The sequence below is a fragment of the Streptomyces sp. NPDC057302 genome (genome assembly GCF_042667685.1).
In the GTDB taxonomy this organism is placed as follows: domain Bacteria; phylum Actinomycetota; class Actinomycetes; order Streptomycetales; family Streptomycetaceae; genus Streptomyces.
The window spans coordinates 1-57,671 of sequence record NZ_JBHUZJ010000050.1; the positions used below are offsets into that span (position 1 = coordinate 1).

Annotated in this window: 45 protein-coding genes (1 of these 45 running past the window's edge); 22 read left to right on the forward strand and 23 right to left on the reverse strand. The window is 70.7% G+C overall.

Translation table 11 applies throughout. The features are described 5' to 3' along the window. Positions 1-15: 15 nt before the first annotated feature. The 5 genes from mmsA to iolC are packed head-to-tail and all read right to left on the reverse strand — an operon-like array spanning position 16 to position 6,122. The gene (mmsA, locus tag ACFUPX_RS28910; RefSeq protein ID WP_383328895.1) at positions 16-1,527 is read right to left on the reverse strand and encodes a CoA-acylating methylmalonate-semialdehyde dehydrogenase; all 1,512 of its coding nucleotides are present in this window, start codon (positions 1,525-1,527) and stop codon (positions 16-18) included. A 17-nt stretch (positions 1,528-1,544) separates the two neighbouring features. Beyond that, positions 1,545-3,419 carry a 3D-(3,5/4)-trihydroxycyclohexane-1,2-dione acylhydrolase (decyclizing) gene (gene iolD, locus ACFUPX_RS28915; protein WP_383328897.1) on the reverse strand — a complete coding sequence of 625 codons (1,875 nt, stop codon included), beginning with the start codon at positions 3,417-3,419 and terminating at the stop codon, positions 1,545-1,547. Positions 3,420-3,455: 36 nt separating this feature from the next. Continuing rightward, the gene (gene iolB / locus ACFUPX_RS28920; protein WP_383328900.1) at positions 3,456-4,271 is read right to left on the reverse strand and encodes a 5-deoxy-glucuronate isomerase; all 816 of its coding nucleotides are present in this window, start codon (positions 4,269-4,271) and stop codon (positions 3,456-3,458) included. A 26-nt stretch (positions 4,272-4,297) separates the two neighbouring features. Beyond that, entirely contained in the window at positions 4,298-5,179 is an 882-nt protein-coding gene (locus ACFUPX_RS28925; RefSeq protein WP_383328903.1) for a deoxyribose-phosphate aldolase, read from the reverse strand. Continuing rightward, positions 5,172-6,122 carry a 5-dehydro-2-deoxygluconokinase gene (gene iolC / locus ACFUPX_RS28930; RefSeq protein ID WP_383329029.1) on the reverse strand — a complete coding sequence of 317 codons (951 nt, stop codon included), beginning with the start codon at positions 6,120-6,122 and terminating at the stop codon, positions 5,172-5,174. The genes ACFUPX_RS28925 and iolC overlap by 8 nt, the downstream gene beginning before the upstream one ends. Before the next feature lie 162 nt (positions 6,123-6,284). On the opposite strand from iolC, the gene ACFUPX_RS28935 reads away from it, so the two are divergent. The 4 genes from ACFUPX_RS28935 to ACFUPX_RS28950 all read left to right on the forward strand — a co-directional run bounded on the left by ACFUPX_RS28935 (position 6,285) and on the right by ACFUPX_RS28950 (position 10,381). Then, positions 6,285-7,184, forward strand: a complete 900-nt coding sequence (locus ACFUPX_RS28935) for a sugar phosphate isomerase/epimerase family protein (protein WP_383328906.1) — start codon at positions 6,285-6,287, stop codon at positions 7,182-7,184. A gap of 259 nt (positions 7,185-7,443) precedes the next feature. Further along, positions 7,444-7,635: a MarR family transcriptional regulator gene (locus ACFUPX_RS28940; protein WP_383328909.1), complete on the forward strand. Its 192-nt coding sequence runs from the start codon at positions 7,444-7,446 to the stop codon at positions 7,633-7,635. A 144-nt stretch (positions 7,636-7,779) separates the two neighbouring features. Next, the gene (locus ACFUPX_RS28945; protein WP_383328912.1) at positions 7,780-8,031 is read left to right on the forward strand and encodes a heavy-metal-associated domain-containing protein; all 252 of its coding nucleotides are present in this window, start codon (positions 7,780-7,782) and stop codon (positions 8,029-8,031) included. A gap of 82 nt (positions 8,032-8,113) precedes the next feature. Next, positions 8,114-10,381, forward strand: a complete 2,268-nt coding sequence (locus tag ACFUPX_RS28950; protein WP_383328915.1) for a heavy metal translocating P-type ATPase — start codon at positions 8,114-8,116, stop codon at positions 10,379-10,381. 425 nt (positions 10,382-10,806) lie between these two features. Here ACFUPX_RS28950 and ACFUPX_RS28955 read toward each other — a convergent pair whose 3' ends face one another. Next, on the reverse strand, positions 10,807-12,153 hold the full coding sequence (locus ACFUPX_RS28955) for a citrate synthase (RefSeq protein WP_249589823.1): 1,347 nt from the start codon (positions 12,151-12,153) through the stop codon (positions 10,807-10,809). A 124-nt stretch (positions 12,154-12,277) separates the two neighbouring features. Next, a complete protein-coding gene (locus tag ACFUPX_RS28960) occupies positions 12,278-14,575 on the reverse strand; it encodes an ATP-dependent RecD-like DNA helicase (RefSeq protein ID WP_383328918.1) in 2,298 nt (765 codons plus the stop codon). 311 nt (positions 14,576-14,886) lie between these two features. Here ACFUPX_RS28960 and ACFUPX_RS28965 point away from each other — a divergent pair, with 311 nt between their 5' ends. Next, entirely contained in the window at positions 14,887-15,405 is a 519-nt protein-coding gene (locus ACFUPX_RS28965) for a DUF937 domain-containing protein (RefSeq protein ID WP_383328921.1), read from the forward strand. Positions 15,406-15,772: 367 nt separating this feature from the next. Here the strand turns inward: ACFUPX_RS28965 and ACFUPX_RS28970 are convergent, their stop codons facing one another. The 3 genes from ACFUPX_RS28970 to ACFUPX_RS28980 are packed head-to-tail and all read right to left on the reverse strand — an operon-like array spanning position 15,773 to position 18,926. Continuing rightward, positions 15,773-16,606: a sugar phosphate isomerase/epimerase family protein gene (locus ACFUPX_RS28970; RefSeq protein WP_383328924.1), complete on the reverse strand. Its 834-nt coding sequence runs from the start codon at positions 16,604-16,606 to the stop codon at positions 15,773-15,775. Beyond that, positions 16,603-17,763, reverse strand: coding sequence for a dihydrodipicolinate synthase family protein (locus tag ACFUPX_RS28975; RefSeq protein ID WP_383328926.1), 1,161 nt, complete (start codon positions 17,761-17,763; stop codon positions 16,603-16,605). Before ACFUPX_RS28975 ends, ACFUPX_RS28970 begins: the two co-directional genes overlap by 4 nt. Beyond that, positions 17,760-18,926 (reverse strand): Gfo/Idh/MocA family protein, encoded by a 1,167-nt coding sequence (locus ACFUPX_RS28980; RefSeq protein WP_383328929.1) that lies wholly within the window; start codon positions 18,924-18,926, stop codon positions 17,760-17,762. Before ACFUPX_RS28980 ends, ACFUPX_RS28975 begins: the two co-directional genes overlap by 4 nt. Before the next feature lie 121 nt (positions 18,927-19,047). Between ACFUPX_RS28980 and ACFUPX_RS28985 the strand changes: the two genes are divergently transcribed. The 3 genes from ACFUPX_RS28985 (at position 19,048) to ACFUPX_RS28995 (ending at position 22,015) form a co-directional block, all read left to right on the forward strand. After that, a complete protein-coding gene (locus ACFUPX_RS28985; RefSeq protein ID WP_383328932.1) occupies positions 19,048-20,127 on the forward strand; it encodes a LacI family DNA-binding transcriptional regulator in 1,080 nt (359 codons plus the stop codon). A gap of 137 nt (positions 20,128-20,264) precedes the next feature. Further along, positions 20,265-21,215 (forward strand): GNAT family N-acetyltransferase, encoded by a 951-nt coding sequence (locus ACFUPX_RS28990; protein ID WP_383328935.1) that lies wholly within the window; start codon positions 20,265-20,267, stop codon positions 21,213-21,215. Then, positions 21,212-22,015, forward strand: a complete 804-nt coding sequence (locus ACFUPX_RS28995) for a sugar phosphate isomerase/epimerase family protein (RefSeq protein ID WP_383328937.1) — start codon at positions 21,212-21,214, stop codon at positions 22,013-22,015. The genes ACFUPX_RS28990 and ACFUPX_RS28995 overlap by 4 nt, the downstream gene beginning before the upstream one ends. On the opposite strand, the gene ACFUPX_RS29000 is transcribed toward ACFUPX_RS28995, so the two are convergent. Beyond that, positions 21,999-22,931 carry an EamA family transporter gene (locus ACFUPX_RS29000; protein WP_383328940.1) on the reverse strand — a complete coding sequence of 311 codons (933 nt, stop codon included), beginning with the start codon at positions 22,929-22,931 and terminating at the stop codon, positions 21,999-22,001. The two genes, ACFUPX_RS28995 and ACFUPX_RS29000, sit on opposite strands and share 17 nt — an antisense overlap. Before the next feature lie 123 nt (positions 22,932-23,054). Between ACFUPX_RS29000 and ACFUPX_RS29005 the strand changes: the two genes are divergently transcribed. The 3 genes from ACFUPX_RS29005 to ACFUPX_RS29015 all read left to right on the forward strand — a co-directional run bounded on the left by ACFUPX_RS29005 (position 23,055) and on the right by ACFUPX_RS29015 (position 27,017). Further along, positions 23,055-23,975 (forward strand): LysR family transcriptional regulator, encoded by a 921-nt coding sequence (locus ACFUPX_RS29005; RefSeq protein ID WP_383328942.1) that lies wholly within the window; start codon positions 23,055-23,057, stop codon positions 23,973-23,975. 421 nt (positions 23,976-24,396) lie between these two features. Then, positions 24,397-26,235: a glycoside hydrolase family 3 protein gene (locus tag ACFUPX_RS29010; protein ID WP_383328945.1), complete on the forward strand. Its 1,839-nt coding sequence runs from the start codon at positions 24,397-24,399 to the stop codon at positions 26,233-26,235. Between the two features lie 167 nt (positions 26,236-26,402). Next, positions 26,403-27,017, forward strand: coding sequence for a hypothetical protein (locus ACFUPX_RS29015; RefSeq protein ID WP_383328948.1), 615 nt, complete (start codon positions 26,403-26,405; stop codon positions 27,015-27,017). A 51-nt stretch (positions 27,018-27,068) separates the two neighbouring features. Here the strand turns inward: ACFUPX_RS29015 and ACFUPX_RS29020 are convergent, their stop codons facing one another. The 7 genes from ACFUPX_RS29020 to ACFUPX_RS29050 all read right to left on the reverse strand — a co-directional run bounded on the left by ACFUPX_RS29020 (position 27,069) and on the right by ACFUPX_RS29050 (position 38,312). Beyond that, positions 27,069-28,508: a S28 family serine protease gene (locus ACFUPX_RS29020; RefSeq protein ID WP_383328950.1), complete on the reverse strand. Its 1,440-nt coding sequence runs from the start codon at positions 28,506-28,508 to the stop codon at positions 27,069-27,071. Between the two features lie 117 nt (positions 28,509-28,625). Next, the gene (locus ACFUPX_RS29025) at positions 28,626-29,021 is read right to left on the reverse strand and encodes a hypothetical protein (RefSeq protein WP_383328952.1); all 396 of its coding nucleotides are present in this window, start codon (positions 29,019-29,021) and stop codon (positions 28,626-28,628) included. 108 nt (positions 29,022-29,129) lie between these two features. After that, entirely contained in the window at positions 29,130-32,879 is a 3,750-nt protein-coding gene (locus ACFUPX_RS29030) for an ABC transporter ATP-binding protein (protein WP_383328955.1), read from the reverse strand. A gap of 100 nt (positions 32,880-32,979) precedes the next feature. After that, positions 32,980-33,915, reverse strand: a complete 936-nt coding sequence (locus ACFUPX_RS29035) for a serine hydrolase (RefSeq protein ID WP_383328958.1) — start codon at positions 33,913-33,915, stop codon at positions 32,980-32,982. 169 nt (positions 33,916-34,084) lie between these two features. Then, positions 34,085-35,770 carry a thiamine pyrophosphate-binding protein gene (locus ACFUPX_RS29040; RefSeq protein ID WP_383328961.1) on the reverse strand — a complete coding sequence of 562 codons (1,686 nt, stop codon included), beginning with the start codon at positions 35,768-35,770 and terminating at the stop codon, positions 34,085-34,087. Continuing rightward, the gene (gene speB / locus ACFUPX_RS29045) at positions 35,767-36,747 is read right to left on the reverse strand and encodes an agmatinase (RefSeq protein WP_344528986.1); all 981 of its coding nucleotides are present in this window, start codon (positions 36,745-36,747) and stop codon (positions 35,767-35,769) included. The genes ACFUPX_RS29040 and speB overlap by 4 nt, the downstream gene beginning before the upstream one ends. Positions 36,748-36,845: 98 nt before the next feature. Continuing rightward, positions 36,846-38,312 carry a sodium:solute symporter gene (locus tag ACFUPX_RS29050; RefSeq protein WP_383328965.1) on the reverse strand — a complete coding sequence of 489 codons (1,467 nt, stop codon included), beginning with the start codon at positions 38,310-38,312 and terminating at the stop codon, positions 36,846-36,848. A gap of 173 nt (positions 38,313-38,485) precedes the next feature. Between ACFUPX_RS29050 and ACFUPX_RS29055 the strand changes: the two genes are divergently transcribed. Beyond that, positions 38,486-40,015 carry a PucR family transcriptional regulator gene (locus ACFUPX_RS29055; RefSeq protein WP_383328968.1) on the forward strand — a complete coding sequence of 510 codons (1,530 nt, stop codon included), beginning with the start codon at positions 38,486-38,488 and terminating at the stop codon, positions 40,013-40,015. Between the two features lie 178 nt (positions 40,016-40,193). Then, complete coding sequence (locus ACFUPX_RS29060) at positions 40,194-40,982, forward strand: phosphatase (RefSeq protein WP_383328971.1); 789 nt, start codon at positions 40,194-40,196, stop codon at positions 40,980-40,982. On the opposite strand, the gene ACFUPX_RS29065 is transcribed toward ACFUPX_RS29060, so the two are convergent. From ACFUPX_RS29065 to ACFUPX_RS29080, 4 genes are all read right to left on the reverse strand, one after another. Further along, positions 40,983-41,981: a cation diffusion facilitator family transporter gene (locus ACFUPX_RS29065; protein WP_383328974.1), complete on the reverse strand. Its 999-nt coding sequence runs from the start codon at positions 41,979-41,981 to the stop codon at positions 40,983-40,985. A 55-nt stretch (positions 41,982-42,036) separates the two neighbouring features. Continuing rightward, entirely contained in the window at positions 42,037-42,906 is an 870-nt protein-coding gene (locus ACFUPX_RS29070) for an acyl-CoA thioesterase (RefSeq protein ID WP_383328977.1), read from the reverse strand. Positions 42,907-42,961: 55 nt separating this feature from the next. Beyond that, positions 42,962-44,119, reverse strand: a complete 1,158-nt coding sequence (locus tag ACFUPX_RS29075; RefSeq protein ID WP_383328980.1) for an acyl-CoA dehydrogenase family protein — start codon at positions 44,117-44,119, stop codon at positions 42,962-42,964. Between the two features lie 117 nt (positions 44,120-44,236). Continuing rightward, positions 44,237-44,827, reverse strand: coding sequence for a TetR/AcrR family transcriptional regulator (locus ACFUPX_RS29080; RefSeq protein ID WP_383328983.1), 591 nt, complete (start codon positions 44,825-44,827; stop codon positions 44,237-44,239). Positions 44,828-44,914: 87 nt separating this feature from the next. Here ACFUPX_RS29080 and ACFUPX_RS29085 point away from each other — a divergent pair, with 87 nt between their 5' ends. From ACFUPX_RS29085 to ACFUPX_RS29125, 9 genes are all read left to right on the forward strand, one after another. After that, complete coding sequence (locus ACFUPX_RS29085) at positions 44,915-46,531, forward strand: carboxyl transferase domain-containing protein (RefSeq protein ID WP_383328986.1); 1,617 nt, start codon at positions 44,915-44,917, stop codon at positions 46,529-46,531. Between the two features lie 35 nt (positions 46,532-46,566). Then, complete coding sequence (locus ACFUPX_RS29090; RefSeq protein ID WP_383328989.1) at positions 46,567-48,549, forward strand: biotin carboxylase N-terminal domain-containing protein; 1,983 nt, start codon at positions 46,567-46,569, stop codon at positions 48,547-48,549. Next, on the forward strand, positions 48,546-49,520 hold the full coding sequence (locus ACFUPX_RS29095; RefSeq protein WP_383328992.1) for a hydroxymethylglutaryl-CoA lyase: 975 nt from the start codon (positions 48,546-48,548) through the stop codon (positions 49,518-49,520). The genes ACFUPX_RS29090 and ACFUPX_RS29095 overlap by 4 nt, the downstream gene beginning before the upstream one ends. Positions 49,521-49,526: 6 nt before the next feature. Beyond that, a complete protein-coding gene (locus ACFUPX_RS29100; protein ID WP_383328995.1) occupies positions 49,527-50,681 on the forward strand; it encodes an acyl-CoA dehydrogenase family protein in 1,155 nt (384 codons plus the stop codon). Positions 50,682-50,854: 173 nt separating this feature from the next. Then, positions 50,855-51,892, forward strand: a complete 1,038-nt coding sequence (locus ACFUPX_RS29105) for an ABC transporter substrate-binding protein (RefSeq protein WP_383328998.1) — start codon at positions 50,855-50,857, stop codon at positions 51,890-51,892. Between the two features lie 167 nt (positions 51,893-52,059). Then, a complete protein-coding gene (locus ACFUPX_RS29110; protein WP_383329001.1) occupies positions 52,060-53,508 on the forward strand; it encodes a pyridoxal phosphate-dependent decarboxylase family protein in 1,449 nt (482 codons plus the stop codon). After that, positions 53,492-54,766 (forward strand): lysine N(6)-hydroxylase/L-ornithine N(5)-oxygenase family protein, encoded by a 1,275-nt coding sequence (locus ACFUPX_RS29115; protein ID WP_383329004.1) that lies wholly within the window; start codon positions 53,492-53,494, stop codon positions 54,764-54,766. The genes ACFUPX_RS29110 and ACFUPX_RS29115 overlap by 17 nt, the downstream gene beginning before the upstream one ends. Beyond that, positions 54,763-55,329: a GNAT family N-acetyltransferase gene (locus tag ACFUPX_RS29120; RefSeq protein ID WP_383329007.1), complete on the forward strand. Its 567-nt coding sequence runs from the start codon at positions 54,763-54,765 to the stop codon at positions 55,327-55,329. The genes ACFUPX_RS29115 and ACFUPX_RS29120 overlap by 4 nt, the downstream gene beginning before the upstream one ends. Beyond that, the gene (locus ACFUPX_RS29125; protein ID WP_383329009.1) at positions 55,326-57,092 is read left to right on the forward strand and encodes an IucA/IucC family protein; all 1,767 of its coding nucleotides are present in this window, start codon (positions 55,326-55,328) and stop codon (positions 57,090-57,092) included. Before ACFUPX_RS29120 ends, ACFUPX_RS29125 begins: the two co-directional genes overlap by 4 nt. A 74-nt stretch (positions 57,093-57,166) precedes the next feature. On the opposite strand, the gene ACFUPX_RS29130 is transcribed toward ACFUPX_RS29125, so the two are convergent. Further along, positions 57,167-57,671 carry the 3' end of a beta-N-acetylhexosaminidase gene (locus tag ACFUPX_RS29130; RefSeq protein ID WP_383329012.1) on the reverse strand. Its footprint extends 1,112 nt past the window's final position, so 505 of the gene's 1,617 nt are visible here — the last part of the coding sequence; the start codon falls outside the window, past its right edge; its stop codon occupies positions 57,167-57,169.

The window sequence follows — 57,671 nt, forward strand, 5'->3', positions numbered from 1 at the left end:
GGCCCCCGGCTGCCCTCAGTGATTGCGCGGGAACCCCAGGTCCACGCCCTCCGGCGCGTCCGACGGGTCGGGCCAGCGGGTGGTGACCACCTTGCCGCGGGTGTAGAAGTGCGTCCCGTCATTTCCGTAGATGTGGTGATCCCCGAAGAGCGAATCCTTCCAGCCACCGAAGGAGTGGTAGCCGACCGGCACCGGGATCGGCACGTTCACGCCGACCATGCCCGCCTCGATCTCCAGCTGGAAGCGCCGCGCGGCGCCGCCGTCACGCGTGAAGATCGCGGTGCCGTTGCCGAAGGGCGACGCGTTCATCAGCGCCACGCCCTCCTCGTACGTGTCGACCCGCAGCACGCACAGCACGGGGCCGAAGATCTCGTCCTTGTACGCGTTCGCCGTCACCGGTACGCGGTCCAGGAGCGAGAGGCCGATCCAGTGGCCGTCCTCGAAGCCGTCGACCGTGTGGCCGGTGCCGTCCAGGACGACCTCGCAGCCCTCGGCGGCAGCGCCCGTCACGTACGAAGCGACCTTGTCGCGGTGGGCCGCCGTGATCAGCGGGCCCATCTCCGAGGTGGGGTCGTTGCCGGGGCCGATCTTGATCTTCTCGGCCCGCTCCTTGATCTTCGCGACGAGCTCGTCGCCGATCACACCGACCGCGACCACGGCCGAGATGGCCATGCAGCGCTCGCCCGCGGAGCCGTACGCCGCCGAGACGGCCGCGTCGGCCGCCGCGTCGAGGTCGGCGTCGGGCAGGACCAGCATGTGGTTCTTGGCGCCGCCGAGCGCCTGGACGCGCTTGCCGTTGGCGGTCGCGGTGGTGTGGATGTGGCGGGCGATCGGCGTGGAGCCGACGAAGGAGACGGCCGCCACGTCCGGGTGCGAGAGCAGCCGGTCGACGGCCACCTTGTCGCCGTGCAGGACGTTGAAGACGCCGTCGGGGAGCCCGGCCTCGGAGAGCAGCTCCGCGATCTTCATCGCGGCCGAGGGGTCCTTCTCCGAGGGCTTCAGCACGAAGGTGTTGCCGCACGCGATGGCCAGCGGGAACATCCACATCGGCACCATGGCCGGGAAGTTGAACGGCGTGATGCCCGCGACGACGCCGAGCGGCTGGCGGATGGACGCGACGTCCACGCGCGAGGCCACCTCCGTCGACAGCTCGCCCTTGAGCTGGACCGTGATCCCGCAGGCGAGGTCCACGATCTCCAGGCCGCGGGCGACCTCGCCGAGCGCGTCCGAGTGCACCTTGCCGTGCTCGGCGGTGATCAGCTCGGCGATCGCGTCACGGTTGGCGTCGAGCAGCGCGCGGAAGGCGAAGAGGATCGAGGTGCGCTTGGCCAGGGACGACTTGCCCCACGTGGCGTACGCCTCGCGCGCGGAGGCGACGGCGGCGTCGACCTCGTCCACCGAAGCGAAGGCGACCTGCGTGGTGACGGCGCCGGTCGCGGGGTCGGTGACCGGACCGTACGTACCCGACACACCCGCAGCACGCTCAACGGGCTTTCCACCAATCCAGTGATTGACGGTCTTCGTCATGACAAGCATCCCTACTCTCACAGGTGGCGGCGTCGGGCTGAGACGTGCCGGTCGTACTCTTTCCTGGCCTTGATCGCCGACGGTCGGTCCGCGGTCTCGGCCACGGGCACATCCCACCACGCCTGCGCCGGGGGCGGGGGCGACACTGTGTCTGCCGTTTCCGTCTCCACGTAGACACATGTGGGACCGTCCGCCGCTCGCGCCCCGGCAAGAGCATCGCGCAGGTCAGCCACTGTTTTGGCGCGCATCACACGCATCCCGAGCGAGGCCGCGTTGGCCGCGAGATCGACGGGCAGCGGGGCGCCCGTGTACGTCCCGTCCGCCGCCCGGAAGCGGTAGGCGGTGCCGAACCGCTCGGCGCCCACGGACTCGGAGAGCCCGCCGATGGACGCGTACCCGTGGTTCTGCAGGATCACGACCTTGATCGGGATGTTCTCCTGGACGGCGGTGACGATTTCGGTGGGCATCATCAGATACGTCCCGTCGCCGACCAGCGCCCAGACGGGACGCTCGGGCGCCGCCATCGCGACGCCGATCGAGGCGGGGATCTCGTATCCCATGCAGGAGTAGCCGTATTCGACGTGGTACTGCCGGGGCGAGCGCGCCCTCCACAGCTTGTGGAGATCTCCGGGGAGGGACCCGGCCGCGTTGATGACCACGTCCTCGTCCGTCACCAACTCATCCAGCAGGCCGAGGACTTGGAGCTGCGTGGGCCGTACGTCGGGTTCGTCGGCCGCGTATGCGGCGTCCACGCGCTGCTCCCAGCGCACCTTGTCCTCCGTGTACTCGGCGACGTACGCGGGCGGCACCCGCCACCCCTCCAGGGCTCCGGTCAGCGCCTCCAGGCCCGCGCGCGCGTCCGCGACCAGGGGCGCGCCCGCCATCTTGTGGCCGTCGAACGCGGTGATGTTCAGGTTCAGGAAGCGGACCTCCGGCTCGGCGAAGAGCGTGCCCGATGCCGTGGTGAAGTCGCTGTAGCGGGTGCCGACGCCGATCACCAGGTCGGCGGTGCGGGCGAGTTCGTCGGCGGTGGCCGTGCCCGTGTGCCCGATGCCGCCGACGTCCGCCGGGTGGTCGAACCGCAGGGACCCCTTGCCCGCCTGGGTGGAGGCGACGGGGATCCCGGTCGCGTCCGCGAGGTCCCGCAGCGCGTCCTCGGCGGCGCTGTGGTGGACTCCGCCGCCCGCGACGATCAGCGGACGCCGCGCCTCGCGCACGGCCCTCGCGGCGGCGGCCAGTTCCCGCGGATCGGGCGCCTGACGGCGTACGCCCCAGACCCTCTCCGCGAAGAACTCCTCCGGCCAGTCGAAGCCTTCCGCCTGCACGTCCTGCGGGAGCGCGAGCGTGACGGCGCCGGTGGCGGCCGGGTCGGTCAGCACGCGCATCGCGGCGAGCGCGGCCGGGATCAGGGCCTCGGGGCGGGTGACCCGGTCGAAGTACTTCGAGACCGGGCGCAGGCAGTCGTTGACCGACACATCGCCCGCGTACGGGACTTCGAGCTGCTGGAGCACCGGGTCGGCGGGGCGGGTCGCGAAGGTGTCGCCGGGCAGCAGGAGCACCGGGAGGTGGTTGACGGTCGCGAGCGCGGCTCCGGTGACGAGGTTGGTCGCCCCGGGGCCGATGGACGTGGTGACGGCGTGCGTGGACAGGCGGCCCGACTGGCGGGCGTACCCGACGGCCGCGTGCACCATGGCCTGTTCGTTGCGGCCCTGGTGGAAGGGCATGGCGTCGCCGTACTCCAGGAGTGCCTGGCCGATGCCCGCCACATTGCCGTGGCCGAAGATGCCCCAGGTGGCGCCGATGAGCCGCTGCCGCTCGCCGTCGCGTTCGGTGAACTGCCGGGACAGGAAGCGGACGAGGGCCTGCGCGGTGGTCAGCCTGATCGAGCTCATCGAATTGCCTCCGCCGTCATCGATTTCCCTTTGCCGTCATCGGTACCCTTCCGTGTGGTCGGGGTGGAAGCAGATCCGCCACTCCCGCTCGTCGCCGGGGCCTGCCATCACGTTCAGGTAGTACATGCTGTGCCCCGGCTGGGCGATCGACGGGCCGTGCCAGCCGTCGGGGACGAGCACGGCGTCGCCCGTCCTGACCTCCGCGAGCACGTCCGTGCCGCCGGGACGTGACGGGAAGACCCGCTGGTAGCCGAAGCCTTCCTGACCTCCCTCGCCGGCCTCGATCTCGAAGTAGTAGATCTCTTCGAGCTCGGCCTCGACTCCCGGGCGGTGCTCGTCGTGCTTGTGCGGCGGGTACGAGGACCAGTTGCCACCGGGTGTGATCACCTCGACGGCGATGAGGCGGTCGCAGTCGAAGGCGTCGGCGGAGGCGAAGTTGCGGACCTCGCGGGCGCAGGTGCCGCTGCCGCGGTGCTCGACGGATACCTCCGGCGCGGAGCCGTAGCGGGCGGGGAGTCGACGCTCGCACTTCGCTCCTGCCAGGGCGAAGCGGCCTCCCGCGCCGGAGGCGATCTGGATCTGGGCGTCACGGGGCACGTAGGCGAAGTCACTCACTCCGCTGAACACGCTCCCCCGGCCCAGCAGTTCGATGATCTCGTCTTCCGCGTGCACCGTACAGCCGCCGGTCAGCGGGAGCACGATCCATTCACTCTCTCCGGTGGCGAAGGAGTGCGTGGCGCCGGGTTCGATGTCGACCACGCGCAGTGCGGAATAGACCAGACCGGACCGCTTTGGATCGAGTTCAAGGGCGTACGGCCCCTCGGCCGCGCCGCCCTTCGGTACGTACGTCATGTGGCCCTCCAGCTCATATGGCCCTCCTACAGCAGTCCGACGGCGGTGTCGACGGCGCCCGCCACGTCGCCGTCCGCCGGGTACAGCAGCGTGCGCCCGGCCACGAGCCCGTGCACGGTGGGCAGTTGCAGTGCGCCCCGCCACTTCTCGTACGCGGCGTCGCTGTCGTCGCCGAGGTCGCCCCCGAGAAGGACGGCGGGCAGCGTCGAAGCCTCCATGACGCGCGCCATGTCGTCCGGATTCTCGGTCACCGGGACCTTCAGCCAGGTGTACGCCGATGTCCCGGCGAGCCCCGAGGCGATGGCGATGGACATCGTGACGGCCTCGGCGCTCAGGTCGTTGCGCGGCGGCCCGCCCTCGGGGGCCCGGCGGCAGAGGAACGGCTCGACGAAGACGGGCAGCTTCCTCGCCGCCATGGCGTCGATCGCGCGGGCACTGGAGTGCAGGGTGGTGAGGGAGCCGGGGTCTTCGTGGTCGACGCGCAGCAGGAGCTTCCCCGCGTCGAAGCCGAGCCGGTCGATGTCCTCGGCCCGGTAGCCCGTGAACCGGTCGTCCAGCTCGAACGAGGCGCCCGCGAGCCCGCCCCTGTTCATCGACCCCATGACGACCTTGCCGTCCAGGGCGCCGAGCAGGAGGAGGTCTTCGATGATGTCGGCGGTGGCCAGCACGCCGTCCACGCGGGGGCGCGAGAGCGCGAGGCAGAGCCGCTCCAGGAGGTCCCCGCGGTTGGCCATGGCCAGCTTGTCCCCGCCGACGCCGAGTGCGCCCCGGGCGGGGTGGTCGGCGGCGATGATCATCAGCCGCCCGCTGTCGCCGAGGAGCGAGCGCCGGGGGCGCCGGGCCGCGGCTTCGGCGATGGCTTCGGGGTGCTGGGCCCGGATCCGGACGAGATCCGCGAGGTCAACCATGGGTCACGGCTCCCGGGGTCACGGCTCCCGCGGCGAGCGCCGCCTCGACCTCGTGGGGGAACGGCATCGCGGACGAGCACTCAAGGCGCGAGGCGACGATCGCCCCCGCCGCGTTCGCGTACCGCATGGTCCGCTCCAGCTCCCAGCCCGCGAGCATCCCGTGGCACAGCGCCCCGCCGAAGGCGTCCCCGGCCCCGAGGCCGTTGAGCACCGTCACGGGCAGCGGCGGCAGCTCGACCGCCTCGCCCGCGCCGTTCATCGCGAGCACCCCCTTGGGGCCCTGCTTGACCACGGCGAGTTCGACACCGGCCGCCAGCAACGCGCGGGCGGCGGCGAGGGGTTCACGCTCACCGGTGGCGATCTCGACCTCGTCCACGTTGCCCACCGCGACGGTGGCCTGTGCGAGCGCCTGGGCGTAGAACTCCCTGGCCTGCTCGGCCCGCTCCCAGAACATCGGCCGCCAGTCGAGGTCGAAGACGGTGAGCCCGGCCTTCGCCCGCCGCCGCAGCGCGGCAAGCGTCGCCGACCTGCTGGGCTCCGCGCAGAGCCCCGTACCCGTCATCCAGAAGACCCGCGCGGAGGCGATCGCGCCGAGGTCGAGCTCCGCCTCGTACATCTCCAGGTCGGGCGCCTTCGGCCGGCGGTAGAAGTAGAGCGGGAAGTCGTCCGGCGGGAAGATCTCGCAGAAGGTCACCGGGGTCGGGAGGCCCGCGACGCCGCTCACCCACCGGTCGTCGACCCCGAACTGCCGCAGCTCCCGGTGCAGATAGTCGCCGAAGGGGTCCTCGCCGGTGCGGGTGACGACCGCGACCCGGCGGCCGAGCCGCGCGGCGGCGACGGCGACGTTCGACGCCGAGCCGCCCAGGAACTTGCCGAACGTGCTGACATCGGCGAGCGGCACCCCGGCCTGCAGGGGGTAGAGATCCACCCCGATCCGGCCCATCGTGATCACGTCGTACGGATCGGTCACCCTGCACTCCTCCTCGGCATCGCCCCCTCGGACCACCCCTAGGTCTATTCCGCCCGACGAACCCTGTCAACACATTGTCCTTACATTCGGACTAATCCTTGACACCGCTCCGCGGCACCCTGAAAGCTGGCGGGCATGACGACGCTGTCACGCATCCGCATCGGCTCCGCACCCGACTCGTGGGGCGTGTGGTTCCCCGAGGATCCGGGCCAGGTCCCCTGGAGCCGCTTCCTCGACGAGGTCGCCGACTCCGGCTACGAGTGGATCGAGCTCGGTCCGTACGGCTACCTGCCCAGCGACCCGGCCGTACTCACCGCCGAGACGCAGAGGCGCGGCCTGAAGGTGTCGGCGGGAACGGTCTTCACGGGCCTGCACCACGGACCCTCCGTCTGGGACAAGACGTGGGCCCATGTGGCCGACAACGCCGCGCTCGCGCAGGCGATGGGCGCCGAGCACCTCGTCGTGATCCCGTCCTTCTGGCGCGACGACAAGACCGGCCAGGTCCTGGAGGACCGCACGCTCACCCCGGAGCAGTGGCGCCAGCTCACGCTCCAGACCGAGCGGCTGGCGTACGAGGTGCGCGAGCGCTACGGCCTGCGCGTGGTCGTCCATCCGCACGCCGACACGCACATCGACGACGAGCGGAACGTCACCCGCTTCCTGGACGCGACCGACTCCGGCCTCGTCTCGCTCTGCCTGGACACGGGCCACTACGCCTACTGCGGCGGCGACAACGTCAAGCTGATCGAGACGTACGGCGAGCGCATCGGCTATCTGCACCTCAAGCAGGTCGACCCGGCCGTCCTGGCCGAAGTGCGCGCCCAGGAGATGCCGTTCGGGCCCGCCGTGGCCCGTGGCGTGATGTGCGAGCCGCCGACCGGGGTGCCCGCGATCGAGCCGGTCCTCGCGGCGGCCCAGAAGCTGGGCGTCGACCTGTTCGCCATCGTCGAGCAGGACATGTACCCGTGCCCCCCGGACAAGCCCCTGCCCATCGCCCGCCGCACCCGCTCGTTCCTGCGCTCCTGCGGGGCCTGAGCTCCCCGCCACGGACGCGGTGGTGACGCGGTGGCGATGCCTGCGGCCCCATGCATCACAACCGTCACAAACAACCTCCTTCTGTCACACATGTCCCGCCTACGCGGGTCTTCCGTCACAGCCAGTCGACAACAGCCTCCGTGCGCTCACTCCCTGTCGTTCAGCGGGCACAGGCTGAGTGATCGCCAGCGTCGCGCCGCAGCTCCCCCGACGGCTCTCCCCGAGCCGCCCCTGCGGCGCCCGCAGGGAGGTGCCACTGATGACCGACCGAAGGCTCTGGTCGTACAAGGACATCGCCGCACACATCCGGGTGCAGCCCGACACCGTGCGCTCCTACCGGAAGCACGGGCTGCTTCCCGACCCCGACCACGTGGAGGCCGGGAAGCCCTACTGGTACGCGGACACGATCCGCGCCTGGGTCGCCGCCAGACCCCGCAACCGGGGGCGGTGAGAGTGGACACCCCTTTGAGGCGTACCCCCTAGGGGTATAGTGTGGTGAGTGTCAGGGGGTCTGCCGGGAACACCGGGACCACTCCTGCACATTACGACGCACGTACAGGCACGCACACCCGCCGCACCCTTCCGAGGAGAAGACATGAGCGCCCACACCGAGCTCCCGCAGGCCGAGGCCGTGACGACCGTGTACGAGGTGACCGGCATGACCTGTGGCCACTGCGAGGGTGCCGTCTCCGGTGAGCTCTCCGAGATCGCCGGCGTCAGCTCCGTGAAGGCGGTGGCCGCCACCGGCCAGGTGACCGTAGTCTCCGACGCCCCGCTCGACGAGGCCGCGGTCCGCGCCGCGGTCGACGAGGCGGGCTACGAACTCGTCGGCGTCAGCAAGGCCTGACTCTCCCCCTGCCGGGTACCCCGGGCCCTGTGACGCCGTCACAGGGCCCACGGCCGCTTCACCCCAGACGTACGAAAGAGCCATGAACGAAGTCGAACTCGCCGTCGGCGGGATGACCTGCGCCTCCTGCTCCGCCCGCATCGAGAAGAAACTGAACCGCGTGGAGGGCGTGAGCGCGTCGGTCAACCTCGCCACGGAGAAGGCGAAGGTCTCGTACGCGGACGGGGTCGAGGTCGCGCAGTTGATCGCGACGGTCGAGAAGCTGGGCTACAGCGCGCACGAGATCGTCCCCGCTCCCCCGGAGCCGGCCGCGACGGATCCGGCCACGACCGAGCCGGGCACGCCGGTCACCACCGCCGACATCACCGAGCCCGACACACTCCGTCAGCGCCTCGTCGTCTCGGCGGTGCTCTCGCTGCCCGTCGTCCTGCTCGCGATGATCCCTCCGCTCCAGTTCGACAACTGGCAGTGGCTCTCGCTGACCCTGGCCGCGCCCGTCGTCGTCTGGGGCGGCCTCCCCTTCCACAAGGCCGCGGCCACGAACCTGCGGCACGGCGCCGCGACCATGGACACCCTGGTGTCGGTGGGCACGCTCGCCGCGTTCGGCTGGTCGCTGTGGGCGCTCTTCCTCGGGGACGCGGGGATGCCGGGGATGCGGCACGGCTTCACGTTCACCGTCTCGCGCGCCGACGCCGCCTCGACGCTCTATCTCGAAGTCGCCGCGGGCGTCGTCACGTTCATCCTGCTCGGGCGCTGGCTGGAGGCCCGCTCGAAGCGGAAGGCGGGCGCGGCCCTGCGCGCCCTGCTCGAACTGGGCGCCAGGGACGCGGCCGTGCTGCGGGGCGGCGCGGAGGTCCGCGTCCCGGTCGCGCGTCTCGTGGTCGGCGACCGTTTCGTCGTACGTCCCGGGGAGACCGTCGCGACCGACGGCACCGTCACCGAAGGCGCGTCCGCGGTCGACGTCTCGATGCTGACCGGTGAGTCCGTCCCGGTGGACGTGACCGAGGGCGACACGGTGACCGGGGCGACCACGAACGTCTCGGGGCGGCTCGTCGTCGAGGCCACGCGCGTGGGCGCCGACACCCAACTGGCCAGGATGGCAAGGCTCGTCGAGGACGCCCAGACCGGCAAGGCCCAGGTGCAGCGCCTCGCCGACCGGATCGCCGGGATCTTCGTGCCGGTCGTCCTGATGATCGCGACCGCCACGCTCGGCGGCTGGCTCGGCGCCACGGGCGACGCGACCGCCGCCTTCACCGCGGCCGTCGCCGTCCTGATCATCGCCTGCCCGTGCGCCCTGGGCCTGGCGACGCCGACCGCCCTGATGGTCGGCACGGGGCGCGGCGCGCAGCTCGGCATCCTCATCAAGGGCCCCGAGGTCCTGGAGTCCACGCGCCGGGTGGACACCGTGGTCCTGGACAAGACCGGGACGGTGACGACGGGGCGCATGACGCTGCGGGACGTGTACGTGGCCGGGGAGACCGAGGAGAAGCAGCTGCTGCGGCTCGCGGGGGCCCTGGAGCACGCCTCCGAGCATCCCGTGGCGCGGGCGGTCGCGGCGGGCGCCGCCGCCGAGTTGGGGCTTCCTGTGGGCGCCCTGCCCGCCGTGGAGGGGTTCGGGAACGTCGCCGGGTCCGGCGTGCGCGGCACGGTGGAAGGGCACGCGGTGCTCGTGGGACGCGAGCGGCTGCTCGCGGACGCGGGGACCGAGGGGCTCGCCCCGGTGGCCGGACTCAGGGCCGAGGCCGAGGCGGCGGGACGTACGGCCGTCCTGGTCGCCTGGGACGGCGTGGCTCGCGGCGTCCTCACCGTCGCCGACACCGTCAAGGACACCAGCGCCGAAGCGGTGCGCGAGCTGCGCGCCCTGGGGCTGACGCCGGTGCTGCTCACCGGGGACAACGAGGCCGTCGCCCGGACGGTGGCGAAGGCCGTCGGCATCGACGCGGACGCCGTGTACGCCGAGGTCCTGCCCGAGGACAAGGCCGATGTCGTACGACGGCTGCGCGGCGAGGGCAAGGTCGTCGCGATGGTCGGGGACGGGGTCAACGACGCCGCGGCGCTCGCCACCGCCGATCTGGGTCTGGCGATGGGCACGGGAACGGACGCGGCCATCGAGGCGAGCGATCTGACGCTGGTGCGCGGGGACTTGCGCGCAGCCGCCGACGCGATCAGGCTCTCCCGTAAGACCCTCGCCACCATCAAGGGCAATCTCTTCTGGGCCTTCGGCTACAACGTGGCCGCGCTGCCGCTGGCCGCGGCCGGACTGCTGAATCCGATGATCGCGGGCGCCGCGATGGCTTTCTCTTCGGTATTCGTCGTCACCAACAGCCTCCGCCTCAGGTCTTTCACATAGACTCTTCACATAGTGGTTGCAGCATTCTCACGCCTGAGTCCCGATCGGCATATCGGGCCTCTTGCGCATGTACAGGACATATGCAAGAGACGCAGATCACAGCGATCCCAACGTAACCATTCGTGGGGTTCGCGAGTCTAAGAGGACGATGCCAGGGACGTCTTGGGGGACGTCTCTAGACATCGGGGACATCTTGGGGGATGTTCCTAGGAATGCGTTGGCCGGGGCACGTGCACCAGGGAGCTTGAGCGGCCCTCCTGGTACGGGTCCCGGCAGATCGCAGTACCACTGGCGCGCTGCCACCACAGACGCCCGGCCGGATCCCGTGGGGGGAATCCGCACCGGGAAACAGGAAAGCGCCCCGACCGTCGACCCGTGGGGGGATCGGCGGCGGGGCGCTTTTCGCTGTCAGCTCCCGGAGAAGGTCAGCGACCCTCGACGGGGACGAAGTCCCGGAGAACCTCACCGGTGTAGATCTGGCGCGGACGCCCGATGCGGGATCCGGGCTCCTTGATCATCTCGTGCCACTGCGCGATCCAGCCCGGAAGGCGGCCGAGCGCGAACAGCACGGTGAACATCTCGGTCGGGAAGCCCATCGCGCGGTAGATGAGGCCCGTGTAGAAGTCCACGTTGGGGTAGAGCTTGCGCTCGACGAAGTAGTCGTCGGCCAGCGCGTGCTCTTCGAGCTTGAGGGCGATGTCAAGCAGCTCGTCGTCCTTGCCGAGAGCCGACAGGACGTCGTGCGCCGCCGCCTTGATGATCTTCGCCCGGGGGTCGAAGTTCTTGTAGACGCGGTGCCCGAAGCCCATGAGCTTCACGCCGTCTTCCTTGTTCTTCACCTTGCGGATGAAGTTGTCGACGTCGCCGCCGTCCTGCTTGATGCCCTCGAGCATCTCCAGGACGGACTGGTTGGCGCCACCGTGCAGCGGACCCCAGAGGGCCGAGATACCGGCGGAGATCGAGGCGAACATGTTCGCCTGCGACGAGCCCACCAGACGCACGGTGGAGGTCGAACAGTTCTGCTCGTGGTCCGCGTGCAGGATCAGGAGCTTGTCCAGCGCGGAGACGACGACCGGGTCCAGGTCGTACTCGGCGGCCGGCACCGAGAACGTCATGCGCAGGAAGTTCTCGACGTAGCCGAGGTCGTTGCGCGGGTAGACGACCGGGTGGCCCACGGACTTCTTGTAGGCGTACGCCGCGATCGTCGGAAGCTTGGCGAGAAGGCGGATCGTCGAGAGGTCGCGCTGCTCCTCGTCGAACGGGTTGTGGCTGTCCTGGTAGAACGTCGACAGCGCGCTGACGACCGACGACAGCATCGCCATCGGGTGGGCGTCACGCGGGAAGCCGTCGTAGAACCGCTTGACGTCCTCGTGCAGCAGCGTGTGCTGCGTGATCTCGTTCTTGAAACTGGCGAGCTCGTCGACCTTCGGCAGTTCGCCGTTGATCAGCAGGTACGCCACCTCGGTGAAGGTGGAGCGCTCGGCCAGCTGCTCGATCGGATAGCCGCGATAGCGCAGGATGCCCTGCTCGCCGTCGAGGTAGGTGATGGCGGATTTATACGCGGCGGTGTTGCCATAGCCGCTGTCCAGGGTCACCAGACCGGTTTGGGCGCGGAGCTTCCCGATGTCGAAGCCCTTGTCGCCGACGGTCGAATCGATCACCGGGTAGGTGTACTCGCCATCGCCGTACCGCAGTACTACAGAGTTGTCGCTCACGTCATCCCTCACCGACGTTGTGCCTCTTCTTCGAGGTGCCCTGACTGTCTCTACCATCCCCCATTTGGCCCTGGAGAGTGCACTCGGGGTCGACCATTGGGCCTATTGGCGGCACTCAGTGCCGCCAACTTACTCATCCTGCCCCCTGTGCCCCGGTTGCGGAAGTGGTGTGTGACCTTTCCTACTCGTTTGATCGATCAAAATTTCGGGGGGTTGATCGGGGGGTTGATCGGGGCGTGGTCCCGGGGGTGGAACCACGTCCTCCGGCGAGCCGGAAGTCCAGGGCCGTACAGCGCCTGCCCGCGGAGACCGTGCGCACCGCCTGTCCGAGAGCCTTGCGCGAACCGACCAGGACGACCAGCTTCTTGGCGCGCGTGACCGCCGTATAGAGCAGATTCCGTTGCAGCATCATCCAGGCCCCCGTGGTCACCGGGATCACCACCGCCGGATACTCGCTGCCCTGGGAGCGGTGGATGGTGACCGCGTACGCATGAGCCAGTTCGTCCAGTTCGTCGAAGTCGTACGCGATCTCCTCGTCCTCGTCCGTCAGGACCGTGAGCCGCTGCTCGTCGGAGTCGAGCGCGGTGACAACTCCGACGGTGCCATTGAAGACGCCGTTCTGCCCCTTCTCGTAGTTGTTGCGGATCTGGGTGACCTTGTCGCCGACGCGGAACACCCGGCCGCCGAAGCGCTTCTCCGGTACGTCCGGTCTGCTGGGGGTGATGGCCTGCTGGAGCAGGCCGTTCAGGTTCCCCGCGCCCGCGGGGCCACGGTGCATGGGCGCGAGCACCTGGACGTCGCGGCGCGGGTCGAGGCCGAACTTGGCCGGGATGCGGTGCGCGGCCACGTCCACCGTGACCCGTCCCGCGTCCTCGGTCTCGTCCTCCACGAAGAGGAAGAAGTCCGTGAGCCCCTGGGTGATGGGCGGCACCCCGGAGTTGATGCGGTGGGCGTTCGTGACGACGCCGGACTGCTTGGCCTGGCGGAAGATGTGGGTGAGCCGGACGGCGGGGACGGGGCTCTGCTCGCTGAGCATGTCGCGCAGGACCTCGCCGGCGCCGACGCTCGGCAACTGGTCCACGTCTCCGACGAACAGGAGATGGGCGCCGGGAGCGACGGCCTTCACCAGCTTGTTGGCCAGGAGCAGGTCCAGCATGGACGCCTCGTCGACCACGACGAGGTCGGCGTCCAGGGGCCGCTCCTTGTCGTACGCGGCGTCTCCGCCCGGCTTGAGCTCCAGGAGGCGGTGGACCGTGGAGGCTTCGGTGCCGGTCAGCTCGGCGAGGCGCTTGGCGGCCCGGCCCGTGGGGGCGGCCAGGACGACCTTGGCCTTCTTGGCGCGGGCCAGCTCCACGATGGACCGGACCGTGAAGGACTTGCCGCAGCCGGGGCCTCCGGTGAGGACGGCGGCCTTCTGCGTCAGGGCGAGCCTGACGGCTGCCTCCTGCTCGGGGGCGAGGTCGGCGCCCGTGCGGGTGGCCAGCCAGGAGAGCGCCTTGTCCCAGTCCACGTCCTGGAAGGCGGGCATGCGGTCGTCGGGGGTCCGCAGGAGGCGCAGGAGCTGGGCGGAGAGGGAGAGTTCCGCGCGGTGGAAGGGGACCAGGTAGACGGCGGTGACGTCTTCTTCGCCGTCGGGGCCGGGGACCCGCTCGCGTACGACGCCTTCCTCCTCCTTGGCCAGCTCGGCGAGGCAGTCGATGACCAGGCCGGTGTCGACCTGGAGGAGCTTGACCGCTTCCGCGATGAGGCGCTCCTCCGGGAGGTAGCAGTTGCCCTGGTCGGTGGACTGGGAGAGCGCGTACTGGAGGCCTGCCTTGACGCGTTCCGGGCTGTCGTGGGGGATGCCGACGGACTGGGCGATGCGGTCCGCGGTGAGGAAGCCGATGCCCCAGACGTCGGCGGCGAGGCGGTAGGGCTCGTTCTTCACTATGGAGATGGAGGCGTCCGCGTACTTCTTGTAGATGCGGACGGCGATGGACGTGGAGACACCCACGCCTTGGAGGAAGACCATCACTTCCTTGATGGCCTTCTGTTCCTCCCAGGCCGCGGCGATCATCTTGGTGCGTTTGGGGCCCAGGCCCGGGACTTCGACCAGGCGCTTGGGCTCCTGCTCGATGATGTCGAGGGTGTCCACGCCGAAGTGGGTGGTGATGCGGTCGGCCATGACGGGGCCGATGCCCTTGATGAGGCCCGAGCCCAGGTAGCGGCGGATGCCTTGGATGGTGGCGGGGAGGATGGTGGTGTAGTTCTCCACCGTGAACTGCTTGCCGTACTGGGAGTGGGAGCCCCAGCGGCCCTCCATGCGGAGGGACTCTCCCACTTGTGCGCCCAGCAGTGCGCCGACGACGGTGAGGAGGTCGCCGGCGCCGCGGCCCGTGTCCACACGGGCGACCGTGTACCCGTTCTCCTCGTTGGCGTAGGTGATCCGCTCCAGGACCCCCTCGACCACTGCGGCTGTTGCCGCTGCTGGGCTCGACATGGGGTGACGCTATCGCTCGGCGCTGACAGCGCGGGCAGCCTGTGGATAACTCTGGGGGCGGGGCGGGGCGGGGCGGGTGCGGTGGGATGGGATGGGGTGGAGGCGGGGTGGGGTCAGCTTCGAGGGGGCCCGGTCTTGCGACCGGGCCCCCTCGGGTCTCCCCTCCCCTGTCGGTACTCCGCGATCCCCCCAGATCCCCCTCCGGAAGTCCCGACGCACAGTACGACCCGCGTAGGGCGGGAAGGGTTGCACGGGCAAGGCCACCAGTTTTCGGGGTGCCGACAAAGGGGGGCGGAAGTAACTTTTAGACCATGAGTGAAGAATCTTCCGAAATTCCTGCTGGGCCCTCTGACGGAACCTCCCTGCAGAAGGACGTCCTCGACGAACTCGGCGACGACAAGCTCCAGGAGATCGCGGGGCTGCTCGGTACGGATGCCGCGGGGGCGCAGGACGTGGTGGGGACCACGGTGACCGCGCTTTCGGGGAACCTTCAGGAGAAGGCGGAGGATCCCGCGGGGGCGGAGGAGGTGGAGCAGGCGCTCGCCGAGGCGGCGCCTCCGCAGGGGATCGCCGGGTTCGGGGGGTTCGGGGGGCTTGCCGCGGGCGGGATGCTGTCCGGGGTGCTGGCGAAGATGAGCCGGCCGGTGGCGGCCGCGGTGGCCAAGAAGACGGGGCTTCCGGCGGCTTCCGTGACCCGGGTGATCGAGCTGCTGATTCCGGTGTTGCTGACGGTGCTGACGAAGCGGGCGCGGACGTCGGGCAGGCCGCCGGGGGGCGGGGGCGGTATCGGTGACCTTCTGGGGCAGATTCTGGGCGGCAAGAAGAAGTAGCCCTCCGGGGGGTGGGCGCGGTGCTGGTCCGGCTGTGGGGCGGTGCCGCGCCGGTATGTCCGTCCTCGCCATCGTCCGGTGGCCGTCTTGGTTCTTCGGCTGGGGAGTGACAGGAACCGTGCTCCGGGCGGAAATACCGGCACGTCCCCTCGCGTCTCGATGCCGACTGCGGGCACACCCGGGCCGATCTCCCACCCACCCGACGCACCCCCGGGCAATCGGGCGGGTGGGCGGGAAAGCTTGTTCGTCCAGGGGTGGATGCGGGGCAATCGGGCGGGTGGGTGGGAAGGCTTGTTCGGTCAGGGCTGGATGCGGGGTGAACGGGCGGGTGGGTGGGAAGGTCCCGGTCCGGAGGGATGTGCCGGGGCTAGCAGGCGTGCTGGACGTAGGTCTGGGCCGTTTCCGCGAGGAGTTCCGCGCCGGGGGCCGCCCACAGTTCCTCGTTGAAGAGTTCGACCTCGATGGGGCCCCCGTAGCCCGCCTCCTCCACCAAGGCGCGCCACGACCGCAGGTCGATCGATCCCTCGCCCAGTCGGCCCCGCCCGTTCAGGACGCCCTCGGGCAACGGGGTGATCCAGTCCGCCAGTTGGAACGCGTGCAGGCGTTCGCCCCGGCCCGCGCGGGCGATCTGTGCGGGGGCCTGGTCGTCCCACCACACGTGGTACGTGTCCACGCAGACCCCGACCTGCGTGGCGGGGAAGAGCTCCGCCAGGTCCAGGGCCTGGGTCAGCGTGGAGACCACGCAGCGGTCCGAGGCGAACATGGGGTGCAGGGGTTCGATGGCCAGGCGGATTCCGCGCTCGGCCGCGTAGGGGGCCAGGTCCGCGAGGGCGTCGGCGATGCGGGAGCGCGCTCCGTGCAGGTCCTTGCTGTCGGGGGGCAGGCCGCCGGAGACCAGGACCAGCGTGTCCGTGCCCAGCGTCGCCGCCTCGTCGATCGCCGCCTTGTTGTCGTCGATGGCCCGCACGCGCGCGTGCGGTTCGATGGCGGTGAGGAAGCCGCCGCGGCAGAGCGTGGTGATGGTCAGGCCCGCGTCGCGCATCAGCTTGGCGGCTTTGTCGAGGCCGTAGGAGTGCACCGGCTCTCGCCAGAGGCCCACACCGGGGATGCCCAGGTCCGTGCAGGCCGCGGCCAGTTCCGGCAGCGACAGTTGTTTCACCGTCATCTGGTTGATGGAGAAGCGCGCCAGGGCCTCGCTCATTGCTGGACTCCGTACGTGGTGAGCAGGGTCTTCATGCGGGACTCAGCGAGGAGCGGGTCCGGGAACAGGCCCAGTTCGTCGGCCAGTTCATAGGCGCGGCTCAGGTGCGGCAGCGAGCGGGCCGACTGGAGGCCGCCCACCATCGTGAAGTGGCTCTGGTGGCCCGCGAGCCAGGCCAGGAACACCACGCCCGTCTTGTAGAAGCGGGTGGGGGGTTGGAAGAGGTGGCGGGACAGTTCGACCGTGGGGTCGAGGCAGGCGTGGAAGGCCTTGGTGTCACCGGTGTCCAGCGCGCGGACCGCCTGCGCCGCCAGGGGGGCCAGCGGGTCGAAGATGCCCAGGAGCGCGTGGCTGAAGCCCTGGTCGTCGCCCGCGATCAGCTCGGGGTAGTTGAAGTCGTCGCCCGTGTAGCAGCGGACGCCGTCCGGGAGGCGGCGGCGCAGTGCGATCTCGCGCTTCGGGTCGAGGAGGGAGACCTTGATGCCGTCGACCTTGTCCGGGTGCGCGGCGATGACCTCCAGGAAGGTCTCGGTCGCCGCGTCCAGGTCCTCGCTCCCCCAGTAGCCGGTGAGCGCCGGGTCGAACATCGGGCCGAGCCAGTGCAGGATCACCGGCTCGCTCGCCTGGCGCAGGAGGTGGCCGTACGTCTCCAGGTAGTCGTCGGGCCCCTTTGCCGCCGCGGCCAGGGCTCTTGATGCCATGAGGATCACCTGTGCGCCGGACGACTCGACCAGGGCCAGCTGTTCCTCGTACGCCGCACGGACCGTCAGGAGGTCTGCGCGGCCGGTCAGTTGGTCGGTGCCCGCGCCGCAGGCGATCGCGCCGCCCACCGACTTCGCCTCCGCCGCGGAACGCGTGATCAGTTCCGCGGCGCCCTTCCAGTCCAGGCCCATTCCGCGTTGCGCCGTGTCCATCGCCTCGGCCACGCCCAGGCCCTGCGCCCACAGGTGGCGGCGGAAGGCGAGGGTCGCGTCCCAGTCGACGGCCGCCGGGGAGTCCGGGGAGACGTCGGCGTAGGGGTCCGCCACCACATGGGCAGCCGAGAAGACCGTGCGGGAGGTGAGCGGGGAGCCGCCGTCGGGCGCCACCGGGGAGGGCGCCGTGCGGGGTTCGTGGGGGCGCGTGGTGCCGTCCGCGCGCGGCAGCAGGAGCGTCATCGGTCGAGCTCCGGCACCTCGATGCGGCGGCCCTCGGCCGAGGACTTCAGGCCCAGCTCCGCGAGCTGCACGCCGCGCGCGCCCGCGTGCAGGTCCCAGTGGTAGGGCGCGTCCGCGTACACGTGCCGCAGGAACAGCTCCCACTGGGCCTTGAAGCCGTTGTCGAACTCCTGGTTGTCGGGGACCTCCTGCCACTGGTCGCGGAAGGAGTGGGTGACGGGCAGGTCGGGGTTCCAGACCGGCTTGGGGGTGGAGCTGCGGTGCTGTACGCGGCAGTTGCGCAGGCCCGCGACGGCCGAGCCCTCCGTGCCGTCGACCTGGAACTCGACCAGTTCGTCGCGGTTGACGCGGACCGTCCAGGAGGAGTTGATCTGGGCGATCGCGCCGCCTTCGAGTTCGAAGATGCCGTACGCGGCGTCGTCCGCCGTCGCGTCGTAGGGCTTGCTCTGCTCGTCCCAGCGCTGCGGTACGTGGGTCGCGGCGAGCGCCTGGACGCTGCGTACGCGGCCGAACAGCTCGTGCAGCACGTACTCCCAGTGCGGGAACATGTCGACGACGATGCCTCCGCCGTCCTCCGCGCGGTAGTTCCAGGAGGGGCGCTGGGCGTCCTGCCAGTCGCCCTCGAAGACCCAGTAGCCGAACTCGCCCCGGACGGACAGGATCTTGCCGAAGAAGCCACCGTCGATCAGGCGCTTCAGCTTGAGCAGTCCCGGCAGAAAGAGCTTGTCCTGGACCACGCCGTGCTTGATGCCGGCCGTGCGGGCGAGCTCGGCCAGTTCCAGGGCTCCGGCGAGGCCCGTCGCGGACGGCTTCTCCGTGTAGATGTGCTTGCCCGCGGCGATGGCCCGCTTGATGGCCTCCTCGCGCGCGGACGTCACCTGCGCGTCGAAGTAGATGTCGATGGTGGGGTCGGCGAGTACCGCGTCCAGGTCCGTCGAGACGCTCGATCCGACGTCGAGGCCGTGGCGCTCGGCGATCTCCCGCAGCGCGTTCTCCCGGCGGCCCACGAGGACCGGCTCGGGCCACAGCACCGTGCCCTCGGCGTCGCCCAGGGGCAGGCCGCCCTGCTCGCGCAGGGCCAGCAGCGAGCGGACGAGGTGCTGGCGGTAGCCCATCCGTCCCGTCACACCGTTCATGGCGATGCGCACCGTCTTGCGAGTCACAGGGGTCCCTCCGTACGCAGGTAAGCGTATAGCAAGCGCTTTCTATCCAAGAAGAAGCTAGCCTGCCGCACAAGGTTCGGACAAGGGCTTCGGACCAGAGCCGTGACCGGAGGACGACGAGATGACCACCGTGACCCTGGCGGACGTGGCGGCACGCGCCCAGGTGTCCCCTGCCACCGTCTCCCGCGTACTGAACGGCAACTACCCCGTGGCGACGGCCACCCGTGAGCGCGTCCTGCGGGCCGTGGACGACCTCGACTACGTCCTGAACGGTCCCGCGAGCTCGCTCGCCGCGGCCACGTCCGACCTGGTCGGCATCCTGGTGAACGACATCGCCGACCCCTTCTTCGGGATCATGGCGGGCGCCGTCCAGTCCGAGATCGGCGGTCCCGGCGGGCGCGCCGGCGGCGAGCGGATGGCCGTGGTCTGCAACACGGGCGGCTCCCCGGAGCGCGAGCTCACCTATCTGACCCTGCTCCAGCGGCAGCGCGCCGCCGCGGTCGTCCTGACCGGCGGCGCCCTGGAGGACCCCGCCCACGCCGCCGCGATGTCCGCGAAGCTGGCCCGCCTCGCGGACGCGGGCACCCGCATCGTGCTCTGCGGGCGCCCCCCGCTGGAGGACTCGGACGCGGTCGCGGCCACGCTCACCTTCGACAACCGCAACGGCGGGCGGCGGCTCACGGAGCATCTGCTGACGCTGGGGCACCGCAGGATCGGCTATGTGGCGGGCCCACTGGAGCGGACGACGACCCGGCACCGGCTGGAAGGACACCGGGACGCGCTGGCGGCGTTCGGTGGGGAGAGCGCGGGGAGCGCCGGGAGCGCCGACCGGGACGAGCTGACCGTTCACGGCCCTTACACGCGCCGGTCGGGCTACGAGGCCACCCTCGAACTCCTGCGCCGCGACCCGGACCTGACCGCCATCGTGGCCGCCAACGACACGGTCGCCCTCGGCGCGTCCGCCGCCCTGCGCGAGCGCGGCCTGCGCATCCCCGAGGACATCTCGGTGGCGGGCTTCGACGACCTGCCCTTCTCGGTGGACGCCGTCCCCGCCCTGACGACCGTACGACTCCCGCTGTACGAGGCGGGCGCCCGTGCGGGCCGCCTGGCCACGGGCGCGGAGGAGGCGCCGCCCGGGGGCGTGGCGACGATCGGGGCGGAGCTGATGGTGCGGGGGTCGACGGCGCCGCCGCGCCGGTGAGCGACACCACCGACGCGGCGGACGGATCTCCGAAGGCCCGGGATCTGGACCGAAAGGCGTGGCGCTCGGGGGCGGCTCGGCGTACCGTTGACTCAGTCAAGGGTGATTCGTCTCGATGCCCCCTGGAGTGAGCCGCCATGCCGCACGCCTCCGAAACACCCGTTCAAGAGATCCGCGCCTTCAACCGCTTCTACACGAACCTCATCGGCGCCCTCGACTACAGCCGCCAGCTCTACGTCCCGTACACCCTCACCGAGGCCCGCGTCCTGTACGAGCTCGCGCACGCCTCGCATCTCGACGCCGCCGATCTGCGCGGTGAACTCTCCCTCGACGCCGGGTACTTGAGCCGTCTGCTCGGCAAGCTGGAGAAGGCCGGGATCGTCGAGCGCGCGCCCTCCGAGCGCGATCCCCGGCGCCAGCGCATCACGCTCACCGCGCGGGGGCGCGAGACCGCCGCCCTGCTGGACGAGCGGTCGAGCGAGGCCGTGGGTTCGCTGCTCTCGGCCGTCCCGGGCGCCGAGCGGCCACGCCTCGCCGCCGCGATGCGCACCGTGCGGGAGATCCTGAGCGGCGGCGAGGGCGGGGCGGTCGCCGCGCGGCCCCTGCTGCGCGAGCCCGGTCCGGGGGATCTCGGGTGGATCGTGCAGCGCAACGCCGCCCTGTACGCGGCCGAGTTCGGGTTCAACATCGACTACGAAGGCCTGGTCGCCCGGATCGTCGCCGACTACGCGGAGGATCACGACCCCCACCTGGAGCGGACCTGGATCGCCGAGCTCGACGGGCGCCCCGTGGGATGCGTGATGTGCGTGCGCGACGAGGCGCCCGGGACCGCCCGGCTGCGGCTCCTGCTCGTCGAGCCGGACGCCCGTGGACACGGCATCGGGGATCAACTGGTCGGTGCCTGCGTCGAGTTCGCGCGCGGCGTCGGCTACCGCGAGATGGTTCTGTGGACCAACGACATCCTCGGCGCCGCCCGCGCCATCTACCAGCGGCACGGATTCGTCCTCGTGGACGAGAAGCCGCACCGCTCCTTCGGGGTCGACCTGCTGGGGCAGAACTGGCAACTGCACCTAGGGTCTGCCTCATGAAACTCGCCTTCTCCACCCTCGGCGTCCCCGGGCTCCCCATCGCCGACGTGCTGAACCTGGCCACCACCCACGGCTATCAGGGCATCGAACTGCGCGCGCACCCCGAGGAACCGGTCCACCCGGGGATCGGCCTCACCGAACGGGCCGACGTAGCCGCCCAGTTCAAGACCGCGGGCATCGAGATCCTCGCGATCTCCGGGTACGCGCGCGTGGCCGAACCCGGCGACGACGAGCCCGTCCTCGACGACATACGTTCCCTGCTCACCCTCGCCCGCGACCTCGGCGCCCCCTTCATCCGCGTCTTCCCCGGCGGCGGTACCGAGCAGAGCGCGCAGGAGGCCGACGCGACGGCCGCCCGACGGCTCGGCACGGCGGCCGAGTACGCGGCGGACTTCGGCGTACGCATCCTCCTGGAGACCCACGACTCGCACCGCACGGGCGCCGCGGCGACCCGCGTGCTCGGCACGGTCGGCCACCGGCACGCGGGCGCGTTGTGGGACGTGATGCACACCTGGCTCGGCGGCGAGTCCCCCGCCGAGAGCCTCGCGGCGCTCTCCCCGTACCTCGGCTACGTACAGGTGAAGGACATCGCGTCGACCGAGGACACGACACCGCTCGGGCTCGGCGAGGGCGTCCTGCCGCTCGCCGAGTGCGTGGACGCGCTGCTCGGCGGGGAGTACCGGGACGGCTGGCTGTGCTGGGAGTACGAGAAGCGGTGGTACGAGAAGGCGGAGCCGCTGCCTGAACTCCTGGGCCCGGGAAGGGACTTCCTGTCGCGCCTCCTCAACCGGCCTGCCTGACGGCGGACAGGCCGCCCGAACCGCCACTCCCGACAGCCGTCGCGGATCCCGCCCCGCCACGCCTCACCCCCGCGAGAGACGTGAGCCCCACCCCGCCGACCAGAAGCGCCGCCGCGCACCAGCCGAGGGCGCTCACCGACTCGTTCAGCACAAGACCGGCCGCGGACATCCCGAACACCGGGACCAGGAGCGAGAAGGGGGCCACGGTCGACGCGGGGTGGCGGCGCAGCAGGTAGCCCCAGGCGCCGAAGCCGAAGACCGTGGTGATCCACGCGACGTAGACGATGATGCCCACGCCCTGCCAGTCCAGCGAACCCAGGGCGGAGAGGTCCGCCGACGGCCCTTCGAAGAGCAGCGAGAGCCCGAGCAGCGGCAGGACCGGGACCGTGCTCACCCACACCATGAAGTTGAGGGAGTCGGGCGGGGACGCCTTGCGGGTCATGACGTTCGACGCGCCCCAGCAGGCCGCGGCGCCGATCAGCAGCGCGAAGGCCGTCAGCGGTCCCGTCCCGCCCTCGTCGACCGCCGCGACGCCGATGCCCGTCAGGGCGATCGCCATGCCCAACACGCGGACGCGGCCCGGCCGTTCGCCGAGGGCCACGATGGCGAAGAGCGCCGTGAACACCGCCTGGATCTGGAGCACCAGGGAGGAGACACCGGCCGGCATCCCCGCGTCCATGCCGATGAACAGCAGGCCGAACTTGGCGACCCCCAGGACCAGTCCGACCCCGACGATCCACTTCCACGCGACCTTGGGCGGCCCCACGAAGAAGACCGCGGGAAGCGCCGCCACCAGGAAGCGCAGGGCGGAGAACAGCAGCGGCGGGAAGTGGTCGAGGCCCACCTCGATGACGACGAAGTTGACGCCCCATACGGCGGTGACGAGGACGGCGAGGAGGACGTGTGCGGGTCGCATGCGTCGAGGATCACCCGCCCCGACCATGTAGGACCAGCGCGGATCTCTGCATGATGGGATGAAGCAACGCTAACGGATCAGGCGGGCCCGACGGGCGCCGCCGACCCCTGGGGAGGGCTTCTCGTGCTCGATCTCGCTCGGCTCCGCGCCCTGCACGCCGTCTCCGTGCACGGCACCGTCGGCGCCGCCGCCACCGCGCTCGGCTACACCCCGTCCGCCGTCTCCCAGCAGATCGCCAAGCTGGAGCGCGAGACCCGCACCACCCTCCTGGAACGGCAGGGCAGGGGCGTCGCCCTCACCGAGGAGGCGCTCCATCTCGCTTCCACCGCGCAGGAGTTGATGGCGATCGTGGAGCGCGCGGAGACCGAGCTGGAGGAGCGGCGGGGGCTGCCCGCGGGGCGCCTGACCCTCGCCGCGTTCGCCTCCGCGGCGCGCGGCCTGCTGCCCGGAGTCCTCGCGGACCTCGCCCGGCGCCACCCCGCGCTCGACGCCCGGATGTCGGAGATCGACCCGCATCTCTCCATCGACCTGGTGGCCAAGGGCGCGGTGGACATGGCGGTCGTGCACGACTGGGACATCGCACCGCTGCCGACGCCTCCCGGCGTCGAACAGGCCCTCATCGGCGACGACTACTGCGATCTCGTCGTGCCCGCGGGGCATTGGCTCGCGGGGCGCGATTCCGTGCGCCGGGAGGAGCTGAAGGGCGAGCGGTGGATCACCCAGCCGCCGGGGCTCGTCTGCCACGAGTGGCTGGTGCGCACCCTGCGCGAGGCGGGCTGCGAGCCGGACATCGCGCACACCGCGGAGGAGAACCCCACGCTGGTCGCGCTGGTCGCGGCGGGGCTCGGCATCGCGCTCATCCCCCGCCTCGGCCGCGGCCCGGTCCCGGACGGCGCGGTCACCGTGCGGCTCGATCCGCTGCCGGTGCGGCGGCTGTACGCGCTGTGGCGGGCCGGCGCGTCCCGGCGCCCCGCGATCGCCGAGACCGTACGGACGCTGCAGGCCCACTGGCCCGACGCGGCGCCCGCCGGACAGGCCTCCTGAGCCCGCGGGAAGCCGACCTCCCGAACCCGGCGATCAGGCTTCCCGAGCCCCAGGAGTCACGCCTCCCGAACCCCAGGATTCCCCTTCACACCATTTTCCGGAAAGGGCCCTCTTCCGGGAACCCGCGCGGGCGGACCTCCGTCAAACGGGGCGTGCTGCCGGGTGAGTCTCCGCGAGGCGGTGTCGGCATCGCTGCTGGCTGCGAACGCTGACCACCCTCTCTGCCGCCCGTGGCCGGCAGCATGCCGTCACCGGTGCGCCCCTCCCAACAGCGCCGGTGACGGCCCCTCTCCTCCACAGTGGCTGCCGACTCCCTTGACCGGCAGAAATCTTCGGGATATCCGTGACTCTCGGAAAGTTTCCTTCAGCCGGTTTCCCCAGCCCGGCTCCCGGTCCGGCCTCCGTCCCCGAAGGAGCGCACATGTCCCACCGCAACGCCTCCAGACGCACCCTGCTCACCGCCACGGCCGTCGCGGCGACGGCCCTCGCCGCGCCCTCCGCCGCCCATGCCGCGGGCAGCGGCGACCGCGGCCGTGACAGGAAGCTGCGGGAGCTCATCTCCCGCATGAGCCTCGAGGAGAAGGTCGGCCAGCTCTTCGTGATGCATGTGTACGGCCACTCCGCCACCGAGCCCGACCAGGCCGACATCGACGCCAACCTGGCGGAGCTTGGCGTCCGCACCGCAGCGGAGGCGGTCGCCAAGTACCACCTCGGCGGCATCATCTACTTCGGCTGGGCCCACAACACCCGCGCCCCGCACCAGATCGCCGACCTCTCGAACGGCATCCAGCGCGCCGCCCTCACTCCGGAGCACCCGGAGCAGTCCCCCACCGCCCGCATCCCGCTGCTCATCTCCACCGACCAGGAGCACGGCGCCGTGGCCCGGGTGGGCATCCCCGCCACGCTCCTGCCCGGCGCGATGGCCCTGGGCGCCGGGGGCTCGCGCTCCACCGCGCGCAAGGCGGCCCGCATCGCGGGAGCCGAGCTCCGCGCGCTCGGCATCCGCCAGAACTACGCCCCGGTCGCCGACGTGAACGTCAATCCCGCCAACCCCGTCATCGCCGTACGCTCCTTCGGCTCGGACCCCGAAGCGGTGGCCGGTCTGGTCGCCGCGCAGGTCAAGGGCTACCAGGGCACGGACATCGCGTCGACGTCCAAGCACTTCCCCGGGCACGGCGACACCAAGGACGACAGTCACTCGAAGCTGCCGTACATCCATCACACCCGTGAGCAGTGGGAGACGCTGGACGCCCCGCCGTTCCGGGCCGCGGTGGCCGCGGGCATCGACTCGATCATGACCGCGCACATCGTGGTCCCCGCCCTGGACCCGGCCGAGGACCCGGCCACGCTCTCCCACCCCATCCTCACCGGCATCCTGCGCGAGGAACTGGGCTACGACGGCGTCGTGGTGACGGACTCGCTCGGCATGCAGGGCGTGCGCACGAAGTACGGCGACGACCGGGTGCCGGTGCTCGCCCTGAAGGCGGGCGTCGACCAGCTCCTGAACCCGCCGGAGCCGGAGACCGCCTGGAACGCGGTGCTCCAGGCGGTACGGGACGGTGAGTTGACCCAGGCGCGCCTGGACGAATCGATCCTGCGGATCCTGCGCCTGAAGTCGAAGCTCGACCTGTTCTCCGACCCGTACGTCACCGCGCGGGGCGTCGACCGCACGGTCGGCACGCGCGCGCATCTCGCCGCCGCGGACCGGATCGCCGACGAGACGACGACGCTGCTGCTCAACAAGGACGACCTGCTTCCGCTGTCCCGGCGTACGCAGCGGGACGTGCTCGTCGTGGGCGCCGATCCGGCGTCGCCGTCGGGGACGACCGGGCCGCCGACGACCGTGCTCGGGCGCGAGCTGACGGAGCTCGGCTTCGCGCCGACGGTGCTTCCTACCGGCACGGCTCCCTCCGCCGCGAAGATCGCCGAGGCGGTGGCCGCGGCGGCGGGCAAGGACGCGGTGCTCGTGGGCACGTACAACGTGGGGGCCGGGAGCACGCAGATCGCCCTGGTGGAGGCACTGGTGGCGACGGGCGTCCCGGTCGTCGCCCTCGCGATCCGCAATCCGTACGACGTGGCGCGGCTGCCGTCCGTGGGCGCTTCGCTGGCCGCGTACTGCTGGACGGACGTCGAACTCGGCGCGGCGGCACGGGTGATCGCGGGGCGCGTCGAGCCGCGCGGGAAGCTGCCCGTGCCGGTGCAGCGGGCGGATGATCCGACGCAGGTGCTGTATCCGGTCGGGTACGGCCTGACGTACTGATCCGTACGCCGCTCTACCGGCGCACCACCTTCACCTGGCCCAAAGCACCCCACGCACCTGGCGTGCGCCCGCCCGCGCGGGTCACGCTGGGTGCACGTATCGGGGGGTTCGCCATGCTTGTCATGCTTGGCTTGAGGCTTGGCTTGAGGCTTGGCTTGAGGCTTGGCTTGAGGCTTGGCTGGAGGTGTGCGGGGCTGCTCCTCGCGGTGGTCGTCGGCGTGAGCGGCTGCCAGAAGTCCTCGGACCCCGGATCGGACGCGTCGGACCGGAAGCCGTCCTCGTCGGTGTCCTCCGGGTACGGCGCCGTCTTCCTCGCCGTGGACGAGTGCAGTTCGCGGGGGCGCGCGGCCTTCACGGAGGTGCCGTGCACGAGCGAGCGGGCGGCGGCGCGGGTCATCGCGCGTTACGACGGCAAGGTCACGGAGGGCCCTTCGTGCCCCGCCCGCACGGACTTCGTGCTCCACATCAGCGAGGACAGGCCCACGGGGGACGAGGACGGAAACGGCGAGATCCCTCGCGGGTACGCGTGCATGCGGAATCTCGAACTGCCGCATCCCGGTGATCCCGGGGGCGGGGGCGGGCCCCGGACCGTGGTCGGGGACTGCGTCTACAGCGCCGGGCAGGGCGAGGTGCGGGAGACGGCCTGCGACGGGTCCGGCGCGCGGGACCCGGAGTACCGGGTGACGGCGGCCGTCCCGGACCGGTCCCTGTGTCCTGCCGCCACGGAGCTCTACGTGTCGCTGGAAGGCGGGAATCCGGTGGGATGCGCGAAGCGGGTGTGAACAGGCCGGGCCGGAGGAACAGCTCCGGCCCGGCCTGCGTTCACGCCTGCGCTACGGGCGCAGAGTCATCTCCTTCTGCACGTCCTTGCGGTCGAGCTTCGCGTCGTACGGGGCCAGCGGCTTCGGGGCCGCGGGAGTGGAGACCCCGGCCCAGGCCTGGATCCGCTCCGTCGCCTTGGCCTTCTCCGCCGGGATCAGACCGGCCACGTTCGCGCCGTGGTTGCCGCCGGGCGCGGTGAAGACGTACGAGTCGTGCTTGGCACCCTTAGCGGGGCGGAACGGCTCGGCGCCCCACGGGTCGTTCTCGCCGTAGACGTACAGCATCCGCTGCGAGTTGTGCCGCACCCAGCGGTCCACGTCCGCCATCGCGCCCGACGTGAACTTCATCGGGATGTCACGCGGCACGAAGTTGCGCGGCGGCTGGTAGCCGTAGCGGCTCAGGCCGCCGAGCCAGGGCTGCTTGATGTCGGGCGAGCCCAGCTGCGTACCGGCCTGGTAGTAGTACGGCGTGTACGGGGTCAGGCCCTGGTCCGTGTAGGAGGTCCAGCCGCCCACCGCGTCGACGTAGTCGAAGATCACCTGGTCGGATGCGGTCTTGGCGTCGGGGACGTCGGCGCACGCGGCCTCCGGCTGGTACTGCCAGAAGCCCCACACCAGGTCGAGGACGACGGCTTCGTAGGCCTTGTCCAGGTTCCCGACCGTCTTGAAGGTGTAGTTGCCCGCCTCGGCGAACGCGGCGTACTTCTTCTCCAGCGGCTCGCGGCGCACGAGCGCCTCGCGCTGCACGGCCTCCAGCTTGGCGCGGCACTCCTTGGTGCCGACCGTCTGGAAGAACTTGTCGTAGCGCGAGTCCTCCTTGTTCACCACGTCGTTCGGGGCGACATACGCGACGACGCCGTCCATGTCACGCGGGTAGAAGCGCTCGTAGTACGTGGCCGTCATGCCGCCCTTGGAGCCGCCGGTCGCCACCCACTTCTTGTCGTAGACGGGCTTGAGCGCCTTGAAGATGCGGTGCTGGTCGCTCGCGGCCTGCCAGATGTCGAGCTTGGACCAGTCGGCCGGCTGGGGGCGGGACGGCGTGAAGTAGCGGTACTCCAGGGAGATCTGGTTGCCGTCGATGATCCGCGTCGGCTCACTGCGGCTGGGGGTCGTCGAGACGCCGTAGCCGCTGGTGAAGAAGGCCGTGGGGCGGGCGGTGTCCTTGTGCAGGACCGTCAGGCGCTGCTTGAAGGTGCCCTTGGAGGGGTGCCGGTGGTCAATCGGCTGGGTGTAGTTGAGGACGAAGTAGCGGTAGCCGGTGTACGGCTTCTCCTCGATCAGGCTCATGCCCGGTATCGCGAGGAGCCTGTCCTTGATGTCCGTGGCCGCTGTGTCGGCCTTCGTGTCGGTGGCCCGCGGCTCGGCGGCGGTGGCCGCCCCTGCCGCGCTCGCTGTGCCGACGGTGCCTATGAGCACCACGAGCGACAGAAGCCATCTGAGCGCCTTGCGCATGCACTCTCCCCATAAGTTCACGGTTGCGTCCGCCGGAACTTATCGGAGCAACTCGCTCACTACTAGGGGCTCTTGCGTCACATCAGGACGCAGTACGTCACAAAGGCGACATCAACCTCAGCACAGGATCCATCCCGAGCTGAGACTCCCCGCGCCGACCTTCCCCTTCACCCACACACACCGATGCCCCGCGTGCACCGTCACCGGGCCCGCGTGATGGGTGTAGCGGCCCTTGTCCCTGGCCGGGCGGCTGCCGCGGGCCTGGACGCTCACCGACATCGTCTTGCGGGCCCCGGGTCGCTTGGCCACGGTGACGGCGCAGACGAAGCCGCGGTTCTTGTGGACGACGACCTTGCCGGTGCTGAAGGAGAGGGTGCGCACCACGTGCCCCGCGCAGCGTCCGGCCGATGCCTGCGCCTGTGCGGCGCCGGCTCCCGCGACACCGAGCAGGACGGCAGCCGCAAGGGCGATCGCACCGAGCGCGAGGCTCCGCCGTATTCGACCACTGCTCACCAGTTTCCCTCCCGACACTTCCGTATCAGCGTACTGATGTACGGACGCGGGCCACGGGGCGCCCGGTTGCGCGAGCGCCCCGATTCGTCCGGCAGGCATTGCCTCGGGCTATGCGGCAGACGGCTCGGCCTCCCCCACGAACGTCCGCCACAGCTTCGCGTACCGCCCGTCGAGCGCGAGCAGCTCCTCGTGCGTGCCGTCCTCCGCGACCCGGCCCTGGTCCATCAGGACCACGCGGTCGGCGCGGGCCGCCGTGGTCAGGCGGTGGGCGACGACCAGCGTGGTGCGCTTGCCCGCGATGCGGTCGGTGGCCTGGTTGACCTGCGCCTCCGTGGCGAGGTCGAGGGCGGCGGTCGCCTCGTCCAGGAGCAGGATGTCCGGGTCGACGAGCTCGGCGCGGGCCAGGGCGATCAGCTGGCGCTGCCCCGCGGAGAGGTTGCGCCCACGCTCGGAGACCTCGTGGAGGTAGCCGCCGTCCAGGGTGGCGATCATGTCGTGGGCGCCGACCGCGCGGGCCGCGGCCTCCACCTCGGCGTCGGTGGCGGCGGGCCGCCCGTAGGCGATCGCGTCGCGCACGGTGCCCGCGAAGAGGTAGGCCTCCTGCGGGACGACCCCGAGGCGGTGGCGGTAGGCGGTGATGTCCAGGGACCGCAGGTCCGTGCCGTCCACCGTCACCCGGCCGCCGGTCGGGTCGTAGAACCGGGCGACGAGCTTGACCAGGGTCGACTTGCCCGCGCCGGTCTCGCCGACGAAGGCGACGGTCTGGCCCGCGGGGATGCGAAGGCGGACGTCGCTGAGCGCCTCCTCCGGTTCGTCGGCGAGGCCGTACGCGAAGTCCACGTCCTCGAAGGCGATCTCTCCGCGCAGGGAGAGGACGTCGAGCGGCTCGTCCGCCGCTTCGGTCGACGTCGGCTCCTGGAGCAGCTCCTGGATGCGGCCGAGCGAGACGGTGGCCTGCTGGTAGCCGTCGAAGACCTGGGAGAGCTGCTGGACGGGCGCGAAGAACAGGTCGATGTAGAGGAGGTAGGCGACCAGCGCGCCGGTCGTCAGGGTCCCCGCCTCCACGCGGCCCGCGCCGACCATCAGGACCGCCGCCGCGGCGACCGCGGAGAGCAGCTGCACGAAGGGGAAGTAGATGGAGATCAGCCACTGCCCGCGGATGCGGGCGCTGCGGTAGTCGGCGCTGCCCTGGGCGAACTTCTCGCGGCCCGAGCGCTCGCGCCTGAAGGCCTGCACGATGCGCAGGCCCGCGACGGACTCCTGGAGGTCGGCGTTGACCACCGAGACACGCTCACGCGCCAGCTCGTACGCCTTGACGCTGGAGCGGCGGAAGAAGAACGTGCCGATGATCAGCGGCGGCAGCGTCGCGAAGACGACGAGCGCGAGCTGCACGTCGATGACGACGAGCGCGACCATGATGCCGAAGAAGGTGACGACGGAGACGAACGCGGTGACCAGGCCCGTCTGCAGGAAGGTGGACAGGGCGTCCACGTCCGTCGTCATCCGGGTCATGATGCGCCCGGTCAACTCCCGCTCGTAGTAGTCGAGTCCGAGCCGCTGGAGCTGGGCGAAGATCTTCAGGCGCAGGGAGTAGAGGACGCGCTCGCCCGTCCGCCCGGTCATCCGCGTCTCGCCGATCTGCGCCGTCCACTGGACGAGCACCGCGAGCAGCGCGAGCCCGGAGGCCGCCCACACCGCGCCGAGCGCGAGCTGCGAGACACCCTCGTCGATGCCGTGCCGGATCAGCACGGGAAGCAGCAGGCCCATGCCCGCGTCGACGGCGACCAGGAGCAGGGCGAGCAGCAGCGGCTTCCCGAATCCGCCGAGCAGGCGCCGCAGGCCGTACGAGTCCTCCGGGGTGACCGCGCGAGCCTCGTCGATGCCGGGGGTGTCGGTGGCCGGGGGCAACGCGTCGACCTGGGCGAGGAGTTCGGGTGTCGCGGGCATCCCGGACATCGCGGTGTCCTTGGGCTCGCGGTCCCCGACCCACAGCTGCGGGGTGATGCCGCGCTCGGCGTCGAACTCGGCGTCGAGCTCGTCGCGTACGGAGGTGTCCTCGGGGAACTCCACCGCAACGGTGCGGCCGGGCGAGACGCCGCCGAGCTCGTCCGGGTCGGTCAGCAGGCGCCGGTAGAGGGCGGAGCTCTCCGTCAGCTCCTCGTGCGTGCCGATCGCGGCGAGCTTTCCGCCGTCGAGTACGGCGATGCGGTCGGCGAGGTTGAGGGTGGAGCGGCGGTGGGCGATGAGGAGGGTCGTGCGCCCGGCCATGACGCCGCGCAGGGCTTCGTGGATCTCGTGCTCGACGCGCGCGTCCACCGCCGACGTCGCGTCGTCCAGGACGAGGAGGCGGGGGTCGGTGAGGATGGCGCGGGCGAGGGCGACGCGCTGGCGCTGGCCGCCGGAGAGGGTCAGGCCGTGCTCGCCGACGGTGGTGTCGTACCCGCCGGGCAGCTCGGAGATGAAGCGGTCGGCCTGGGCGGCGCGGGCCGCGGTCTCGATCTCCTCCTGGGTGGCGTCCGGCTTTCCGTACGCGATGTTGGCGCGGACGGTGTCGGAGAAGAGGAAGGAGTCCTCGGGCACCAGGCCTATCGCGGCCCGCAGCGATTCGGTCGTCAGCTCGCGCACGTCGTGGCCGCCGATGAGGACGGCGCCGTGCGTCACGTCGTAGAAGCGCGGCAGGAGCAGCGAGACGGTGGACTTGCCGCTGCCCGACGTGCCGACGACGGCGAGGGTCTCGCCGGGCCGGATCTCGAAGGAGAGCCCGTCGAGGACGGGGCGGCTGTCCTCGTAGGCGAAGGAGACGTCGTCGAACTCGACGGTGGCCGGGGCGTCGGCGGGCAGTTCCTTGGTGCCGTCCTTCAGCGTCGGCTCGGTGTCGATGAGCTCCATGACGCGCTCGGCGCCCGCGCGGGCCTGCTGGCCGACGGTGAGCACCATGGCGAGCATGCGCACGGGCCCGACGAGCTGGGCGAGATAGCTGGAGAAGGCGACGAACGTACCGAGCGTGATCTGCCCCCGCACGGCCAGCCAGCCGCCGAGCGCGAGCATCGCGACCTGCCCGAGCGCGGGCACGGCCTGGAGGGCGGGCGTGTACTTGGAGTTGAGGCGGATGGTCCGCAGGCGCCCGGCGAAGAGCTTGCGCCCGACCTCCCTGAGCTTCCCGGTCTCCTGGTCCTCCTGGCCGAAGCCCTTCACGACGCGTACGCCGGAGACGGAGCCGTCCACGACTCCGGCGACGGCGGCGGCCTGGGCCTGCGCGTACCAGGTGGAGGGGTGCAGCTTGTTGCGGCTGCGCTTGGCGATGAACCAGAGGGCGGGGGCGACGGCGAGCGCGACGAGGGTCAGCGGCACGGAGAGCCACGCCATGATCACGAGGGACATCACGAAGAGCAGGATGTTGCCGATGGTCATCGGCAGCATGAAGAGCAGGCCCTGGATGAGCTGGAGGTCGCTGGTGGCGCGTCCGACGACCTGCCCGGTGGACAGCTCGTCCTGCCGCCGCCCGTCGAGCCTGGTGATCGTGCCGTACATCTCGGTCCGCAGGTCGTGCTGGACGTCGAGGGCGAGCCGGCCGCCGTAGTAGCGGCGGATGTAGGTGAAGACGTAGACGAGGACGGCGGCGCCGATGAGGGCGCCGACCCAGGGCCCCATGGACCGGGTCTTGTCACCGATGACGTCGTCGATGATCACCTTGGTGATGAGCGGGACGAGCGCCATGACGGCCATGCCGGCGAGCGAGGACCCGAGCGCGAGCAGGACGTCCTTCGGGTAGCGCCACGCGTACCCGGTGAGCCGTTTCCCCCAGCCGGATTTCTCCGGCCCGACCCCGCCCCGTTGCTCCACCACGTGCTGCCTCATCCCGTCGACCCGTCGACCTGACCTGCCGAGAGGCCCAACGCGGCGGGATGCGGATTTCATCCCGCCGCAACAAAGTGGGGTCCGAGGTCCTAGGTCCCCGTCAGTTGCCGGGGACCGCCACGAACGCCTCCTTCGGCGCTTCGGTCGGGATGTAGCGCCGGGCCGCCGGGGCCGTGGGCGTGAGGTCCTTGTGGATGGCCTTGGCCACGCCCTGGATGGTGGCGACGCCGTAGTTCATGGTGCTGTTGCCGTGGGTGAGCACGGAGATCGTGTAGTCGTGGCCGCCGCCCTTGAACGCGCCGATGCTGTGCACCCGCCAGCCGTGGGTCGAGCGCTGCAGCCAGCCGTTCTTGACGTGGATCTTGACGCCGGACGGCGCGCCCGCCGGGGTGCCCCAGCGCTGCGAGGAGACGACCTTGCCCATCAGCTTGAGGATGTAGGCGCGCGCGTTGTCGCTCAGGACGGAGTTCGGGGCGGTGACCAGGGCCAGGAGCTTCTGCTCGTCGGCCGCGTTGATCCGGGTCAGGCCCCAGTAGCCGCCGGATCCCGGCACGGTCTTCGTCATCTTGGCGGCCCTGAGGAAGCCCTTGACCTTGGCCGTGCCGAGCTGGCTCCAGAGCTTGCTGGTCGCCGCGTTGTCCGACTTGGTGATCATGGCGTACGCGAGGTCCGACTCACGGGCGGTCAGCTTGCGCTCGGTCTTCTTCGCGTCCCACAGCAGCGTCGCCAGGACGGTCGTCTTGACGACGCTCGCCGAGTCGAACGCGGTGGTCGAGCGCAGGGTGCAGGTGGTCTTGGTGGTGCGGTCGTGCAGGCCGACCGCGACGGTGCCCTTGCGGTTCTTCAGCGCCGCCGTGATGTCCTTCTTGAGCTTGGCGGCGAGGCCGGCCTGTGCGGAGGTGCAGCTGACCGCCGGCGCCGCCGCGACGGCGGGTGTGGCGGTCGCGGCGGTGCCGAGCGGCAGGAGCACCCCGGCGGCGAGGCCCGCCGAGAGCACGCGGGCACGCCTGGACATCCCGGATATCGGGTGCGTCATGAAGTCTTCCCATCCCCTTGGGTCCGTACAAGACCCACGGGGCCCGTACAAGCGCGCCCCCCGGCACGCTCACCCCTCTTGACTCACCGATACCGCCCGGGGTTGCACAAACATGGAACAGATGACCGATCTGTAATCAACGCGGGCCCGGACGCGGGCTACCGCGGGCTCAGAGGTGGGTCGGCTCGAACATGCGCAGGAGTGCCGGGAGTACGACGACCGAGGGGCCGGGCTCCGCGAGCGCCTTCGCGAGGTCGTCGCGGAGGGTCTGCGGGGTCGTGCGGACGCCGGGCACCCCGAAGGACTCCGCGAGCGCGACGAAGTCGGGCCGGGAGAGCTCCGTCGCCGTCGGTTCGCCGAAGGCCTCGGACATGTACTCCCGAAGGATTCCGTACCCCCCGTCGTCCACGATCAGCCAGGTCACCGGCAGGCCGTGCTGCTTGGCGGAGGCCAGTTCCGCGATGGAGTACATCGCGCCGCCGTCGCCCGAGACGGCGAGGACCGGCTTCGAGGGGTCGGCGGCAGCCGCTCCCAGCGCCGCCGGGAAGCCGTACCCGAGGCCGCCCGCGCCCTGCGCCGAGTGCATCGTGTTCGGGCGCCGCGCGTCGAAGGCGGACCAGGCCCAGTACGCCAGGATCGTCATGTCCCAGAAGGACGGCGAGGCGTCCGGGAGGGCCTCGCGCACCGAGGCGAGGATCTGCTGCTCCAGGGTGAGCTCCTGGGCGGCGATGCGGTCCTTGACCTTGGTGAGCACGGCGGCCACCCGCTCGGGGGCCGAGGGGTCCTCGCGGGGGGCGTCGATGGTCTCCAGGAGCGCGGAGAGCGCGAGGCGCGCGTCCGCGTGGATGCCGAGCGCCGGGTGGTTGGACTCCAGCTTCCCGGCGTCGGCCTCGATCTGGACGACCCGGCCGCGCGGCTTGAACGTGTGGTAGTTCGAGGAGAGTTCACCCAGGCCCGAGCCGACCACCAGGAGGACGTCCGCGTCCTCCAGGAAGTCCGTGGTGTACCGGTCCTCCAGCCAGGACTGGAGCGAGAGCGGGTGCTCCCAGGGGAAGGCGCCCTTGCCGCCGAAGGTCGTGACGACGGGCGCGTTCACCAGCTCGGCGAGAGCGAGCAGCTTGCCGGTCGCGTCGGAGCGCACGACGCCGCCGCCCGCGATGATCGCCGGGCGCTCGGCTCGCGAGAGCAGATCGGCGGCGACCGCCGTCAGCTCGGGGCGCGGGACGACCTCGTCCGGGGTCGCGTCCATGGCCGTGACGACGGGCAGGGTCGTCTCGGCGAGCAGCACGTCCTGCGGGATCTCCACCCACACCGGGCCGTGCGGGGCGGTGAGCGCCGACTCCCAGGCCGCGGCGATCGCGGAGGGGATCTGCGAGGCCGTGCGCACGGTGTGGACGGACTTCACGATGTCGCGGAAGGAGGCCTGCTGGTCACGCAGCTCGTGGAGGTAGCCGTGCCGGCCGCCGCCGAGCCCGGCCACCGGGATCTGGCTGCCGATGGCGAGCACGGGCGAGGATCCGGCCGCCGCCTCCTGGAGCGCGGCGAGCGAGGTCAGCGCGCCGGGTCCGGTGGACAGCAGCAGCGGGGCCACCTCGCCGGTGATCCGGCCGTACGCGTCCGCCGCGAAGCCCGTGTTGTTCTCGACGCGAAGGCCCACGTACGACAGGGAAGAGCGCCGCAGCGCGTCGAACATGCCGAGCGCGTGCTGGCCGGGGAGCCCGAAGACCGTCGTGGCGCCGAGGCCCTGGAGGGTCTCGACGACGAGGTCACCGCCGTTGCGCCCGGCCGGCGGGTTCAGGGCCGCCTCCTGCTGCGCGTCCGTGGGTCGCAGTACTACGTCGTGGTCGTGCGTCACTTGGCCGCCCGCCCCTCGGCGATCTGGCGGGACATGATCGTCGTCAGCTCGTACGCGGTGTGCGAGGCGGCTACGGCCGTGATCTCCGCGTGGTCGTAGGCGGGGGCGACCTCGACGACGTCCGCCGAGACGAGGTTGCAGGACGAGAGTCCCCGCAGGATCTCCAGGAGCTCGCGCGACGTCATGCCGCCCGCCTCCGGGGTGCCGGTGCCGGGCGCGTGGGCCGGGTCCAGGCAGTCGATGTCGATGGAGATGTACAGCGGGCGGTCGCCGATGCGCTGGCGCAGCTGGTCGGCCACCTCGTCGGCGCCACGGCGGTAGATGTCCGCCGACGTGACGATGCCGAAGCCCATCTTCTCGTCGTCGGTGAGGTCCTGCTTGCCGTACAGCGGGCCGCGCGTGCCGACGTGGGAGAGCGCCTCGGTGTCGAGGATGCCCTCCTCTACGGCCCGGCGGAACGGCGTGCCGTGGGTGTACTCGGCGCCGAAGTACGTGTCCCAGGTGTCCAGGTGCGCGTCGAAGTGCAGCAGGGCGACCGGGCCGTGCTTCTTGGCGACCGAGCGCAGGAGAGGCAGGGCGATGGTGTGGTCGCCGCCGAGCGTCATCATGCGGGCGCCCGAGCCGAGCAGGTCGTCGGCGGCGGCCTCGATCGTCTCGACCGCCTCGTTGATGTTGAACGGGTTGGCGGCGATGTCGCCCGCGTCCGCGACCTGCGCGAGCGCGAAGGGCGACGCGTCCTGCGCGGGGTTGTACGGACGCAGGAGGCGCGAGGCCTCACGGATCGCGTTGCCGCCGAAGCGGGCGCCGGGGCGGTACGAGACACCGGTGTCGAAGGGCACGCCGACCACGGCGATGTCCGTCTTGCCGCCCACCTCGTCGAGGCGGGGCAGCCGGGCGTAGGTCGCCGGGCCCGCGTACCGGGGGACGCGGGAGGAATCGACCGGGCCGCGGGGGGTCGGGGTCTCGGCGCTGCTCATGGTCGGTTTCCTCCTGCTGGTACGAGTGCTGCTGTGCTGCTGGGACAAGTGTCGCGCGGCCCACTGACAGTGACGTCGGCAGTGGGCCGCGCGCAGGACTAGACGGCCACCGGGGATTCCGGTTCCGCTTCTTGGGACCCCCGGCCCGCGAGCCGCTCGCGCCAGGCCGCCAGGACCTGGGCGTCCGTCGGCTTCGTGGCGAGGGAGACGGCGACGTACACGCCGAGCGAGATCAACAGGCCGTAGTAGATGGGCTCGTTGGCGAGGATTCCGTATCCCCACATGAGCCCGATGACGGAGAGCCCACCGGCGACGATGGCCGCGAGCGCGCCCTCGGCGGTGCCGCGCTTCCACAGCAGCCCGCCGAGGATCGGCACGAGGAGACCGGCGACGAGCAGGTTGTAGGCGACGGTCAGCGCCTGGACCACGTCGTTGAGGGCGATGGCGATGCAGACGACGGCGATGCCCATGATCAGGATGAAGAGGCGGTTGCCCTTCACCTCGTCGTGCGCCTCACCCTCCGCCTTGGGGGCGACGGCGCCCCGCAGCCGCGACCAGATGTCGTTGTTGGCCACGGTCGCGCAGGCGATGAGCGCTCCGGAGGACGTGGACATCACGGCGGCGAGCGCCGCGGCAAGGACCAGGCCCCGTACGCCCATGGGCAGTTCGTCCTTGACCATGGTCGCGAAGGCCGCGTCGGCGCTCGGCAGCTTCGGGTACATGACCTTGGCGGCCGTGCCGATGACGGCGCCCGCGATGGCGTAGACGAGGCAGTACGTACCGGCGACGGTGCCTCCGTAGCGGGCGACCTTGTCGCTGCGCGCGGTGAAGACGCGCTGCCAGATGTCCTGCCCGATGAGCATGCCGAACGTGTAGATCAGGACGTACGTGAAGATCGTCTCGCCGCCGATGCCCAGCGGGTCGAAGTACTCCGTGGGCAGCTTGGCCTTCATCTCGCTGAAGCCACCGGCCTTGACGACCGCGATGGGCAGCAGCAGGAGCAGCACGCCGATGGTCTTCACCACGAACTGCACCATGTCGGTGAGCGTGATGGACCACATGCCGCCGAGCGTCGAGTACACGACGACGATCGAGCCGCCCAGGATGATCGCCAGGGTGCGGTTCATGTCGAAGATGACGTCGAAGATCGTGGCGTACGCGATGGTCGAGGTGACCGCGAGCATCAGCGTGTACGACCACATGACGACCCCGGAGATGATGCCCGCGCGTCCGCCGTAGCGCAGGTCGAGCATCTCGGAGACGGTGTAGACCTTCAGGCGGGCGATGCGCGCCGAGAAGAAGACGCTCAGGGCGAGCAGGCCGAGGCCGATCGTGAAGACCATCCAGGCGCCGGAGAGGCCGTACTGGTACCCGAGGCCGACGCCGCCGATGGTGGACGCGCCGCCGAGGACGATGGCCGCCATCGTCCCGGAGTACATCCACGGTCCGAGGCGGCGTCCGGCGACCAGGAACTCGCTCTTGGACTTGGCGCGGCGCATGCCCCACCAGCCCATGGCGAGCATGCCGGCGAGATAGACGACGATCACTGTGTAGTCGACGGCCATAGGGGGCCCTCCTTCGCGCACCTCGGTGGCGTGTCGTGCAGATGGGGGTGGGGGGGGTGGCAACGACTGGCCGTGGGGACATCCGCCCGTACCCGCGGCCTGGGGTCGGCACGACCTTAGGTGGCCGGAAAGCAACGCTGAAGTGTACGTTTCATCCACTTCCCGTGATCGATATGGATGGAACATCCACCGTGCCGGACCCCGTCACCCCGCCAGCCCCCTCCGCACCGCCCCCGACTCCGCCGGTCCCGCTCACCGCGCTCCTGGCCCGGGAGGACCTGGGCCTGCGCCAGATCGCGGGCCCCGACGCCGGGGAGAGCGGGGCGGCCGTCCAGTGGGTGCACACCTCGGAGATGGCGGACCCGTATCCCTACCTCCTGGGCGGCGAACTGCTGCTGACGGCGGGCGTGCACATCACCGACCCGGTGGGCGCGGGCGGCTATCTGGACGATTACGTGGCGCGGATCGTCCAGGCGGGGGGATCGGCCCTCGGCTTCGGCGTGGCGCCCGTGCACGACACGGTGCCGCGCGCCCTGGTGACGGCCTGCGACCACTACGGCCTTCCGCTCCTGGAGGTGCCGCCCCGCACGACGTTCAGCGGGGTCGCCCGCGCGGTGTGGCAGCTGGTGGCCGAGACCAGGCACGCGGAGCTGCGCCGGGTCACGGAGGCCCAGCAGGGCCTCGCCACGGCCGCCGCGCGCCCGGACCCGGTGCCCGCGGTCCTGCGGCAGCTAGCGGCGCGCCTGGGCGGCTGGGCGGCGCTCTACGCACCGGACGGCGCGGTGCTCCATACGGCGGGGACGGCTCCGGGAGCGGGGGTGCGGCAGGCGGTGCGTGGCCTCTCCGCGGTCGTGCGTCCGGAGGGACGGCCCGGCCCCACCCCTTCCTCCGCCACCGACTCCGTGGGCGGCGCCCACCTCGCCGCGTACGCGCTCGGCGGCGGGCAGGGGTTCGCGCTCGGGGTCGCCGCCGAGCAGCGCGACCCCGGGGACCACACCATCACCGGGGTCGCCGTCGTCCTGCTCTCGCTCCTGACCGGCAAGCACCAGGGTGCCGCCGACGCCGTGCGGTCGGCCGCGCTGGTGCGGCTGCTCCTGGGCTCGGCCCCCGGCGATGTCGCGCCTCTCCTGGGGGCCGACGAGTGGACCGTGGTGCACGCGCGCGGGGATGCCGGTGACGACCCGGTGGCCCACTCCGTCGCCGCCTCCGCGCTGGCGGCGGCGCTGGGCAGCGCCCTGGTCGACGCGGACGCGGGGCGGGACCTCGTACGGCTCCTGCTCCCCGGGGGGCGCGAGGTCGCCGGGCAGCCCGGCTGGACCCTCGGCGTCTCCGCCCCCGCCTCCCCCGGCGACCTGCCCGCCGCCGACGCCCAGGCGGACCGCGCCCTGCGCCGCGCCGAGGCCACCCGTACGCCGCTCGTGCGGCACCGCGAGGCGGGCATCGCCGCTCTGGTGGCGCCCGCGGAGGCCGCGGCCCACGCGCGCGTGCTGCTCGCCCCGCTCGGCGGCAGCGAGGCGCTCACGCGGACCCTGCGCACCTGGCTCTCCCTGCACGGCAACTGGGACCGCACGGCAACGGCTCTGGGAGTCCACCGCAACACCGTCAGACAGCGCGTCACGCGGTGCGGGGCGCTCCTGGGGGCGGACCTGGACGACCCGGATGTACGCATGGAGCTGTGGTTCGCGCTCAACCGGGCGCCGTAAGGGGCGCGGGGGCCGCGCGCCCAGCAACCAGCGGCCCGGGGGCGAGCCACCAGTGGCCCGCGGGCGAAGAAGCAGCCCTCCCCCGCTCCTCCCCCGCGCGGGCCAAACGCAGCGCACCTCACAGTCCAGGGTGCGGGACTGCCCGCCACCAGCCGGTTACCGACGGCACAATGGGTCCATGCCGATACCCAGCCGTGCCGCGCTCGTCGACCACCTAGTCCGCACCCGCATCGCGGGCGATGTCGCCACACCCCGCGAGAACAACCTCAGTCATTACCGCAAGCTCGCGAACGGCGACCGCCACTACTGGCTCGGCCTGGAGCTCGGCGACCGCTGGACCGACGAGCAGGACGTCCTCGCGGTGATGGCCGAGCGGTGCGGCGTGATCGACGACACCGATTTCCGGCACGGGCAGGACACCATCGACCCGGAGCTGACGGTCGACGCCCTGGAGCGGATGGCGGCGCGCCTGCGCAAGGCGGCGGCAGGCAAGGAGAGGGTCCTTTTCGCCACCGGCCACCCCGGGGGCCTGCTCGACGTGCACCGCGCGACCGCGGCCGCCCTGCGCGCGGCGGGCTGCGAGATCGTCGTCATCCCCGAGGGCCTCACCGCCGACGAGGGCATGGTCTTCCAGTTCGCGGACGTGGCGATGCTGGAGCGCGGCGCGACGCTGTGGCACACCCACTCCCCCGAGCCGATGAACGCGATCCTGGACGGCCTGGAGCGCGCGGGCCGCCCGCTGCCCGACCTGGTCGTCGCGGACCACGGGTGGGCCGGACGGGCGGGCCAGCGCGGCATCGACTCCGTCGGGTACGCGGACTGCAACGACCCGGCGCTGTTCATCGGCGAGGCCGAGGGCACCCTCCAGGTGACGATCCCGCTGGACGACCACGTCACGAGCCCGCGCTTCTACGACCCGATGACGGCCTACCTGCTGGACGCCGCGGGACTCACGCCGGGGGCGTAGTCACGGCCACGGGTTGAGCCCTTCCGCGCGCTGCTGGGAGTACCCCGGCGTGGGGTCCAGGTAGACCCGTCGTACGCCGGGAAAGCGCTCCCGCAGCCGCCGCTCGGCCTGTTCGCAGGCCCACTCGATCTGCGCCGCCGTCGAGGCGTCCCGGAAGTCGATCTTGGCGGCGACCAGCGCCTCGCGCGGCCCCTGGAGCAGTGTCGTCAGTTCGAGCACGGCCTCGATGTGCTCGGAGGCGAGCAGCACGCGGCGGATCTCCTCGCGCATCGGCTTCGGCAACGGCCTGCCGATGAGCAGCTGGGCGTTGCTGCGGCCGAGCACCCAGGCGACGTACAGAAGAAGTACGCCGATGCAGAGCGAGGCCACGCCGTCCCACACGCCGGACCCGGTGAGCTGTCCGCCGAGCAGTCCGCCCGCGGCGAGCACGAGGCCCGCGAGGGCGGCGGAGTCCTCCAGGACGACGGCCTTCACCGCGGTGTCGGGCGTGTGGCGCAGATAGCGCCCGAACGACGCCCCGAAGCGCGCCGCCTCGCCGCGGGCCTGTTTGACGCCGGTGCGCAGCGAATAGCCCTCCAGGAGGAAGGCGACGGCGAGCACGATGTACGAGATGAGCGGGTCGCCGAGCTCCTCGCCCGCCACCAGCGTGTGGATGCCGTCGTAGATCGAGAAGACGGCGCCGCCGACGAAGGTGGCGACGGCCGCGAGCATCGCCCAGATGTAGCGCTCGGGACCGTAGCCGAGCGGATGCTCCTCGTCGGCGGGCTTCTCGCTGCGTTTCAGGGCGGTGAGGAGCAGCAGCTCGGTGACGGTGTCGGCCAGCGAGTGGGCCGCTTCGGAGAGCATCGCGCTCGACCCGCTGATGACACCGGCGACGGCCTTGGCGACGGCGATGCCGAGGTTGGCGACGGCGGCGACGATGACGGTGAAGGTGCTCTCGCCGCCGCCCTCGGGCGGTTCGGGCGGCTCGGTCCTGCTGCTGTCGACCTGCTCACTCATGTATCGGACGGTATGTCCGATCACCGGGGAACGCGAAACGTCGGTCAGTGGTCGGTCACCGGGGAACGCGAACGACGCCTTCCTGAATCACCGTCACCGCGAGCTGCCCGTCCTGGGTCCAGATCCGCGCCTGGCCGAGGCCGCGTCCGCCGGAGGCCGAGGGCGACTCCTGGTCGTACAGGAGCCATTCGTCGGCCCTGAAGGGGCGGTGGAACCACATGGCGTGGTCGAGCGAGGCGCCGACGACGTCGCCGACGGCCCAGCCGCCCCTGCCGTGCGCGAGCAGCACCGAGTCGAGCAGCGTCATGTCGGAGACGTACGTGGCGAGGCAGACGTGCAGCAGGGAGGCGTCGATGCCGCCGTCGAGCTTGCCGTTCGTGCGGAACCACACCTGGGAGCGCGGTTCGCGCGGCCGGCCGACGGTGGCCCAGGGCGGTGCGTCCACGTAGCGCAGGTCGACGGCCGCGCGGGCCTCGATCAGGCGGTCGGCGACGTGCGCGGGCAGGTGGCGCGGCAGCATCTCGGCGGCGGTCGGCAGCGTCTCCGGGTCCGGGGCGGACGGCATCCCCGTCTGGTGCTCCAGGCCCTCCTCGTCCGTCTGGAAGGACGCGGAGAGGTGGAATATCGGCTGCCCGTGCTGGACGGCGACGACCCGGCGCGTGGTGAAGGAGCGGCCGTCGCGGATCCGGTCGACGGTGTAGACGATCGGCGCGCCGGGGTCGCCCGCACGCAGGAAGTACGCGTGCAGGGAGTGGGCGGGCCGGTCGGCGGGAACGGTGCGGCCGGCCGCCACCAGCGCCTGGGCGGCCACCTGGCCGCCGAAGACGCGCGGGACGAGCGCCGAGCGGCTCACGCCCCGGAATATGTCCTCCTCGATCTGCTCGAGGTCGAGCAGATCAAGGAGCGACTCAAGTGCCTTGTTCATGGATCCAGTTCTACAGGGCGGTCTTTACGGGACCATGTCCTTGCCTGCTGCTGTCCTACAGGCCCATGTTCTTGGCGATGATCATCTTCATGACCTCGCTGGTGCCGCCGTAGATGCGGTTGACGCGGTTGTCCGCGTACAGGCGGGCGATGGGGTACTCGTTCATGAAGCCGTAGCCGCCGTGCAGCTGGAGGCACTTGTCGATGACGCGGTGCGCGACCTCGGTGTTGAAGAGCTTCGCGGACGCGGCCTCGGCCGCGGTCAGCTCGCCCGCGTCCAGGGCTTCGAGGGCGCGGTCGGCGACGGCCTCCGCGGCGTCCACCTCGGCCTGGCAGGCGGCGAGCTCGAACTTGGTGTTCTGGAAGGAGGCGACCGTCTTGCCGAAGACCGTACGGTCCTGGACGTACTCCTTGGCGAACCGGACGGCGGCCTTGGCCTGCGCGTACGCGCCGTAGGCGATGCCCCAGCGCTCGGAGGGGAGGTTGCTTCCGAGGTAGTAGAAGCCCTTGTTCTCCTCGCCGAGGAGGTCCTCGACGGGGACCTTGACGTCGACGAACGCGAGCTCGGCGGTGTCGGAGGTCTTCAGGCCGAGCTTGTCGAGCTTGCGGCCGATGGAGTAGCCCTCGGACTTGGTGTCCACGGCGAAGAGGGAGATGCCGAAGCGGCGGTCCTCGGCGGTGGGCGCGGAGGTACGGGCGCAGACGATCACGCGGTCGGCGTGCACACCGCCGGTGATGAAGGTCTTGGAGCCGTTGAGTACGTAGTGCGTGCCGTCCTCGGAGAGCTTGGCCGTGGTCTTCATGCCCGCGAGGTCGGAGCCGGTGCCCGGCTCGGTCATCGCCAGGGCCCACATCTCCTCGGCGGAGACGAACTTCTCCAGGTAGCGCTTCTTCTGCTCGTCCGTGCCGAGCGCCTTGATGTACGGAAGGGCGAGCAGCACGTGCACGCCGGAGCCGCCGAAGCTGACGCCCGCGCGGGCCGTCTCCTCGTACTGGATGGCCTCGAACTTGTGCGACTCCATGCCCGCGCCGCCGAACTCCTCGGGGACGCTGATGCCGAAGAGGCCGAGCTCGGCGAGCTTGTAGTAGAACTCGCGCGGCACCTGACCCGCGGCGAACCACTCGTCGTGGACCGGGACGACCTCGGCCTCGATGAAGGCGCGAAGGGTCTCCCGGAACGCCTCGTGGTCCTCATTGAAAACGGTACGGCGCACGGGGAACTCCTTCGATACGGCACCAGGCTCGGCCAAGCGCACACGACTAAGCGCTTGCTCAGACAAACGTTACCCGTCGGTCACCGGACCGTCCATAGAGAAGTCCTGTCGCTCCCGTCACGCCGCCGTCGCCGCGAACGCCCCGCGCGCGAGGCTGTGCAGCAGCTCCGCCATGGCGGTGCGGCTCGGCAGCGCGTCGCGCCGGCTCAGGTGGGGCGTGGAGTTGAGCAGCCCGAAGACCGCGTGCACGGACACCCGGGCCGCGTTCTCGGCGAGGTCCGGATAGACCTTGCGCACGACGTCGACCCAGATCTCCACGTACTGCCGCTGGAGCTGGCGCACCAGCTTGCGGTCGGTGTCCCGCAGCCGGTCGAGCTCGCGGTCGTGCAGGGTGATCAGGGAGCGGTCGTCCAGGGCGAAGTCGATGTGCCCCTCGATGAGCGCGTCGAGCACCCGCTCCGGCGGTCCGTCCACGTCGGCCACACACCGCTTGCCGCCGGTCAGGAGCTGTCCGCTGATGCCCACGAGGAGCTCGGCGAGCATCGCGTCCTTGCCGGGGAAGTGGCGGTAGAGGCCGGGGCCGCTGATGCCGACGGCCGCCCCTATCTCGTCCACTCCTACGCCGTGGAAGCCGCGCTCCGCGAAGAGCCGGGCGGCTTCCCTGAGGATCTGCTCGCGACGGGTGGGGGCGTCGGTTCTGGTGGCCATGGAATCAATTCTAGACAGAGCGGTTAGCGCTCGTTAACCTGAACGCAATGCGTTAACGCTCATTAACCGAGCAAGGGGGCTCGACTGATGGTGCAGGCACCAGTGCTGACGAGCGCGGCTGATCCCGCGTCCGAAGCATGGCGGACGAACGAGGCGGCGCACACCGCCCTCGTCGACGACCTGCGGGCCAAGCTCGCGGCGGCCAGGCTCGGCGGTGGCGAGCGGGCCCGCGCCCGCCATGTCGCGCGCGGCAAGCTGCTGCCCCGCGACCGCGTGGACACCCTGCTCGACCCCGGATCGCCCTTCCTGGAGCTGGCGCCGCTCGCGGCCGACGGTCTCTACGGCGGGGACGCCCCGGCCGCCGGAGTCATCGCCGGAATCGGCAGGGTCTCCGGACGTACGTGCGTCATCGTCGCCAACGACGCCACCGTCAAGGGCGGCACGTACTACCCGATGACGGTGAAGAAGCATCTGCGCGCCCAGGAGGTCGCGCTGGAGAACCGCCTCCCCTGCCTGTACCTGGTGGACTCGGGCGGCGCCTTCCTGCCCATGCAGGACGACGTCTTCCCGGACCGCGAGCACTTCGGGCGGATCTTCTACAACCAGGCGCGAATGTCCGGGGCGGGCATCCCGCAGATCGCGGCGGTGCTCGGCTCGTGCACGGCCGGCGGGGCGTACGTGCCCGCGATGAGCGACGAGGCGGTGATCGTCCGCAATCAGGGGACGATCTTCCTCGGCGGCCCGCCCCTGGTGAAGGCCGCGACCGGCGAGGTCGTCACCGCCGAGGAGCTGGGCGGCGGCGAGGTCCACTCCCGCACCTCCGGGGTGACGGACCACCTCGCCGAGGACGACGCGCACGCGCTGCGGATCGTGCGCACGATCGTCTCCACGCTCCCCGAGCGCGGCGAACTGCCCTGGTCGGTCCGCCCGGTCGAGGAGCCCAAGGTCGACCCCCTCGGGCTCTACGGAGCGGTGCCGACGGACTCCCGCACCCCCTATGACGTCCGCGAGGTCATCGCGCGCGTGGCCGACGGCTCGCGCTTCGCCGAGTTCAAGGCGGAGTACGGCCAGACGCTGGTGACGGGCTTCGCACACATCCACGGCCACCCGGTCGGCATCATCGCGAACAACGGCATCCTGTTCTCCGAGTCCGCCCAGAAGGGCGCCCACTTCATCGAGCTGTGCGACCAGCGCGGCATCCCGCTGGTCTTCCTCCAGAACATCTCCGGATTCATGGTCGGCCGGGACTACGAGGCGGGCGGCATCGCCAAGCACGGCGCCAAGATGGTGACGGCGGTGGCCTGCACGCGCGTGCCGAAGCTGACGGTCGTGGTCGGCGGTTCGTACGGCGCCGGGAACTACTCGATGTGCGGCCGTGCCTACTCTCCCCGCTTCCTGTGGATGTGGCCGAACGCCAAGATCTCCGTGATGGGCGGCGAGCAGGCCGCGTCGGTCCTCGCGACCGTCAAGCGCGACCAGTTGGAGGCGCGGGGCGAGGAGTGGTCGCAGGAGGACGAGCAGGCCTTCAAGGACCCGGTCCGCTCCCAGTACGAAGCGCAGGGCAACGCCTACTACGCCACCGCGCGGCTGTGGGACGACGGCGTGATCGACCCCATGGAGACCCGGCAGGTCCTCGGCCTCGCCCTGACCGCGTGCGCCGAGGCCCCGCTGGGTGAGCCCGGCTTCGGCGTCTTCCGGATGTGAGGCGGACGATGACTGACTTCAGCAGGAGAGGGACGATGTTCGACACCGTGCTGGTCGCCAACCGAGGCGAGATCGCGGTCCGCGTGATCCGGACGCTGCGGGCGCTGGGCGTGCGCTCGGTCGCCGTGTTCAGCGACGCGGACGCGGACGCCCGGCACGTGCGCGAGGCGGACACCGCCGTGCGCCTGGGCCCCGCGCCGGCCGCCGAGAGCTATCTCTCGGCCGAGCGGCTGCTGGGCGCGGCGGCCCGCAGCGGCGCCCAGGCGGTCCACCCGGGGTACGGCTTCCTGGCGGAGAACGCGGAGTTCGCTCGGGCCTGTACGGAGGCGGGCCTGGTCTTCATCGGGCCGCCCGCTTCGGCGATCGACCTGATGGGCGACAAGATCCGCGCCAAGGAGACGGTCGAGGCGGCCGGGGTCCCGGTCGTCCCCGGCTCCTCCGGCAGTGGCCTGACCGACGCCCAACTGGCCGACGCCGCCCGGGAGATCGGCATGCCGGTGCTGCTCAAGCCGTCGGCGGGCGGCGGCGGCAAGGGCATGCGGCTCGTGCGGGACGCGGCGCTACTAGCGGACGAGATCGCCGCCGCGCGACGCGAGGCGCGGTCCTCCTTCGGTGACGACACGCTGCTCGTGGAGCGGTGGATCGACCGCCCCCGGCACATCGAGATCCAGGTCCTCGCGGACGGCCACGGCCAGGTGATCCACCTCGGCGAGCGCGAGTGCTCGCTCCAGCGCCGCCACCAGAAGATCATCGAGGAGGCTCCCAGCGTCCTGCTCGACGAGGCCACGCGCGCGTCGATGGGCGAGGCGGCGGTCCAGGCGGCGCGCTCCTGCGGATATGCGGGGGCGGGCACGGTGGAGTTCATCGTGCCGGGCAAGGACCCGGCTTCGTACTACTTCATGGAGATGAACACCCGGCTCCAGGTGGAGCACCCGGTCACGGAGCTCATCACCGGCATCGACCTGGTGGAGTGGCAACTGCGGGTCGCCGCCGGTGAGGAACTCCCTTACGGGCAGCAGGACATCACGCTCACGGGCCACGCGATCGAGGCCCGTGTCTGCGCCGAAGACCCCGCCCGCGGCTTCCTGCCGTCGGGCGGGATCGTCCTCGCCCTGCACGAGCCGCAGGGCGACGGCGTGCGGACCGACTCCGGCCTGAGCGAGGGCACGGAGGTCGGGAGTCTGTACGACCCGATGCTGTCGAAGGTCATCGCGTACGGCCCCGACCGCCCGACCGCACTGCGCAAGCTGCGGGCGGCCCTCGCGGAGACGGTCACCCTGGGCGTGCCGACCAACGCGGGCTTCCTGCGGCGGCTCCTCGCCCACCCCGCGGTGGTCTCCGGGGAGTTGGACACCGGCCTGGTGGAGCGCGAGGCGGAAGGCCTCGTCCCCGAAGGCGTGCCCGACGCGGTGTACGAAGCCGCGGCAGCACTCCGCACCACCGCCCTCGAACCCACCGGCGAGGGCTGGCGCGACCCGTTCTCGGTGCCCAAGGGCTGGCGCCTCGGCGGCACCCCGGCCCCGCTGACGCACCACTTCCGCGTACCGGGACAGGAGCCCGTCGCGCACGTCGCGGGCGAGGGCCCGCGCACCGTGGAGCCCGGCCGCGTCACGGTCCACGTGGACGGCCTCACCCACACCTTCCACCACGCCGCCGACTGGCTCGGCAGGGACGGCGACGCCTGGCACGTCCAGGACCACGACCCCGTGGAGGCGAGCCTCACCGGCACCGCCCACAGCGGGGCCGACGCGCTCACCGCCCCCATGCCCGGCACGGTCACGGTCGTCAAGGTCTCCACCGGCGACCGGGTGGCCGAGGGGCAGAGCCTCCTCGTGGTCGAGGCCATGAAGATGGAGCACGTCATCTCCGCCCCGCACGCGGGCACCGTCAGCGAACTCGACGTCACGGCGGGCTCGACCGTCGCCATGGACCAGATCCTGGCCGTGGTGATCCCCGACGCGGCGGACGACGCGGACGACACGGGCGACGCCGACGACACGGAGGGGGACAAGAAATGACCACCGACGCACGGCCCGGCGGCCTCCCCATGGCCGTCCCCGCCCAGGATCTCCCGCCCCGCGTCCGTATCTACGAAGTGGGCGCGCGGGACGGCCTGCAGAACGAGAAGACGGCCGTCCCCACGGAGATCAAGGCGGAGTTCATCCACCGCCTCGCCGCCGCGGGCCTCACCACCGTCGAGGCGACCAGCTTCGTGCACCCCAAGTGGGTGCCCCAACTGGCCGACTCCGAGCAGCTGTTCCCCCTCGTGCGGGACCTCCAGGACAGCGGGGCGGCCAAGCTCCCCGTCCTGGTGCCGAACGACCGCGGCCTGGACCGGGCCCTTGCGCTCGGCGCCCGCGGCATCGCCGTCTTCGTCAGCGCCACGGAGTCCTTCGCCAAGGCCAATCTGAACCGCACGATGGACGAGGCCCTCGCGATGTCGGAGCCGGTGGTGGCCCGCGCGCGTGAGCAGAAGATGCATGTGCGGGGCTACCTGTCCATGTGCTTCGGCGACCCGTGGGAGGGCCCCGTGCCCATCGCCCAGGTCGTCCGCGTCGCGAAGGCGCTCCTGGACATGGGCTGCGAGGAGCTGAGCCTCGGCGACACGATCGGCGTGGCCACACCGGGCCATGTCCAGGCCCTGCTCGCCGAGTTGAACGAAGAGGGCGTGCCGACGGACCGCATCGGCGTGCACTTCCACGACACGTACGGCCAGGCGCTCTCGAACACCCTCGCCGCCCTCCAGCACGGCGTGCGCACGGTCGACGCGTCGGCGGGCGGCCTCGGCGGCTGCCCGTACGCGAAGAGCGCCACCGGCAATCTGGCCACCGAAGACCTCGTATGGATGCTCGACGGCCTCGGTATCGAGACCGGCGTCGATCTCGGCCGGCTCACCGCCACCAGCGCGTGGATGGCCGAACAACTGGGCCGACCCAGCCCGTCCCGCACCGTCCGTGCCCTGACCGGCACCTCCCACCAGGAGCAGTGAAGAACGATGGACCACCGTCTCTCCCCCGAACACGAGGAACTCCGCCGCACGGTCGAGGCGTTCGCGCACGACGTGGTCGCCCCGAAGATCGGCGATCTGTACGAGCGCCACGAGTTCCCGTACGAGATCGTGCGTGAGATGGGCCGCATGGGCCTGTTCGGCCTGCCCTTCCCCGAGGAGTACGGCGGCATGGGCGGCGACTATCTCGCCCTCGGCATCGCGCTCGAAGAGCTGGCGCGGGTCGACTCCTCGGTGGCGATCACCCTGGAGGCGGGCGTATCGCTGGGCGCCATGCCGATCCACCTCTTCGGCACGGACGAGCAGAAGCGGGAGTGGCTGCCCCGGCTCTGCTCCGGTGAACTCCTGGGCGCCTTCGGCCTGACGGAGCCGGACGGCGGCTCGGACGCGGGCGGCACCCGCACGACCGCGGTGCGGGACGGCGACGAGTGGGTGATCAACGGCTCCAAGTGCTTCATCACGAACTCGGGCACGGACATCACGGGCCTGGTCACGGTCACCGCCGTCACCGGCCGCAAGGCGGACGGCCGTCCGCTCATCTCCTCGATCATCGTGCCGTCGGGGACACCCGGGTTCACGGTCGGGGAGCCGTACTCGAAGGTCGGGTGGAACGCGTCGGACACCCGTGAACTGGCCTTCTCGGACGTGCGGGTCCCGGCGGCGAACCTCCTCGGCGAGGAGGGGCGCGGCTACGCCCAGTTCCTGCGGATCCTCGACGAGGGCCGGGTCGCCATCTCCGCCCTTGCGACGGGCCTCGCGCAGGGCTGCGTGGACGAGTCCGTGAAGTACGCCAAGGAGCGGCACGCCTTCGGGAAGCCGATCGGGGCGAACCAGGCGATCCAGTTCAAGATCGCCGACATGGAGACGCGGGCGCACATGGCCCGGGTCGGCTGGCGGGACGCGGCGTCGCGCCTGGTCGGCGGCGAGCCCTTCAAGAAGGAGGCGGCGATCGCGAAGCTCTACTCCTCCACGGTCGCCGTCGACAACGCCCGCGAGGCCACGCAGATCCACGGCGGGTACGGCTTCATGAACGAGTATCCCGTGGCCCGCATGTGGCGGGACTCCAAGATCCTGGAGATCGGCGAGGGCACCAGCGAGGTGCAGCGCATGCTGATCGCCAGGGAGCTGGGATTCGCGGGATAGCCGACGTGGGATAACGACCGGCGCACCGGGGAAGGCGACCGCGGGGCCACTGGAAGCCGGGCCGCTGGACGCCAGGGGCCGCTGGACTTCACATTAGGTTAGGTTAACCTAAGCGCTGGTTCCGGCCAGTGGCCCCACCGCGCCGCCGTCCTCACGAAAGCAGAGACCCTCATATGTCCCACGCCCGCTTCCCTCAGCCCTCCCGCCGCGGCATCCTCGCCGCCGGCGGCGCCCTCGGCCTCACGGCCCTGCTGGCAGCCTGCGGTGACGAGAAGAAGAGCGGCTCGGGCAAGGCGGACGCCGGGGACTCCGGCCCCTGGAGCTTCAAGGACGACCGCGGCACGACCGCCAAGCGGGACGCGACCCCGAAGAACATCGTCGCCTTCACCGGCGTCGCCGCCGCGCTCTTCGACTACGGAGTCGAGGTCAAGGGCGTCTTCGGCCCGACGAAGACCAAGGACGGCAAGCCCGACGTCCAGGCCGGCGACATGGACGTCAGCAAGCTGACGATCCTCGGCAACGAATGGGGCAAGTTCAACATCGAGAAGTACGCGGGCCTCGCCCCCGACCTCCTCGTCTCCACGATGTTCGACACCGCGGGCACCCTGTGGTCCGTCCCCGAGGAGAGCAAGGACAAGATCCTCAAGCTCGCCCCGAGCGTCGGCATCAGCGTCTACGACCGCCAGATGACCCAGCCCCTCCAGCGCCTGCTCGCCCTCGCCGAGTCGCTCGGCGCGGACGTGAAGGCCGACAAGGTCGTCAAGGCGAAGAAGCGCTTCGAGGCCGCCGCCGAGCGCCTGCGCAAGGTCGCCAAGGCGAACAAGGACATCAAGGTCCTCGTCGGCTCGGCGAGTCAGGACATCTTCTACGTCTCCGGGACGAACCTCTCCGCCGACCTGGAGTACTTCAAGTCCCTCGGCGTGAACTTCGTCGAGCCGTCCGAGGCCGCCAAGAAGGCGAGCGGCGGCTGGTTCGAGAACCTGAGCTGGGAGAACGTCAACAAGCACGCCGCCGACGTGATCATGATGGACAACCGCACGGCCACCATCCAGCCCGCGGACATCGAGAAGCCGACCTGGGCGAAGCTGCCCGCGGTCAAGGCCGGTCAGGTCATCCCCCGCGTCACCGAGCCGATCTACTCGTACGACAAGTGCGCCCCGATCCTCGAGGACCTCGCCGACGCGATCGAGAAGGCCAAGAAGGTCAGCTGACCCTGCCCCTTCGAAGGCCCCGCGCGACAGCCCTCTCCGCATTCCGGAGAGGGCTGTTCCGTTTTTGTGCCTCCTGGTGACCAGAGGGACCCCCTGGGTTTAACCCGAGAGGGAGTTAGGTTAGGCTTACCTCACTTCCCCCAAGTCCCCTCACCCAGAGGAAGTTCATGCGCTCGCACCTGCTCAACGACACCACCGCGGAGCGTTACCGCAGTTCCGTGACCGAAGGAGTCGAGCGGGTGGCGGCCAGGATCGCCACCACCTCCCGCCCTTTCACCGGCGTCTCCGTCGACGACCTCGCGCCCCGCATCGAGGCCGTCGACCTGGACGAGCCCCTGCACGACACCATCGCCGCCCTGGACGAGCTCGACGAGCTCTACCTGCGCGATGCCGTGTACTTCCACCATCCCCGCTATCTCGCGCACCTCAACTGCCCGGTCGTCATCCCGGCCGTGCTCGGCGAGGCCATACTCTCCGCGGTCAACTCTTCCCTCGACACCTGGGATCAGTCCGCGGGCGGCACACTGATCGAGCGCCGTCTCATCGACTGGACGGCCGAACGCATCGGGCTCGGCCCGGCCGCCGACGGCGTCTTCACCAGCGGCGGCTCGCAGTCCAACCTCCAGGCCATGCTGCTCGCCCGCGAGGAGGCCGCCAAGGTGGGAAAGCCGGCCTCGCAGCTGCGCATCTTCGCCTCCGAGGTCGGCCACTTCAGCATCCAGAAGGCCGCGACCCTCCTCGGCCTCGGCGAGGACGCCGTGATCGTCATCCCCACCGATCACAACAAGCGCATGCAGACCGTGGCACTCGCCCGCGAGCTGGAGCGCTGCCGCGACAACGACCTCACCCCCATGGCGGTCGTCGCCACGGCGGGCACCACCGACTTCGGCTCCATCGACCCGCTCCCCGAGATCGCCGAGCTCTGCGAGCAGTTCAACACCTGGATGCACGTCGACGCGGCCTACGGCTGCGGACTGCTCGCCTCGCTCAAGAACCGCCACCTCATCGACGGCATCGAGCGCGCCGACTCCGTCACCGTCGACTACCACAAGTCCTTCTTCCAGCCGGTCAGTTCCTCCGCCGTGCTGGTACGGGACCGGTCGACGCTGAGCCACGCGACGTACCACGCGGAGTACCTCAACCCGCGCCGCATGGTGCAGGAGCGCATCCCCAACCAGGTCGACAAGTCCCTCCAGACGACGCGGCGCTTCGACGCCCTGAAGCTGTGGATGACCCTGCGCGTGATGGGCGCCGACGCCATCGGCGAGCTCTTCGACTCCGTCTGCGACATGGCGGACGACGGCTGGCGACTGCTCGCCGCCGACCCCCGCTACGACGTCGTCGTGGAGCCCCAGCTCTCCACGCTCGTCTTCCGCTACATCCCCGCGTCGATCTGCGACCCCACCGCCATCGACCGCGCCAACCTGTACGCCCGCAAGGCGCTGTTCGCCTCCGGTGACGCCGTCGTCGCGGGCACCAAGGTCGGCGAACGCCAGTACCTCAAGTTCACCCTGCTCAATCCCGAGACCACGGTCGCCGACATCACGGCCGTCCTCGATCTGATCGCCGGCCACGCCGAGCAGTACCTGGGAGAGACCCTTGACCGCGCTTCCTGATCACCGAGAACCACTGGACTTCATCGGTATCGGACTGGGCCCCTTCAACCTCGGCCTCGCCTGCCTCACCGAACCCGTCGAAGAGCTCAACGGCCTCTTCCTGGAGTCCAAGCCGGACTTCGAGTGGCACTCGGGCATGTTCCTGGAGGGCGCCCACCTCCAGACCCCGTTCATGTCCGACCTCGTCACCCTCGCGGACCCCACGTCCCCCTACTCCTTCCTCAACTACCTGAAGGAAGCGGGGCGGCTGTACTCCTTCTACATCCGCGAGAACTTCTATCCCCTGCGCACCGAGTACAACGACTACTGCCGCTGGGCCGCGGCGAAGCTCTCCTCGGTCCGCTTCAGCACGACGGTGAGCGAGGTGACGTACGCGGATGACCTGTACGTCGTCCACACCACCGGCGGCGATACCTTCCGCGCCCGCCACCTGGTCCTGGGGACCGGCACTCCGCCGCACATCCCCGAGTCGTGCGCGGACCTCGGCGGGGACTTCATCCACAACTCCCGCTATCTGCAGTCCAAGCAGGAGCTCCAGCAGAAGGAGTCGATCACGCTCGTCGGCAGCGGCCAGTCCGCCGCCGAGATCTACTACGACCTCCTGAGCGAGATCGACGTCCACGGCTACAAGCTCAACTGGGTCACGCGCTCCCCGCGCTTCTTCCCGCTGGAGTACACCAAGCTGACGCTGGAGATGACCTCTCCGGAGTACGTCGACTACTTCCACGCGCTGCCGGAAGCGACCCGCTACCGCCTCCAGGACCAGCAGAAGACGCTCTTCAAGGGCATCGACGGCGACCTGATCAACGAGATCTTCGACCTGCTCTACCAGAAGAACCTCGGCGGCCCGGTCCCCACGCGTCTGCTCACCAACTCCTCGCTGCAGAGCGCCCGTCACGAGAACGGCACCTACACGCTCGGCCTGCGCCAGGACGAGCAGGGCAAGGACTTCGAGCTGAGCTCCGAGGGCCTGATCCTGGCCACCGGCTACCAGTACGTCACGCCCGACTTCCTGGAGCCCGTCCGCGACCGGATCCGCTGGGACGGCCGCGGCCGTTTCGAGGTCGCCCGCAACTACTCGATCGACACCACGGGCCGCGGCATCTTCCTCCAGAACGGAGCCGTGCACAGCCACTCGCTGACCAGCCCCGACCTGGGCATGGGCCCCTACCGCAACGCGTACATCATCGGTGAGCTGCTCGGCGCGGAGTACTACCCCGTCGAGAAGTCCATCGCGTTCCAGGAGTTCGCCGTATGAGCAGCACCGCAGACCTGACCCTGCGCCCCCTCGACCCCCTGAAGGACGCCGAGCTCCTGCACGGCTGGGTCACCCACCCCAAGGCCTCGTTCTGGATGATGCAGGGCGCGACGCTGCCGGACGTCGAGCGCGAGTACATGGCGATCGCCGCCCACGAGCACCACGACGCGTTCATCGGCCTGCACAAAGGCGTCCCCGCCTTCCTGATGGAGCGCTACGACCCCCGGTACGTCGAGCTGGTCGGCCTCTACGACCCCGAGCCCGGCGACGTGGGCATGCACTTCCTCACCGCGCCCTCCGACGTCCGCATCCCCGGCTTCACCCGTGCCGTGATCACCACGGTCATGCGGACGCTCTTCGCCGACCCGGCGGTCCGGCGCGTGGTGGTCGAGCCCGACGTCGACAACAAGGCCGTGCACGCCCTCAACGAAGCCGTCGGGTTCCGGCCGGCCGAAGTCATCCAGAAGCCGGAGAAGAAGGCTCTGCTGAGCTTCTGCACCCGCGAGCAGTTCGAACAGGCAGTACGCGAAGAAGCAGTACGCGAAAGGGAAACGGCGATATGACCCTGTCCGACGCAACGGCGCACCTCTCCCCCGAGCGCTGGGAGCAGGCCAACCGCCTCCTCATCCGCAAAGCCATCGCCGAGTTCGCCCACGAGCGGCTCTTCACCCCGGAGCCACTGGGCGAGGACAAATACGTCATCCGCAGCGACGACGCCCTGACCCGCTACCGCTTCACCGCCAAGCGGCTGCGCCTCGACCACTGGCAGGTCGACGCCGACTCCATCTCGCGGCACCGCGACGGCTCCGAACTCCCGCTGAACGCCCTCGACTTCTTCATCGAGCTGCGCACGGCCCTCGGCCTGAGCGACGAGATCCTGCCGGTCTACCTGGAGGAGATCTCCTCCACCCTCTCCGGCACCTGCTACAAACTCACCAAGCCCGCGATCCCCTCCGCCGAGCTCTCCCGCTCCGGCTTCCAGGAGATCGAGACGGGCATGACCGAGGGCCACCCCTGCTTCGTCGCCAACAACGGGCGGCTCGGTTTCGGCGTGCACGAGTACCTCTCGTACGCTCCCGAGACCGCGAGCCCCGTACGCCTGGTGTGGCTGGCCGCGAGCAAGGAGCGCGCCGCGTTCACCGCGGGCGCCGGGATCGACTACGAGGCGTTCTTCCGGGCCGAGCTCGGCCAGGAGACCCTGGAGCGCTTCGACCGCAAACTCCGTGACCAGGGCCTGGACCCCGAGGACTACCTCCTGATCCCGGCGCACCCCTGGCAGTGGTGGAACAAGCTCTCGGTGACGTTCGCCGCCGAGGTCGCCCAGCGGCATCTGGTCTGCCTGGGCGAGGGCGACGACGAGTACCTGGCCCAGCAGTCGATCCGTACGTTCTTCAACACGAGCGACCCGGCCAAGCACTACGTCAAAACGGCCCTCTCGGTCATCAACATGGGCTTCATGCGCGGGCTTTCGGCCGCGTACATGGAGGCGACCCCGGCGATCAACGACTGGCTCGCGAACCTCATCGAGACCGACGAGACCCTGAAGTCGACCGGCCTGACGATCATCCGCGAGCGCGCGGCCGTCGGCTATCGCCACCTGGAGTACGAGGCCGCGACCGACCGCTACTCCCCGTACCGCAAAATGCTCGCGGCCCTGTGGCGCGAGAGCCCCGTGCCGTCACTGGCGCAGGGCGAGCAACTGGCCACGATGGCCTCGCTGCTGCACACCGACCTCGACGGCGCGTCCTTCGCGGGCGCCCTCATCGAGCGCTCCGGGCTCACCCCCGCCGAGTGGCTGCGCGGCTATCTGCACGCCTACCTGACGCCGCTGCTGCACAGCTTCTACATGTACGACCTCGTCTTCATGCCGCACGGCGAGAACGTCATCCTGGTCCTGAAGGACGGCGTCGTACAGCGGGCGATCTTCAAGGACATCGCCGAGGAGATCGCGGTCATGGACCCGGACGCGGTGCTCCCGCCGACGGTGGAGCGGCTGCGGGTCGAGGTGCCCGACGACCAGAAGCTCCTGTCGATCTTCACGGACGTCTTCGACTGCTTCTTCCGCTTCCTGTCCGCGAACCTCGTCACCGAGGGCCTGGTGGACGAGGAGACGTTCTGGGGCGCCGTCGCCGAGTGCGTCACCGCCTACCAGGAGGCCACGCCCCAACTGGCCGACAAGTTCAAGCAGTTCGACATGTTCGCCCCCGAGTTCGCGCGCTCCTGCCTGAACAGGCTCCAGCTTCGGGACAACGAGCAGATGGTGGACCTCGCCGATCCGGCGGGCGCGCTCCAGCTGGTCGGGACGCTGAAGAACCCGATCGCGTAAGCGGTCGTCGCACACGAGCCGAGTGGGCTCCCGGGACGGTCCCCGGGAGCCCACTCATGTTCGTACGCTCGTGACTACTCGCCGGGCCAGGGCACCTCGGGCGACTTGTAGTAGCCGATGCCGAGCGCGTCCCAGCGCGGGCCCTGCTCGGCGAGCCGCTGCTTGTACGTGCCCCAGTCGTGCGTCGACGCGGGCGACCAGCCGAGCTCGGCGATGCCGGGCAGCCGTGGGAACGCCATGTACTCGATGTGCGCGGAGGTCGAGAGCGTCTCCGACCACAGCTCCGCCTCGACACCCTTGATGGAGTCCGCGGGCGCGCCCGCCAGGTACGTGGCCGGGTTCCAGTCGTAGCTGCGCTGGACCGAGACGTAGCCCGCCCAGGAGAGGCCGAGCGGGGTGTCCTTGTCGTACTTCATGTCGAGGTAGGACCGGTCGGCCGGCGAGAGGACCAGCTTGGTGCCCTTCTTCGCCGCGTCCGCGACCTGCGCGCGCTCGGCGGCGCTGGTGGCGTCGTAGCCCCAGTACTGCGCGAGGGCGCCCTTGGCGGGCGTGGCGCCGGTCAGCTGGTGCCAGCCGATG

Coding starts and splice junctions, on each gene's coding strand:
- mmsA (WP_383328895.1), bottom strand. CDS start 1,527: ATGACGAAGACCGTCAATCACTGGATTGGTGGAAAGCCCGTTGAGCGT.
- iolD (WP_383328897.1), bottom strand. CDS start 3,419: ATGAGCTCGATCAGGCTGACCACCGCGCAGGCCCTCGTCCGCTTCCTG.
- iolB (WP_383328900.1), bottom strand. CDS start 4,271: ATGACGTACGTACCGAAGGGCGGCGCGGCCGAGGGGCCGTACGCCCTT.
- ACFUPX_RS28925 (WP_383328903.1), bottom strand. CDS start 5,179: ATGGTTGACCTCGCGGATCTCGTCCGGATCCGGGCCCAGCACCCCGAA.
- iolC (WP_383329029.1), bottom strand. CDS start 6,122: ATGGGCCGGATCGGGGTGGATCTCTACCCCCTGCAGGCCGGGGTGCCG.
- ACFUPX_RS28935 (WP_383328906.1), top strand. CDS start 6,285: ATGACGACGCTGTCACGCATCCGCATCGGCTCCGCACCCGACTCGTGG.
- ACFUPX_RS28940 (WP_383328909.1), top strand. CDS start 7,444: ATGACCGACCGAAGGCTCTGGTCGTACAAGGACATCGCCGCACACATC.
- ACFUPX_RS28945 (WP_383328912.1), top strand. CDS start 7,780: ATGAGCGCCCACACCGAGCTCCCGCAGGCCGAGGCCGTGACGACCGTG.
- ACFUPX_RS28950 (WP_383328915.1), top strand. CDS start 8,114: ATGAACGAAGTCGAACTCGCCGTCGGCGGGATGACCTGCGCCTCCTGC.
- ACFUPX_RS28955 (WP_249589823.1), bottom strand. CDS start 12,153: ATGGTAGAGACAGTCAGGGCACCTCGAAGAAGAGGCACAACGTCGGTG.
- ACFUPX_RS28960 (WP_383328918.1), bottom strand. CDS start 14,575: ATGTCGAGCCCAGCAGCGGCAACAGCCGCAGTGGTCGAGGGGGTCCTG.
- ACFUPX_RS28965 (WP_383328921.1), top strand. CDS start 14,887: ATGAGTGAAGAATCTTCCGAAATTCCTGCTGGGCCCTCTGACGGAACC.
- ACFUPX_RS28970 (WP_383328924.1), bottom strand. CDS start 16,606: ATGAGCGAGGCCCTGGCGCGCTTCTCCATCAACCAGATGACGGTGAAA.
- ACFUPX_RS28975 (WP_383328926.1), bottom strand. CDS start 17,763: ATGACGCTCCTGCTGCCGCGCGCGGACGGCACCACGCGCCCCCACGAA.
- ACFUPX_RS28985 (WP_383328932.1), top strand. CDS start 19,048: ATGACCACCGTGACCCTGGCGGACGTGGCGGCACGCGCCCAGGTGTCC.
- ACFUPX_RS28990 (WP_383328935.1), top strand. CDS start 20,265: ATGCCGCACGCCTCCGAAACACCCGTTCAAGAGATCCGCGCCTTCAAC.
- ACFUPX_RS28995 (WP_383328937.1), top strand. CDS start 21,212: ATGAAACTCGCCTTCTCCACCCTCGGCGTCCCCGGGCTCCCCATCGCC.
- ACFUPX_RS29000 (WP_383328940.1), bottom strand. CDS start 22,931: ATGCGACCCGCACACGTCCTCCTCGCCGTCCTCGTCACCGCCGTATGG.
- ACFUPX_RS29010 (WP_383328945.1), top strand. CDS start 24,397: ATGTCCCACCGCAACGCCTCCAGACGCACCCTGCTCACCGCCACGGCC.
- ACFUPX_RS29020 (WP_383328950.1), bottom strand. CDS start 28,508: ATGCGCAAGGCGCTCAGATGGCTTCTGTCGCTCGTGGTGCTCATAGGC.
- ACFUPX_RS29030 (WP_383328955.1), bottom strand. CDS start 32,879: ATGAGGCAGCACGTGGTGGAGCAACGGGGCGGGGTCGGGCCGGAGAAA.
- ACFUPX_RS29035 (WP_383328958.1), bottom strand. CDS start 33,915: ATGACGCACCCGATATCCGGGATGTCCAGGCGTGCCCGCGTGCTCTCG.
- speB (WP_344528986.1), bottom strand. CDS start 36,747: ATGAGCAGCGCCGAGACCCCGACCCCCCGCGGCCCGGTCGATTCCTCC.
- ACFUPX_RS29050 (WP_383328965.1), bottom strand. CDS start 38,312: ATGGCCGTCGACTACACAGTGATCGTCGTCTATCTCGCCGGCATGCTC.
- ACFUPX_RS29055 (WP_383328968.1), top strand. CDS start 38,486: ATGGATGGAACATCCACCGTGCCGGACCCCGTCACCCCGCCAGCCCCC.
- ACFUPX_RS29060 (WP_383328971.1), top strand. CDS start 40,194: ATGCCGATACCCAGCCGTGCCGCGCTCGTCGACCACCTAGTCCGCACC.
- ACFUPX_RS29065 (WP_383328974.1), bottom strand. CDS start 41,981: ATGAGTGAGCAGGTCGACAGCAGCAGGACCGAGCCGCCCGAACCGCCC.
- ACFUPX_RS29070 (WP_383328977.1), bottom strand. CDS start 42,906: ATGAACAAGGCACTTGAGTCGCTCCTTGATCTGCTCGACCTCGAGCAG.
- ACFUPX_RS29080 (WP_383328983.1), bottom strand. CDS start 44,827: ATGGCCACCAGAACCGACGCCCCCACCCGTCGCGAGCAGATCCTCAGG.
- ACFUPX_RS29085 (WP_383328986.1), top strand. CDS start 44,915: ATGGTGCAGGCACCAGTGCTGACGAGCGCGGCTGATCCCGCGTCCGAA.
- ACFUPX_RS29090 (WP_383328989.1), top strand. CDS start 46,567: ATGTTCGACACCGTGCTGGTCGCCAACCGAGGCGAGATCGCGGTCCGC.
- ACFUPX_RS29095 (WP_383328992.1), top strand. CDS start 48,546: ATGACCACCGACGCACGGCCCGGCGGCCTCCCCATGGCCGTCCCCGCC.
- ACFUPX_RS29100 (WP_383328995.1), top strand. CDS start 49,527: ATGGACCACCGTCTCTCCCCCGAACACGAGGAACTCCGCCGCACGGTC.
- ACFUPX_RS29105 (WP_383328998.1), top strand. CDS start 50,855: ATGTCCCACGCCCGCTTCCCTCAGCCCTCCCGCCGCGGCATCCTCGCC.
- ACFUPX_RS29110 (WP_383329001.1), top strand. CDS start 52,060: ATGCGCTCGCACCTGCTCAACGACACCACCGCGGAGCGTTACCGCAGT.
- ACFUPX_RS29120 (WP_383329007.1), top strand. CDS start 54,763: ATGAGCAGCACCGCAGACCTGACCCTGCGCCCCCTCGACCCCCTGAAG.
- ACFUPX_RS29125 (WP_383329009.1), top strand. CDS start 55,326: ATGACCCTGTCCGACGCAACGGCGCACCTCTCCCCCGAGCGCTGGGAG.